The 57,671-nt window shown below is 44.1% G+C and carries 49 protein-coding genes and 1 tRNA gene (1 of these 50 running past the window's edge); 24 read left to right on the top strand and 26 right to left on the bottom strand.

The annotated features are described in order from the left end of the window. The 3 genes in view from ICN30_RS08370 to cobA are tightly spaced (at most 19 nt apart) and all read left to right on the top strand, a layout consistent with a single transcriptional unit that may run on beyond the window. On the top strand, positions 1-670 hold the 3' end of the coding sequence (locus ICN30_RS08370; protein WP_216274767.1) for a nitrite/sulfite reductase. 1,046 nt of this gene lie to the left of the window's left edge; only the last 670 of its 1,716 coding nucleotides appear in the window; the start codon falls outside the window, past its left edge; it ends in the stop codon at positions 668-670. A gap of 2 nt (positions 671-672) precedes the next feature. Further along, a complete protein-coding gene (locus ICN30_RS08365; protein ID WP_216274763.1) occupies positions 673-1,218 on the top strand; it encodes a DUF934 domain-containing protein in 546 nt (181 codons plus the stop codon). Between the two features lie 19 nt (positions 1,219-1,237). Next, on the top strand, positions 1,238-2,062 hold the full coding sequence (cobA, locus tag ICN30_RS08360; protein ID WP_216274761.1) for a uroporphyrinogen-III C-methyltransferase: 825 nt from the start codon (positions 1,238-1,240) through the stop codon (positions 2,060-2,062). Here cobA and ICN30_RS08355 read toward each other — a convergent pair. Beyond that, entirely contained in the window at positions 1,979-2,347 is a 369-nt protein-coding gene (locus ICN30_RS08355) for a sirohydrochlorin chelatase (protein WP_216274759.1), read from the bottom strand. The genes cobA and ICN30_RS08355 overlap by 84 nt on opposite strands. 139 nt (positions 2,348-2,486) lie before the next feature. On the opposite strand from ICN30_RS08355, the gene ICN30_RS08350 reads away from it, so the two are divergent. After that, positions 2,487-3,515 carry a calcium:proton antiporter gene (locus ICN30_RS08350; RefSeq protein WP_216274757.1) on the top strand — a complete coding sequence of 343 codons (1,029 nt, stop codon included), beginning with the start codon at positions 2,487-2,489 and terminating at the stop codon, positions 3,513-3,515. A 95-nt stretch (positions 3,516-3,610) separates the two neighbouring features. Here the strand turns inward: ICN30_RS08350 and ICN30_RS08345 are convergent, their stop codons facing one another. Then, positions 3,611-8,008 (bottom strand): S-layer family protein, encoded by a 4,398-nt coding sequence (locus ICN30_RS08345; RefSeq protein ID WP_216274755.1) that lies wholly within the window; start codon positions 8,006-8,008, stop codon positions 3,611-3,613. Between the two features lie 204 nt (positions 8,009-8,212). Here ICN30_RS08345 and ICN30_RS08340 point away from each other — a divergent pair, with 204 nt between their 5' ends. Further along, on the top strand, positions 8,213-9,799 hold the full coding sequence (locus ICN30_RS08340) for a DUF4214 domain-containing protein (RefSeq protein WP_216274753.1): 1,587 nt from the start codon (positions 8,213-8,215) through the stop codon (positions 9,797-9,799). A 96-nt stretch (positions 9,800-9,895) separates the two neighbouring features. Here ICN30_RS08340 and ICN30_RS08335 read toward each other — a convergent pair. From ICN30_RS08335 to ICN30_RS08300, 8 genes are all read right to left on the bottom strand, one after another. Next, a tRNA-Thr gene (locus ICN30_RS08335) sits at positions 9,896-9,971 on the bottom strand. A gap of 11 nt (positions 9,972-9,982) precedes the next feature. Further along, complete coding sequence (locus ICN30_RS08330) at positions 9,983-10,222, bottom strand: hypothetical protein (RefSeq protein ID WP_216274751.1); 240 nt, start codon at positions 10,220-10,222, stop codon at positions 9,983-9,985. Between the two features lie 79 nt (positions 10,223-10,301). After that, the gene (locus tag ICN30_RS08325; protein ID WP_216274748.1) at positions 10,302-11,642 is read right to left on the bottom strand and encodes a DUF4214 domain-containing protein; all 1,341 of its coding nucleotides are present in this window, start codon (positions 11,640-11,642) and stop codon (positions 10,302-10,304) included. Positions 11,643-11,679: 37 nt separating this feature from the next. Next, complete coding sequence (locus ICN30_RS08320; RefSeq protein ID WP_216274746.1) at positions 11,680-13,632, bottom strand: DUF4214 domain-containing protein; 1,953 nt, start codon at positions 13,630-13,632, stop codon at positions 11,680-11,682. Positions 13,633-13,634: 2 nt separating this feature from the next. Then, positions 13,635-15,449: a DUF4214 domain-containing protein gene (locus ICN30_RS08315; protein WP_216274744.1), complete on the bottom strand. Its 1,815-nt coding sequence runs from the start codon at positions 15,447-15,449 to the stop codon at positions 13,635-13,637. Between the two features lie 38 nt (positions 15,450-15,487). Continuing rightward, on the bottom strand, positions 15,488-16,567 hold the full coding sequence (locus ICN30_RS08310; RefSeq protein ID WP_216274742.1) for a DUF4214 domain-containing protein: 1,080 nt from the start codon (positions 16,565-16,567) through the stop codon (positions 15,488-15,490). A 148-nt stretch (positions 16,568-16,715) separates the two neighbouring features. Then, a complete protein-coding gene (locus ICN30_RS08305; RefSeq protein WP_216274740.1) occupies positions 16,716-18,077 on the bottom strand; it encodes a S8 family serine peptidase in 1,362 nt (453 codons plus the stop codon). 132 nt (positions 18,078-18,209) lie between these two features. Then, positions 18,210-18,443: a DUF6447 family protein gene (locus ICN30_RS08300; RefSeq protein WP_216274737.1), complete on the bottom strand. Its 234-nt coding sequence runs from the start codon at positions 18,441-18,443 to the stop codon at positions 18,210-18,212. Between the two features lie 262 nt (positions 18,444-18,705). Between ICN30_RS08300 and ICN30_RS08295 the strand changes: the two genes are divergently transcribed. After that, entirely contained in the window at positions 18,706-18,918 is a 213-nt protein-coding gene (locus ICN30_RS08295; protein ID WP_216274735.1) for a DUF6447 family protein, read from the top strand. Between the two features lie 103 nt (positions 18,919-19,021). Here ICN30_RS08295 and ICN30_RS08290 read toward each other — a convergent pair whose 3' ends face one another. The 4 genes from ICN30_RS08290 to ICN30_RS08275 form a co-directional block, all read right to left on the bottom strand. Continuing rightward, the gene (locus ICN30_RS08290; RefSeq protein ID WP_216274733.1) at positions 19,022-20,407 is read right to left on the bottom strand and encodes a hypothetical protein; all 1,386 of its coding nucleotides are present in this window, start codon (positions 20,405-20,407) and stop codon (positions 19,022-19,024) included. A 419-nt stretch (positions 20,408-20,826) separates the two neighbouring features. Next, the gene (locus tag ICN30_RS08285) at positions 20,827-21,321 is read right to left on the bottom strand and encodes a hypothetical protein (RefSeq protein ID WP_216274731.1); all 495 of its coding nucleotides are present in this window, start codon (positions 21,319-21,321) and stop codon (positions 20,827-20,829) included. Positions 21,322-21,424: 103 nt separating this feature from the next. Beyond that, complete coding sequence (locus ICN30_RS08280) at positions 21,425-21,805, bottom strand: hypothetical protein (protein WP_216274729.1); 381 nt, start codon at positions 21,803-21,805, stop codon at positions 21,425-21,427. 7 nt (positions 21,806-21,812) lie between these two features. After that, positions 21,813-23,015, bottom strand: a complete 1,203-nt coding sequence (locus tag ICN30_RS08275) for a site-specific integrase (RefSeq protein WP_216274726.1) — start codon at positions 23,013-23,015, stop codon at positions 21,813-21,815. Between the two features lie 316 nt (positions 23,016-23,331). Between ICN30_RS08275 and ICN30_RS08270 the strand changes: the two genes are divergently transcribed. After that, positions 23,332-26,487: a hypothetical protein gene (locus tag ICN30_RS08270; protein WP_216274724.1), complete on the top strand. Its 3,156-nt coding sequence runs from the start codon at positions 23,332-23,334 to the stop codon at positions 26,485-26,487. A 137-nt stretch (positions 26,488-26,624) separates the two neighbouring features. Further along, entirely contained in the window at positions 26,625-26,831 is a 207-nt protein-coding gene (locus tag ICN30_RS08265) for a DUF6447 family protein (protein WP_216274723.1), read from the top strand. A 265-nt stretch (positions 26,832-27,096) separates the two neighbouring features. Here the strand turns inward: ICN30_RS08265 and ICN30_RS08260 are convergent, their stop codons facing one another. The 4 genes from ICN30_RS08260 to ICN30_RS08245 all read right to left on the bottom strand — a co-directional run bounded on the left by ICN30_RS08260 (position 27,097) and on the right by ICN30_RS08245 (position 31,483). Further along, a complete protein-coding gene (locus tag ICN30_RS08260) occupies positions 27,097-28,599 on the bottom strand; it encodes a hypothetical protein (RefSeq protein WP_216274722.1) in 1,503 nt (500 codons plus the stop codon). Positions 28,600-28,636: 37 nt separating this feature from the next. Beyond that, entirely contained in the window at positions 28,637-28,963 is a 327-nt protein-coding gene (locus tag ICN30_RS08255; RefSeq protein WP_216274721.1) for an HGGxSTG domain-containing protein, read from the bottom strand. Between the two features lie 447 nt (positions 28,964-29,410). Continuing rightward, entirely contained in the window at positions 29,411-30,214 is an 804-nt protein-coding gene (locus ICN30_RS08250) for a DUF3102 domain-containing protein (protein WP_216274720.1), read from the bottom strand. A gap of 51 nt (positions 30,215-30,265) precedes the next feature. Next, on the bottom strand, positions 30,266-31,483 hold the full coding sequence (locus tag ICN30_RS08245) for a site-specific integrase (protein WP_216274719.1): 1,218 nt from the start codon (positions 31,481-31,483) through the stop codon (positions 30,266-30,268). Positions 31,484-31,614: 131 nt separating this feature from the next. Between ICN30_RS08245 and ICN30_RS08240 the strand changes: the two genes are divergently transcribed. The 6 genes from ICN30_RS08240 (at position 31,615) to ICN30_RS08215 (ending at position 38,788) form a co-directional block, all read left to right on the top strand. Beyond that, on the top strand, positions 31,615-32,049 hold the full coding sequence (locus ICN30_RS08240) for a helix-turn-helix transcriptional regulator (RefSeq protein WP_216274718.1): 435 nt from the start codon (positions 31,615-31,617) through the stop codon (positions 32,047-32,049). 60 nt (positions 32,050-32,109) lie between these two features. Beyond that, positions 32,110-32,376 (top strand): type II toxin-antitoxin system RelB/DinJ family antitoxin, encoded by a 267-nt coding sequence (locus ICN30_RS08235; protein WP_216274717.1) that lies wholly within the window; start codon positions 32,110-32,112, stop codon positions 32,374-32,376. Further along, on the top strand, positions 32,363-32,644 hold the full coding sequence (locus ICN30_RS08230) for a type II toxin-antitoxin system YafQ family toxin (RefSeq protein WP_216274716.1): 282 nt from the start codon (positions 32,363-32,365) through the stop codon (positions 32,642-32,644). The genes ICN30_RS08235 and ICN30_RS08230 overlap by 14 nt, the downstream gene beginning before the upstream one ends. A 227-nt stretch (positions 32,645-32,871) precedes the next feature. Continuing rightward, positions 32,872-36,327, top strand: coding sequence for a hypothetical protein (locus ICN30_RS08225; RefSeq protein WP_216274714.1), 3,456 nt, complete (start codon positions 32,872-32,874; stop codon positions 36,325-36,327). A 109-nt stretch (positions 36,328-36,436) separates the two neighbouring features. After that, a complete protein-coding gene (locus tag ICN30_RS08220; RefSeq protein ID WP_216274712.1) occupies positions 36,437-38,176 on the top strand; it encodes a tetratricopeptide repeat protein in 1,740 nt (579 codons plus the stop codon). 129 nt (positions 38,177-38,305) lie between these two features. After that, complete coding sequence (locus ICN30_RS08215; RefSeq protein ID WP_216274710.1) at positions 38,306-38,788, top strand: hypothetical protein; 483 nt, start codon at positions 38,306-38,308, stop codon at positions 38,786-38,788. A gap of 198 nt (positions 38,789-38,986) precedes the next feature. Here the strand turns inward: ICN30_RS08215 and ICN30_RS08210 are convergent, their stop codons facing one another. The 4 genes from ICN30_RS08210 to ICN30_RS08195 all read right to left on the bottom strand — a co-directional run bounded on the left by ICN30_RS08210 (position 38,987) and on the right by ICN30_RS08195 (position 44,593). Continuing rightward, a complete protein-coding gene (locus ICN30_RS08210) occupies positions 38,987-39,628 on the bottom strand; it encodes a hypothetical protein (RefSeq protein ID WP_216274709.1) in 642 nt (213 codons plus the stop codon). A 226-nt stretch (positions 39,629-39,854) separates the two neighbouring features. Further along, positions 39,855-42,932 (bottom strand): DUF3987 domain-containing protein, encoded by a 3,078-nt coding sequence (locus ICN30_RS08205; RefSeq protein ID WP_216274708.1) that lies wholly within the window; start codon positions 42,930-42,932, stop codon positions 39,855-39,857. Continuing rightward, a complete protein-coding gene (locus tag ICN30_RS08200) occupies positions 42,929-43,165 on the bottom strand; it encodes a hypothetical protein (protein WP_216274695.1) in 237 nt (78 codons plus the stop codon). Before ICN30_RS08200 ends, ICN30_RS08205 begins: the two co-directional genes overlap by 4 nt. Positions 43,166-43,381: 216 nt before the next feature. Further along, on the bottom strand, positions 43,382-44,593 hold the full coding sequence (locus ICN30_RS08195) for a site-specific integrase (protein ID WP_216274707.1): 1,212 nt from the start codon (positions 44,591-44,593) through the stop codon (positions 43,382-43,384). A gap of 94 nt (positions 44,594-44,687) precedes the next feature. Here ICN30_RS08195 and ICN30_RS08190 point away from each other — a divergent pair, with 94 nt between their 5' ends. The 5 genes from ICN30_RS08190 (at position 44,688) to ICN30_RS08170 (ending at position 47,972) form a co-directional block, all read left to right on the top strand. After that, positions 44,688-44,993 (top strand): helix-turn-helix domain-containing protein, encoded by a 306-nt coding sequence (locus ICN30_RS08190; RefSeq protein WP_216274706.1) that lies wholly within the window; start codon positions 44,688-44,690, stop codon positions 44,991-44,993. Positions 44,994-45,043: 50 nt separating this feature from the next. After that, positions 45,044-45,325, top strand: coding sequence for a BrnT family toxin (locus tag ICN30_RS08185; protein WP_216274705.1), 282 nt, complete (start codon positions 45,044-45,046; stop codon positions 45,323-45,325). Next, positions 45,300-45,635 (top strand): DNA-binding transcriptional regulator, encoded by a 336-nt coding sequence (locus ICN30_RS08180; protein ID WP_216274704.1) that lies wholly within the window; start codon positions 45,300-45,302, stop codon positions 45,633-45,635. The genes ICN30_RS08185 and ICN30_RS08180 overlap by 26 nt, the downstream gene beginning before the upstream one ends. A 333-nt stretch (positions 45,636-45,968) precedes the next feature. After that, complete coding sequence (locus ICN30_RS08175) at positions 45,969-47,687, top strand: hypothetical protein (RefSeq protein WP_216274703.1); 1,719 nt, start codon at positions 45,969-45,971, stop codon at positions 47,685-47,687. A 114-nt stretch (positions 47,688-47,801) separates the two neighbouring features. Further along, complete coding sequence (locus ICN30_RS08170) at positions 47,802-47,972, top strand: hypothetical protein (RefSeq protein ID WP_216274701.1); 171 nt, start codon at positions 47,802-47,804, stop codon at positions 47,970-47,972. A gap of 209 nt (positions 47,973-48,181) precedes the next feature. On the opposite strand, the gene ICN30_RS08165 is transcribed toward ICN30_RS08170, so the two are convergent. The 4 genes from ICN30_RS08165 to ICN30_RS08150 all read right to left on the bottom strand — a co-directional run bounded on the left by ICN30_RS08165 (position 48,182) and on the right by ICN30_RS08150 (position 53,371). Beyond that, positions 48,182-48,772 carry a hypothetical protein gene (locus ICN30_RS08165; protein WP_216274699.1) on the bottom strand — a complete coding sequence of 197 codons (591 nt, stop codon included), beginning with the start codon at positions 48,770-48,772 and terminating at the stop codon, positions 48,182-48,184. A gap of 295 nt (positions 48,773-49,067) precedes the next feature. Beyond that, on the bottom strand, positions 49,068-51,710 hold the full coding sequence (locus ICN30_RS08160) for a primase-helicase family protein (protein ID WP_216274697.1): 2,643 nt from the start codon (positions 51,708-51,710) through the stop codon (positions 49,068-49,070). Then, complete coding sequence (locus ICN30_RS08155; RefSeq protein ID WP_216274695.1) at positions 51,707-51,943, bottom strand: hypothetical protein; 237 nt, start codon at positions 51,941-51,943, stop codon at positions 51,707-51,709. The genes ICN30_RS08160 and ICN30_RS08155 overlap by 4 nt, the downstream gene beginning before the upstream one ends. A 216-nt stretch (positions 51,944-52,159) precedes the next feature. Then, entirely contained in the window at positions 52,160-53,371 is a 1,212-nt protein-coding gene (locus ICN30_RS08150; protein WP_370626619.1) for a tyrosine-type recombinase/integrase, read from the bottom strand. Positions 53,372-53,478: 107 nt separating this feature from the next. Between ICN30_RS08150 and ICN30_RS08145 the strand changes: the two genes are divergently transcribed. From ICN30_RS08145 to ICN30_RS11765, 5 genes are all read left to right on the top strand, one after another. After that, positions 53,479-53,742, top strand: coding sequence for a helix-turn-helix domain-containing protein (locus tag ICN30_RS08145; protein ID WP_216274693.1), 264 nt, complete (start codon positions 53,479-53,481; stop codon positions 53,740-53,742). A 70-nt stretch (positions 53,743-53,812) separates the two neighbouring features. Further along, a complete protein-coding gene (locus ICN30_RS08140; protein WP_255533178.1) occupies positions 53,813-54,094 on the top strand; it encodes a type II toxin-antitoxin system RelB/DinJ family antitoxin in 282 nt (93 codons plus the stop codon). Beyond that, positions 54,075-54,404 carry a type II toxin-antitoxin system YafQ family toxin gene (locus tag ICN30_RS08135; protein ID WP_216274691.1) on the top strand — a complete coding sequence of 110 codons (330 nt, stop codon included), beginning with the start codon at positions 54,075-54,077 and terminating at the stop codon, positions 54,402-54,404. The genes ICN30_RS08140 and ICN30_RS08135 overlap by 20 nt, the downstream gene beginning before the upstream one ends. Before the next feature lie 225 nt (positions 54,405-54,629). Then, positions 54,630-57,494, top strand: coding sequence for a hypothetical protein (locus ICN30_RS08130; protein ID WP_216274689.1), 2,865 nt, complete (start codon positions 54,630-54,632; stop codon positions 57,492-57,494). Positions 57,495-57,607: 113 nt separating this feature from the next. Further along, positions 57,608-57,671 (top strand): transposase (locus tag ICN30_RS11765; protein WP_223146557.1); only part of this gene is annotated, 64 nt, incomplete at its 3' end.

The following is a 57,671-nucleotide window of genomic DNA, read 5'->3' as shown; positions in this document are numbered from 1 at the left end:
GCCACATGGTACGGTTGCCCCCGGTGATGCCACTAGCACGCAGATGAATGTCATCGCCGATTTAGCTGATCAATACAGCTTTGGTGAATTGCGCGTTACTCATGAGCAAAACCTAGTGTTAGCTGATGTAGAACAATCAAAGTTACTAGAGCTATGGCAATTAGCCAAGAAGCAGCATGTCGCACTTCCCAACATTGGATTACTAACTGACATCATTGCTTGTCCTGGTGGTGATTTCTGCTCGCTGGCAAACGCCAAGTCACTCCCCATTGCTAAGGCAATTCAAGAACGTTTTGATAATTTGGACTACTTATTTGATTTGGGTGACATCAGCCTGAATATCTCCGGGTGCATCAATTCTTGCGGTCATCATCACGTAGGCAATATTGGCGTGCTGGGAGTCGATAAGGATGGTGAGGAGTGGTATCAAATTACCTTGGGCGGTGAGCAAGGCAACGATGCTTCGATTGGTAAAGTTATTGGTCCCTCTTTCTATGCCAATGAAATCCCCGACGTCATGACTAGCCTCATCAATACTTATGTTGAAAACCGCACAGCTGATGAACCATTCATCGAAACCTATCGTCGCTTAGGTGTGGCGCCTTTTAAAGAGGCGGCATATAAGAATAAAGAGGGCAACAGTAAGCACTCCAAGGAGGCGAAGGTCTAATCATGAATAAACACATCATTCGTTTTCCAAAAGATGGTCAGCCAACGCTACTCGATAATGAGTGGCAGGTATGGGATGGCGAGCGTGATGAAGGCGGTATCCCGGACTTAGAGCACGGCTTTCATAAGGTGCTGGTACCGTTTCATTGGTGGATCACGCACCATAAAAATGCTGATGTGATCACTCGCGTAAATAAAGGTGAAATCGGCGTTTGGTTTGCTGCCGATGATGACATCCTCAAGCACGCTGACATTATTGAAGAAGGTAAACACCTCTGGCCAGTAGTTGGTGCGCATTTCCCGATATTTAGAGATGGCAGAAGTTTTAGTACCGCAGCCCTCCTGAGGGATCGGTTTCAATGGCAAGGTGAAGTTCGGGCGATAGGTGATGTCTTAATTGATCAACTGCTTCAAGGTGCGCGTGTCGGTTTTGATGCCTTTGAATTGCGTCCTGATCAGGATCAAGAGCTTGCCTTAAAACAGTTCAACTTGTTTAGCGTGACAACTCAGAATAGTTGGCGCGGTAAGCGCTCACTGCTCAGCGCATAAGCTGATCGCCGATTCAATCATGATCCAATCTCACTCCCCCGGAAAAGTATATTTAGTTGGCGCAGGACCTGGCGCAGCCGATCTGATTACCGTTCGTGGTGCCAAGTTATTGGCACAGGCCGATATTGTGTTTCATGATGCGCTAGTCGAACCAGCAATGCTGGAACTCTGCCCACAAGCCATTCTCGTGCCAGTCGGAAAACGTTGCGGCAAGCTATCCTCCGCGCAACAATTCATTAATAAACGACTCATTGATGCCACTCAAAAGTATCAGGTGATTGTCCGCCTAAAAGGTGGGGATCCAATGATGTTTGGTCGCGCTGATGAAGAAATACAAGCGCTTAAAAATCTGGGAATTGCGGTGGAAGTGGTTCCCGGCATCACAGCCGCACTCGCAGGTGCAGCGATGATTCAGCAATCTCTTACCCTTCGTGGCATTTCACGAAGTGTGGCATTTATTACGCTAGCGCAGGGCACAGAAAATACCGCCCAACTTAAAGATAGTCACCCTCAACCATTACCTAATCCCAATGCAGATACCCTGGTGTATTACATGGGTCGCAAGGATGCTAAGCGTATTGCCACACAATTAATTGATGCGAAGCTCAATCACAACGCAAATACCCCAGTCCACATACTTGAGTCAGTAAGCACACCAAGAGAGCGTCACTGGTCTAGCACCTTAGGTGAGCTCGCCCTAGGAAAAGCAGAGGAGTGGTTAGATAGCAGCTCGCCCGCCCTCATTATGGTGGGCGAAGCTTTAAGGGAGAAGTGCTCGAGCACTAAAGTCGACAATCGCTTGCAAGACCGCGAGATCCTCGCCAACAGCCGGCGTAGCGCTTAAGCGAAGATTAGGAAACTGCTTCTGACAGGACTCGAGCAACACTGGGAAGTCATTGCGTAAGTGGCCACCCTGCCCAAAAAAGACGGGGACCACAACTATTTCAGTAGCGCCAGTAGCGCTTAATGATGCGACTGCCTGCTCTAAACTTGGTTGCATCATTTCCAAAAATGCCAGTTCCACCGCAGTATCGGGGTGCTGAGTGATCCATAATGATGCAAGGCGATCAAATGGCTCGCGCCAACGCGCATCGCGAGCACCATGGCCAAATAAAATAATCGCCTTCATATTCATCTTTTAAGAGCTTTGGCAAACATGCCTCAGTAAGTTAATTAAATCACTTTAAAATGGGCTTGTTTGCCCAAGCTAGCGTGAAGACCTCTATCTTAACTAGCAAATGCATTTTCATCATAAAGATTACAGCCATATGCATTCATTAGCGAGCCTCCTGAGCCAAACGTGGTTTATCACATTAATGGGTATCACGCTCATAGGTGCAGTCCTATCCGCTGTTCATCACGCTGAAGTGATTGCACACAAGACGGGGGAGCCCTACGGAACACTGGTGCTCGCTATTAGCGTCACGATTATTGAGGTCTCCCTCATCATCTCAATGATGCTAACAGGTCATGAAGGGGCAGAATTTATAGCACGTGATGCTGTTTTTGCTACCGTCATGATTGTGATCAACGGTGTCGTTGGTTTGTGTATTTTTATGGGCGGACTCAAACATCATGAAATGCCCTTTCGCAATGAAGGAACGATTTCTTCCCTTGCGGTCTTGGCTGCTTTAGCCACCTTCATTCTGGTGATGCCAACTGTAACAGTCAGCACTCCCGGCCCCGACTTCACAAAAAGCCAGTTGGCGTTTGCGGGGATAGCCTCATTTTCCCTCTATATTGCCTTTCTATTTTTTCAGGCCATCAGTCATCGTGACTACTACCTACCATCAACGCCAGATAAGAAAACTGATGTTAGTGTGCATGCCGCAAAACCGAGTAATCTTAAAACAACAGTGAGTAGCCTTTTGCTAATAGCCTCGCTCATCATTGTGGTTGGCCTGGCTGAAGCGCTGAGCCCAGCCATTGAATCCGCTGTTACGGCCATGGGCGCTCCAAAGACCATCGTCGGTATTGCGATTGCTTTTTTAGTTCTACTACCTGAAGGGTATGCCGCAGTCAGAGCTGCGCGAGCAAATCGCCTGCAAAGTAGCCTGAATTTAGCCCTTGGGTCTGCATTGGCCAGTATCGGCTTAACCATCCCCACGGTAGCTGCTATTGCCATCTACTTCAACTTACCAATTACCCTAGGCATTAGCTCGCTTAATATGACGCTGCTCTACCTATCTATTTTTATTGGCTCATTAACCCTCGTTATCGGCCGTACCACCCTACTTCAAGGAGTGGTTCATTTGATTATTTTCTTTGAGTACCTGTTTTTAAGCTTAGTTCCCTAAGAAACGGATCTAGAGTTTCTACTCAATTTAAGGATAGAGAAGAGGAAATAAAAAAGGCGAGAAAAAATTCTCGCCTTTTTTAACTATTGCTTTAATTAAAGTACAAACTGGATATTACTTGCAGTTAAGTCGGCAACCTGGACCGAGCCAATCCGCACTAAATCTGACAAGGCCAATGTATCACCCTGGTTAGTTGCACTAAATGCTGAATCACTGTGAATATTCATATCCGCAATACGTGTGTATCCACCAGTATCTTGGTAAGCAATCAGGTAGTGATTGAATTGATTAGTCTGTGCACTTGCAAATCGAATAGCGGTTGCAGAACTTGCCAGTTGAGCTGAAAGATCAGCAGCGCTTGAGAATGTCTGTGATGAATCCATCACAATCACATTTGCATTGCCCACAGTGATAGTGCCGCCAAGACTTACAGTATTACTGAGGATCGCATTTCCAAGACGAGGACCACCATCGCTTGATGTCATATCTCTCAGCAAATTACTATAAGCAGATAATGAAAAATCAATCGAGTCGCCTGGATCATTTGTGGCGCCAACATCAAAATTATGAATGGTTGTCACATCTTGACTTGTACCAGTTCCAAATCCTAGATTGGTGAAGACATTGGAGACAGCTCCACCCCGTTGACCCGTAGCTTGTCCCCACCAACCAAGCTGAGGAACATCATCAATACTGACGACTGATCCAAAGATAGCGGTTTGGGAACTTCCAGGCAAGGGTTGAACTCGATCACTAGTGCTATTTCCAGCAAACAGCTCAATACGGGTAGAGGCAATACGATCGGTAGATAAAACCATCATGTCACCGCCGCCGCCGGTAAAGATAGTGTCGCCTTCAATCTTAGAAGAAGTTCCAACAAATATGTCATTTCCAATTGATCCGCCAAGCACATTACCCACTGCCTTCGAACCAACCACCATAGAACCAATGCTATTAATGACTGAAGTAGAGTAACTGTAGTTTGGCGCACCGACCGGCATAATCAGACCGCCGAAGTCATTGACTATCGACTGATCCACCATCTCGCTATAACTATTCGTACCAGAGACGTTATCGAGTCCGTAGATTCCCATGACATAGTTTTGGAACACTGTATTACCGGTAACAATATCGGCACCATCAATGTTGGTGAGAGCCCACTGGGCGTCACTAAAGGAGCCATCTGCGCCGACGGTGATGGTTGCTAATGCAGAACCAAAGGTACCAATCGTCATTAAGTTGAAACCACCAGGTACCGCAGTGATGCCATCAAAGTGACTAATCAAACCGGGTTGATTGTCATAGTCATAGTACTTAATACGATCAACAATGCCAGTCACAGAATCATAGTTTGCAACAAAAGCTTGATTGAGACCAATACCATGTTTTGAGCCACCGGCGATCGTGTACTGCGTGCCACCTTGTTCATTCTGCCAAATGCCATAGATAGTAGTCAGTTGGTTTGTGCCACCAAAGGCAGCATCCATGATGGTGTACTCGCCTGTGCGAATGTTATAGATAAAGCCATTGCCTGAAAAAGGAACATCTAGATCGTAATTGCCGACCGCAAAATCACCCATGGTGCTGTGCAGGATTGTATCCACCACCTTTTGCCCACCAACTAAGCTCGAAGGGACATCAATTTGCGTCCATGTTCCATTCGTTCCATCAATGGTTCCTTCGTATAGCATGCCATGATTTCGTACACCAGTATCCTCAGAAATCACATAGCTACCAACAGCACGAACCTCACCGATAGGGATAGTTCTATCAAATACAGAAGTATTGGGGCCGTAAAAAGTAGAGCTCACAACAGTTTGGTTAGCAAAGCTTGGATTTAAAGCATAGACCCTACCTATAGCCGTGTCATCAATCGGTCCGCGATAAAGGATGGCCTGAGTATTACCGCCAGAATTCACAATAACTTGATCGCCAGTCAGGACAACGTTACCGTCATAATCTCCGCGCACTCCAGTAATAAATGTTTCGGTAAAAATAGAATTTTGTGTTCTGCCGTCAATGCTAATACCAGAATAAATATCAGTGCCAGCACGGGAAGCATAAGAGGTGCTTAAGTTAATAACCCCCGCAACAGCATCTTGCATCGCGCTGCCTGAAGGATCGGTAATGCCAGCGCTTGATAAATTCTCAGTGAAATAAGAAGCGGCATTGAGCTTATTCCAAAGAACAGAATGATCGTTTTGCGCTGCAGATGATGCAATCGTGTAAACAATATCTCCAAATTGGATATTTCCAGCGAATAACTGATTGACCCAATATTGTTGACCAGCAGCATCGGGGTTACGGTTAAACAAATTAATGTATGTCTGCTCAATAAATGCGTTTGCTAAATCAACTTGTTGCTGATTGGCTGGGTTGAGCGTCTGTGTTGCCAATGCTGAATAAGGTGCATTTTCTGAAGAAGTTGCAAATGCATCGGAGATGCTCTCCATGATTGACGTGAGAGACTCGCCTTCAAGCAAACCCGCTAGCGCTTCACCCATCCAGTAGTCTATACCTTCTGGATCAGCAGCGCGGCCATAATATCCAACATACAAGGATTCAATTTGCGCATAGGGTGACTGGGGCTGTAATCCCAATTGAATGTCGCCAGCATTGCCGCCAACATTACCGACTACATTATTGCCGAACGCACCATTCAGAGCCAATGCTTGTCCAGAATTTGGCACAATCGGAAGACCGAAGCGATCCATTCCAAAAATATTATTCATCACGGTAGCATCACTTGTACCGTAGAGCAATATCAAGCCATCGCCATTATTTCCACCAATGTAATTTGCAATTGGCTGCAAAGGGTTCGGGGATGAAATGCCACCAATGACATTTCCACTTCCACTAGAGGCATATAAAATTCCGCCAGCCCCATTACCAACAGCAGCGGCTTTTAAAACATCCAAGCCAACAGCACTATTAAAGATATTGATGTCATAGACATTGCCATACAGCGCAATTCCATAACCTAAATTGCCAGAAAATGCGTTTTGCGGAATAACGGATTGCGTATAGCCACCCACGGTAATGTTGTGCGCTGTATTACTAATAGACAGGCCATCCTGAAAATTAGGTAATGCAGCATTGCCAACTGTATTCATCCCGACAATATTGGGGTCGATAGTAATACCAGAGGCATCACCCGCGAGTCGAATGCCGTTACCCAAGTTGCCTGAAAATACATTGGTGCGAACTAACTGATTGCCGCCGGTTGAGTCGATCAGCAAACCATTATCGCCATTGGGAGCTGCACCTTGAAAGGCAAATAAACCACCAAAGGTATTAAAGGTTGTGAAACCACTAGCCACATCTGTCACATGGATACCATTCTGACCATTGCCGCCAGAGACATTTCCGAGTGGGATCACACCACCAACAGTCGCGCCTTGAGAATTTCCATCGACCAAAATACCATTGCGGCCATTACCGACCAAAGAGGCGTTATTGGCGCCGATACCAAAGAAGTTTGCTTGGACTATGACATTATCTGAATCAGTAATATGCAAGCCATTCCATGCATTACCACTGACTACGTTGTAATACACAAAAGGTTGATCGACAAATTCACATCCAATCAGTGAATTATTATCAGCGCCTAAAATGTGAACGCCATCGCGGCCATTACCTAATGCACTATCACCGTTAGCAGCAGTGCCGATAAAGTTTCCATTTAAAACGTTGTTCTGGGATTGAGTATCGATCAGTACGCCATCACCACTGTTGCCTGAGATAAGGTTGCCTAGTGGCGGTACAACAAAAACACCAGGAACAGTGCCTTTATCACCGGTAGGATTATTTACCTGCCCGGTTGCCGCGTCCACATACACTGTTCCGCCAATAGTGTTATTGGAAGCACCATCGGTAATATGGATACCTGCTAAGAAATTACCATGCGCTGTATTACCATCTGCACTAGTACCAATCCGATTGGCTACGAGGATATTTCCAGATGATCCATGAATGCTAATTCCATTGCCATTGTTAAAGGAGATGACGTTACCGATCACACCTGAAACATGAGAATCATTCAAGCCAATATGATTGCCCACTGATAATGCTGTGATGAAAATTCCATCCCCGTCATTACCTAAATCACCACCATTTGCAGTTAAACCAATATAGTTTTTATCTAATGTAATGTTGCTTCCATGAAGCGAGATACCATGACTGGAAGAATTACCCAGTGCGAGGCCGATTAATTTGGAGCCGTTAGACCCTAATGCAAAATCTAGTCCAGTAAAGTTATTAAAATTTAACGTTACTGCTGGGGCGCCTCCGCTCACATAACCCGGTGCTGAAGTCGCATCAATCAGCATGCTATTAGTAATGCGTGGCAAAGCAGATTCGAGGTTAATGGTTCCTGCAACAGAAAATTTGATTACTACCGGACTGTCAGCTCGATCTGCATTTGCCGCAAGTAAAGCAGCTCGTAAAGAGCCCACTCCAGAATCATTGAGATTAGTAACAAATATGGTGTGCATCGAATGCTCCTGGCAGTATTGGGTAATAAAAGTTGGGGTGTCGGGAAAACTAGCTAAGAATATCACTTGGTAGCTTTAGGAAATCATCACATGTACCAACTTAGGGCTGAATTCAGCGCCAATCTCATTAGGGAATACCCGAGCAGTGTGGCCGACCAATTAAAGAGCAATAATAGAGCCTCAATAAATACTCAAGGAATCATCATGGCTGGCGCCTCACAAGCAAATCAAGACACAGTAGCAGAACTTTATGTTGGTTTTTTTGGGCGTGCGCCTGATGCCAGTGGCTTCCAGTACTGGATTGGCCAACTTGAAAGCGGTGTCAGCCCCTATCAAATCGCCGCCCAGTTTGCGACCACCCCTGAATTTGTAGCGGAATATGGCAATCTCACCACGACTGAGCAAGTATCCAAGCTATACATCAATGTACTGAACCGCTTGCCTGATGCATCTGGCCTATCTTATTGGGTTGGACAAATCAACTCCGGAGCACAAACCTTTTCAGATGTTGTCTTTAATGTGACAAATGCAGCATTTACACAAGTTGGTACGGATGATGGACTGTTAGTTCAAAATAAAGTACAGGTTGGTGAATTCTTTGCCGTGGATCTTCATAGCGATGACACCAGCATAGCCAGAACTGCCTTTAACAACGTAACATCTAAAGCAACATCAGCGATTGCAGCTGAAGCTACTCTAGCAGCGGCTGTGAACTCTGGCGCTATTTTGACCTTAACAGGCGATCATCGGTCCCATGGAACCTCGGTAGTAACCAATGTAGATGGAAATGGTGTTCAATTAGTGATGCAGGGTACCGGTGCAACAGATTATGGCAATGTTCAGGAATTTGTCGCTAATACCCGCCTTTCCCTTCATTCTTCTAAGGTTACTTTTGCCAATACCAGCACTTCTGCAGTAGCAGACGTACTGCAGTCATTCACATCAGCGCACATGGAATCAGTCAATATTATTTCAGGGGGCGTAGCAGCTGATGGCATTGGTAACACCATCCTTGACTACATTGATGAGTTAGATCGCACAGTACAAATCAATATTAGTGGCGCAAAACAATTTACGCTTGAAAACTTTGATGCCAATACTTCAGCTACCTCCCCTATTCGGATTACCCTTCCGTCTAGTCTTGCCACTATTGATGGTTCACTGGCAACTGGAAAATTAATCCTCACAGCCGGTGAAGATGACTCGGTAGCTGGCAGCAATGTGATTGTGACCTACACAGGCTTAACGATCATGGCGGGACGTGGCGGTAGCATCATTACCAATAACGCTAGAGAAGGCGTGGTTACAGGTGGCATAGGTAACGACATCATCATCCTGAATGCAAATGACTCTTCTGCAACTACAGGAATTGGTATTGATAGCGTTCAATTTAATGCACTCAATCAATCAGCCGATCTTTCAGGTTTAGGCGTTGATACTGTTGTCATTGGCACTGGGGCAACCTTGTCTGCACTTTTGACTGAGCTCACCACCTTAAGCAATGCAAGCGGTGGAGACATTCTGGACCTGCGTGCAATCAATACCTCAACGACAGTCACCGATGTAAGTCGTAGCGTTATTTTGGCACCTAATATTGCAGCGGCACTGGTTGCAGCAGCCAATGCAATTGGCGCTAACAAAACGGGTTATTTCACTTTTGATAGAGATACCTATGTCATTGCCAATGATGCGCAAACAGTCTTGGATACAGGCGATGCAGTAGTCAAACTGACCGGGGTTTATGCAGACTTTGCAATTGGGCCACAAAATGGCGAGATCACGATTATTTAATAATCAAACGTCGTAAAAACAAAAAGCCACCAAGTTCAACTTGGTGGCTTTTTTGCATCAGAAAGAGCTGTAAAAAAATAGCTCTGACGAATTTGATGGTGCCCCTTGTCCGACTCGAACAGACCACCTACTGATTACAAATCAGTTGCTCTACCAGATGAGCTAAAGGGGCTTAACTTGAAATTATAAGGTACTAGACTGGTAGCCTCTAGACATCATGCAGTCTCTAGCTGGACCTTCTTTGTAAATATCACCGTAGACCTTATTACCCCAAATATTAAAACCTAAGGTGTACAGATTTTCGCAACTAAGCTTATCTGCATAAAACTTTTGCATATCAGATGCTGGCTGATAAGAATAAGTACTACCGCAAGCAGTCAGAAATCCAGCACTTAAAAGAAGAATAGGGAGTAATTTGTTCATTGCAATACCTTCGGGTAATAGGGACCTATACAGAATATCCCTATTTTACCTCGGTTCGGTACAAGCCTAAAATAAGCCCCTACCCCACCCACTCCTCATAAGCAATGCCATTGGCAATCAGGTCTGCTACGAGGGATGCTCCCTCAGCTAGGGTGGCAAATTGCACTAGGACAGCAGCTTTACTGATATTGCCTGCATCTAACTGTTGGTTCCAGTAGGCTACGCCTTCTGCTTCTCCTGCTCTACCTAATACATTGAGATAGAGCTTATCTACGTAACTGGCGTTTGTTGGGTTAGCACCATATTTAGCGGTAAATTCACCGCTATTGACAAAGCCTTGAGCGATATCAGTCACGATATTAGCTCCACCATCTTTTTGGGCTAACCAGTAACCCATACCACCTTCATCTGGGGCTCTATTAAAGGCTGCTTTATAGAGCATATAGACTGAACCAGCATTTTGAGAAGGGCCGATGTCGAGGGCTACGTTGATGTCGGAGAAGGCGAGGCGTTCGATGTTAGTAAGCGTATCTCCAGAGGAGCTTCTCGTCACGCTCATGACATTGGTTTGATGATTTCCTGTTGTGAATATATCGGCTTGTGCAAGCGGAACGGTGTAAACAACAGTATCAATTCCAGATAAGCCATCGATGACGCGATTGGTTTGGGTACCAATTAAGCGATCATTGTCATTAGTACCAGTAATTAAGAATGAGCCACCAATCAAGTGATCATTTGAAAGAATTGCATCCTGCAAAACGGCGTATTTGAAATCAACATCAGCCCAATAATTGACCTCTGAGTTACCAGAACTTTTTACGCCAATAATGGCTGGCAAATTATTATTGTCTATGTACAAGGGACCGCCGGAGCTGCCCGCCCCCAAGGATCCGCTACCAAAATGACTATATGAAGAAATCCAACGTCCATTTGTGGAATGGGTAAAGACATCAGCACTCATCATCCCCGTACCCTCAACTGGATAGCCGAGCTCAGTTGCCCACTGCAGTTGATTTTGTCCGCTTGTTAAACCAAACCAACCCGTTGTAAATCCAACTGGCTGCGTGAGTCCTAAAAGGGCAATATCAGAGGGCACCTCAAGCCAAGAAGTCGTACCGTTATTGCTGTCGCTAAAAACTTCGGATGGGAAAGCTAAGGTTGAGCCAGTGTAAAAACTGCCATACGGAGAGGACTCTAAAACGGAGCGCGTGCCATTAAAGTCAGCCCCCGGGAAAACTTGGACAGAGGTCGCATAGCCGCCATGATCCGGTTGGTAGATAACATGGGTTGCGGTAAGAACATCATTCTTACCCACCAAAGCTCCTGAACCAATGCTAATCCGCCCATCGGAAAATGTCGATCGAACATAGACAACCGCTGAGTAAGGATAGGCTTGGGTATTAGTTATCTCAATTGACATATCTAGGTCTAATTATAGGTTCCAAAAGCCCCTCTAGCTAGCCCACCCACTCTGTATACGGTATCCCATTGGCAATCAGGTCTGCTACGAGGGATGCTCCCTCAGCTAGGGTGGCAAATTGCACTAGGACAGCAGCTTTACTGATATTGCCTGCATCTAACTGTTGGTTCCAGTAGGCTACGCCTTCTGCTTCTCCTGCTCTACCTAATACATTGAGATAGAGCTTATCTACGTAACTGGCGTTTGTTGGGTTAGCACCATATTTAGCGGTAAATTCACCGCTATTGACAAAGCCTTGGGCGATATTGGTCACGATATTAGCTCCACCATCTTTTTGGGCTAACCAGTAACCCATACCACCTTCATCTGGGGCTCTATTAAAGGCTGCTTTATAGAGCATATAGACTGAACCAGCATTTTGAGAAGGGCCGATGTCGAGGGCTACGTTGATGTCGGAGAAGGCGAGGCGTTCGATGTTGGTGAGGGTATCGGTACCATCACGATTGGGCATAACATCGGAGACTTCAGTATTTGAAACATTGATTCTGAAAATGTATTCAGTAGCTAAGCCTAAATAAACAGCTAAATCAATGCCGCTTCCACCATCAATGACATCATCTCCCTCTTCACCTGAAATCGAGTCGTTTCCGCCTAACCCAAAAATGACGTCACTATAAATTGTTCCAGCAAGTGATTCAGAGTTCTCTCTTTCAGGAAAAGACAATGCCACGGTGCTCACACTGGCATCACCACCTCGTACTTGTCTTTCAACCACCATATAAAATTGATTGTTGGGCCCCTTAACTAGACTTGCAATGCCTTCTTGGTTGGTAATATAGGATGACAGTTGCTGCCTAGCGGTATCTACATAACTTCCATCTTGTTGTGCAATGAGAATGGACGTTGACCGATATACATTACTCCAACTAGCCTCACTCAGAAAAATATCTGGAAGCCCATCAAAATTAATGTCTTCAATAATAGGCGTGTATGCGACATTACTATTAAGTTCATATCCAATTAATCTGCTTGTAGTAACGTCATCAAATTGACCATTGCCTATATTCTGCAAAAATTGAACTTGAGATTTTGTTGGCCATTGACTTCCATCCCAACCTGCACGACTAAAAACAATTGCATCCATTAAACCGTCGTTTGAGAAGTCTATTGCTCTCACTCGAACATCGTGACTATTGTCATAATTTGGATTTATCACCCCATATTGTGGCAATTCCAGTCTTGGTATTGGCAGTGTTGAAATGTATTTAAATCCTTGAACATTTCCCGTGGGATCTAACACAACCGAAACTAGTGAAGTATCGCTAGAATTTACAGCAGTTGCGCTATCGACAACTATTGCTCTCTGAGAACCGTTACCCAAAAAATCTGCAAACGTGATACCCGAAGCAAATGTCTCGTAACTATTAAAGTTATTACCATCGCCCACTAATTGTTTTGTTAACCCGCTATTTCCACCAAGATAAAAAGCTGAGGGGTGAATATAACCAGCTGGGACAACATCAACAAAACCATCACGATTAATATCTCCTGATGCAACACCATGCTCCCACTTAGTAATTCCTAAATCTTGCCTAATAAAGTAATTGCCTTGATTGAGTAGGGCATAGGAGTGGACCTCATACTCCATATCTGCATTCCCAGATAAGTATGCATCTACTCGACCATCCCCATTAAAGTCTCCAAATACAATATCTCCAACCCCCTCGACTAAATTAGCGCCATTAGGCAACCACTGGCTAGTCAGGTTTACAAAATTTCCATTGCTCCATCCAAAAATGGATACCTGAGTGTTTGTATAAGATGATGGTGTATTTGGCTGAGTCTCAAAGCCAGCAAAAATTAACTCGTCAAGTCCGTCACTATTTAAATCTTCTGAATAAAGGTACCGAACTGCATATGAAAAATCATTTCCAGCAGCGTAGGTAAAGGTACCAGAATAATTTAACGGACCAGAGACGATGCTTGTCATTCTTAGCCCACCCACTCCTGATAGGCAATACCATTGGCAATAGCAGGAGCAACCAATTGAGCCCCTTCAGCAAGCGTTGCAAATTGCTCCAACACATAAGCCTTGGTCACTATTCCAGCGTTGAGTAATTGATTCCAATAGGCAACCCCGTCCACTTCACCGGGTCGGCCCAAAACATTTAAATACAAATTATCGACATATGAAGCGTTTGTAGGATTGGCCCCATACTTAGCAACGAACTCATTACTGGTGGTAAAAAAAGCTGCAACATCTTGTGTAATGTCAGCGCCATTGTCTACCTGGCTAATCCAGTAACCTATTCCTTCAGCGTCTGGTGTTCTATTAAAAGTAGCTTGGTAGAGCATATAAACTGATCCAGCAGTTTGATTGGGATCAATATCGAATGCTAAGACGCTATCAGAAAAACTTAGGCGCTCCACATTGCGTAAGGAATCAGCACCATCTCGAGTTGTCTGATTATCGACAATAGAAATTTCGTCTGAAGATCTGCTGATTTGATAGTCACTGAGTGCACCAGTAAAGACTGCTCTATCAAGTCCTACGCCACCATCTAGTTCATCAAAGCCTGCACCACCAATTAAAATATCATCTAATACAGAGGCTGTCACTACATCGTCACCAGCGCCTGTTACCACAATACTTTTACCCTCTACTTCAGTGATCACAATGACATCATCATCAGCTGATCCGTAGAGCGTACTTAAGGCTAATTGGGCTTCACGCTTTGCAGCAAGATAGGCGGCGTAATCGAAATTTGTTAAATCACTCAAACCGGTTTCTACAAGAATTGCCTGATATTCCTCAGAGCCTGCATTTGGGACAGTGCTTGATGAATCAATCGGATTAATTGCTAAGCGATCAATCAGCAGATTAACACTCAGCTTTTCTCGTTGATGGGCCACCAAGTCAAAATCACTGAAATTAGATCTGCCTGTTTCAGCGATAAGTGTCATCACTTCGGCATAACTTAATGAAGTCAAAATAGTTTGACTGGTAATTGCCGCAACATGGGCTGCGTAATTAAATCCAGGGGACTCTGAGGCGCCACCAGTTTCTTCGGACAGTGCACGATACTCAGCCGAGCCAGGCTCTGGCATTTGCAAATTGACTGCCTGCCGTATTTGATTCGCAGCAACACTAGCAGCGGTGATACTGGCAAAATTATTGCCCAGGCCGACAGTACTGCCAGTAGAGCTCCGATAGGCAGCTAAATCAAAATTAGAAAAATTGGTATTGCCAGATTCCGCAATGATTCTGATGACGTCATCGTAACTTAAATCAAATCTCGACTGACTAACAGTGGCAGCAAGATGAGCGGCATAGTTAAAGCCAGGATTTGCTGAAGCACCACCAGTCTCTATTAATAGCTGTTGGTAAGCAGCTGAATTAATAGCGGGTAAAGAAAGCAAGGAACTAGTATTTGATGGAATATACACAGGGGGAGTAAATACGCCATTCACAGTATTACCAGCAATGTGAGCCAAATAATTAAATGCGGGCGCAAACATGGCATCCCCAACCTGACTATATAAATCAGCTAACTCCGCCTCACTAAGATTGGAAATAGTAGAACTACTACCTGGACTTACAGGAGTATTTGAGCTACCGCCACTTACCGGCTGGGTTTGAGGGTCATTTATTGGAGTGGGAGTATGAACAGGTCTGATGAATACTCCGTTAACCGTATTGGCTCTCACATGACCGTCATAGTCAAAACCAGGATTATTCATTGCATCACCCACTTGGGCATATAAATCGGCCCGCTGCTCTGGTGTAAGTTCAGCTACTGTTGTCATCACAAACTCTTTTCTTTAAATCATCATCAAAAAATAAATTACCCCACCCACTCCGTATACGGTATCCCATTCGCAATCAGGGGGGCAACAATCGAAGCTCCCTCAGCTAGGGTGGCAAATTGCACTAGGACAGCAGCTTTACTGATATTTCCTGCATTGAGTTCTTGGTTCCAGTAGGCTACGCCTCCTGCTTCTCCTGCTCTACCTAATACATTGAGATAGAGCTTATCTACGTAACTAGCGTTTGTTGGGTTAGCACCATATTTAGCAGTAAATTCACCGCTATTGACAAAGCCTTGGGCGATATCAGTCACGATATTAGCTCCACCATCTTTTTGGGCTAACCAGTAACCCATACCACCTTCATCTGGGGCTCTATTAAAGGCTGCTTTATAGAGCATATAGACTGAACCAGCATTTTGAGAAGGGCCGATGTCGAGGGCTACGTTGATGTCGGAGAAGGCGAGGCGTTCGATGTTATTTAATTGAATGGTATTTAAGACATCGTCTTGATCGCTAACAGTAAAGCCAATCAAATCTACTGCTTGGGATAATTGATTCCATACGCCTCCTGCACTCATTGTAGTGCTTGCATAAGCCTTATCTAAAACAACTTTGTCAATTCCATCGCCACCATAAACTATGTCGTTATATTGTTGAAGCAGGTGTCGATGAATATAGGTATCGTTTCCGCCCCACAAAAATGTAGATTGATTATCGCCATTGCTATTAGATGTATAGACGTCATTGCCTGACAGAACGCTTGAGTAATCTGCGTTTGAGCTAGCTTCTGTATAGCGATTAAATTGAGTCGAATTTACCAATGGGTCAAAGTGGACAGTAAATGCAGTGTTAGCACCAATGCTTAATGAATAGCCAGAAAATTGGGCTGTTGGACTGTAAGGGTCTAGGTCATCAAAGGTCACTGGCATGGAAGTCAATAAACTCGTATCAAAAACTCCTCTGATATCCAAACCAATTCTTTGACCTTCATAATTTGTATACGCTGAGATCAGCGTTGAATTAAAACGATCTATTAAAAAATTTAGATTTACCTCATCTGGGCCAGAGTAATAAGTACTTGGATTTGTAAAGCCCTCAATTAATTGCAATCCCATTTACACCCCTCATCGCTGGAAAATATACAGCCCCCTCATTGCATGCAGAAGCGTGTATTTCAAGATAAATAAAAAAATAATTACAAATACTATATACTTTTTTGCAAAGCTTCGCTGACCCGTATTTGATACTCAAAGCATCAGAAAATTAAGCGAGAGATGGCTGAAAGCCAATCAGATCAATGGAAGTGTTTACCAGCGCATTGACAATCTGCTCTGCGCCAAGTCCAGTATTTGCAGATAACAAATTCGCTACAGCTGCACTAATATAGGGCGTAGCAAATGAGGTACCCGACCAGCTCTGCACCACATTATCTAGACCGTAAGCAAGCACTTCAGATCCAGGCGCACTAATATAGTTATAAGGTTGCACTGTTCCTGCTGCATTTGAAGAAGACGCCCAAACAATATCTCCATTGGTGTTTTGCATCACAGAACCCACAGCAATTGCTGAGTTTATGCCTTGTACATAAGCGGCTGGATATTGAGGCGCAGTGGCCCCCATGTTCCCGGCAGCCATACACACAATGACATTGTTTTTGGCAGCGTAATTTAATGCAGCAAAAATTTCCGAGCTTCTAGGGCCCCCACCAAGAGATAGATTAATCACATCAGCACCGTTATCTACCGCATAGTAGATTGCTTCAATTAAATTATCTCGAGAGCCGTTACCAGTCGCATCCATTGCCTTGAGTACCATTAACTCGGCATCATAAGCAGCACCCATGAGTGCGTTTGACTGCCCTTCCACTGCTCGAGAAATAATTTGAGATGCTACCGCGGTACCATGACCATTGTCGTCCTGAACATCCTGGTTGTTAGCAACAAAGTTCCAACTCAATGAACTGATGTTATGTGTCAGTGCAGCGTTGTCAAGATCAAGGCCAGTGTCAATCACTGCCACTACTACTCCTTTGCCGGTATAGCCTGCAGCCCAAGCATCAGAAAACTGCGTTACCGGAATAGGCCATTGCTCAATGCTAGTCTGAAAACTAGCACCTTCCTGAATCGATATACCTAATACAGAAGATAAAGCTGAAGCTACATTAATGACGCCATAGCCGCTATTGATATTCCAAGTAGATTGCGCAATATCGAGAATCACGGGCGACATGAGCTCTTGAGCAGCCGCAACCTTACCCTGCACTAGCAAAGCATCTGCGGTTCCTTCTTGAGTAAAAGCCGAATGCACCAAGCTCCAGACTATCTCACCGATCGAGGTTCCCGATTGCAGTCTTCCTGTCCAATAAGCTAAGCCCCCTGCATCAGGTGAGCGCTCTAAGATATTTTCGTAAGCAAGACGAACTTGACCGGCCGCTGAAAGACTGCCGTAGTTTTGTACAAACTCTTGTGACCTAGCAAAGCCATTGGCTACATCCAAAGGAGATGCGCCTGCGCTGATTTGGGTGCTCCAATAATAGAGCCCCGCAGCATCTGGAGCGCGGCCAAAGAACCCGAGATATAACTCAGTTGCACTATCTAAAGCGAATTGGGAAATAGACCTTGTCACTTGGAAACTTATAAAAGTATGAAACGGTCTACAAGAATAAGGTGCTTAGCCCTCTAATTCAATAGCAATTGTGAGCAAAATCACAAAATCAAGTGAAAATAAACCTTTTAAAAATAAAGGCTTAGAGAAAGGCTAGTGACGTACTTGTAGTCCAGCTGGGGGCTGTAGGGAGGCATCTGCACCATGGCCAAGCAGCTCACGTAGGGCATTGGCATAGCTAGCACGAGCGGTTTGGGCGATGGCTAGATCTCGTTGTAATTCAGCAATCTTTTGATCGGTATGTTGTACCGATAAAAGCTGCGCTTTGGCCTCTTCGGTCAAATGATCCAACTCATACTCAACTTCATCAATGCGAACTATAGACATAGGCCTTATCTTGATAGAAATAGGCAATTCAAGCTTCTGAGCGCCCTGGACAGCATACTATGCTGCTCTAAGCCTGATTATACCCAGCCAAACAAAAATAAGCATTATTTTTTAGAACGATAAAAACATCTAAAATAGCCATATAGAGGGTACATGCCCTCAATATCGAAAGTGTAGCCATTACAATCAACTGACCAAAGGCAACAGATTGCAATTGCCCACATTTGGAACAATTAACCGCATTCAATAGAAAGATTTAGCAATGACCACTATTACGATCGATGGCAAAGAGTACGAATACGAAGGCCTTTCTGACAAGGCAAAAGCCCAATTGACCAGCATGCAATTTGTGGACAACGAATTAGCGCGCTTGCAAGCACAAGCCTCTGTTTTGCAAACGGCTCGTATGGCTTACTCTAAAGAATTACAAAACGAATTAAACCCATTGGGTAGCGGCGATACGATCAAGTTCTAATTGCCCGAAAGACTCTTAAGAGGGTCTTTCTAAAACAAAAAAACCGGTCAAACAAGACCGGTTTTTTATTGCCTCAAAGGCGCAATCAATTCAATTGAGTGAATTAACCTGCCAGCTGAATAATGCCCTGCGACAACTGAGCATCAGTCAGGCTGACCGTACCCGTTAACTTCACGAGTGTGTCACCAGTGAGGGAAGCGGCCGAACCAGATAGTCCAAATGATCCGGATGCTGTTTCTAGAATATAAGTTGCGCCATCATAGTAAAACCAGGCAACTGAATGGGCTTGGGATGCCTGTGTTTGAGCTGCGCTCAACCAAGTAGCCAGATTTGCATCATCGCCATTCGTCAGTTGAACTTGAGCGCTCAGAGCAGAACCGCCAGCCCAATTCAAAGTACTTCCCAAGTCACTTAGGAAAGAAATGGCATCACCGCTGTTTAAACCTGTAATGGTAATCAAGGGAATAGAGGCTAATTGCTCAATGCTGCTTGCACCGTTAGCAGCAATCGCAATGAAATCTCCAGTACCGGCATCATCTGTAGCAAAACTCACTTCACCGCTAGCACCTACGCCAGCCAAAACAACTGAGTTGGCACCAGATCCTAAATTGACATAGATTGCGCCATCACCGGCATTAAAGACAAAATTATCACCATTACCTAAATTGATAACGTCCGAGCTACCTTGCGAGCTACTTGCTCCACCTGTAATAAACAGGGTGACGTTACTAGAATTTAATCCGCCAGATACCGTAATGCCTGAAGTCACTTCAATACCAGTAGCAACAAATTCAACATTACCGCTTAAACTTAAAGAAGAGACATTGGTCGCTGGCGTAGTCACAGTCAAAGTGCCTAAGCCAGTATTAATAAAGGTCTCACTGACTGCTTCTGTGTATTTGAAATCCGCAATACGTACATTACCTTCAGCTTGAGCAATCACAGTTACAGCGGTTTTACCCTCTGATAACTTAGTGATCATCACTGGCTCGCCAGGAGGCAAGATAGATAGATCCGTTACAAGCAAATCCGCATTCACGGTAGCCAATGGTGCCTCGATCGGCTTTGCCAACTCTGGTGGCAATGCTACGTGAGCCTGGCCAACCGCTACTTCCGCTAGACTCAAAATTGGCAAGGGATTAGAAACCGTATTTGCCAAGAGACTGAGCATGTCCTGCCCGAGCTTTTCTTGAGAATTTGCTTGGGCAACTTCTGCCGCTTTATTACTAGCAGCATTCATGAGAGGCTGGTTGGCAGGCTGTCCAATCGTGCTAATAACACCCGCTAAGGCAGTTGAATCCACTAAATTGGCCAAAATGATGCCTGCAGGCAATGGTGTACTCAGGGTTGCAATCTGCGCTGGCACAACAGGGGCCTGTAGACGCGCGAGCAGAGCCTCAGAACTAGCTGAAGTGCTTAAAGAGGCTTTTGATGACTTCAGTAAGGAGTCATCTGAACCATCGGAAGGGTCAGATTTGAATATGTACATGAAACTTTATAAAGTCCTGCCATTTTATGGCTTTTTAGAGCTTTCGTCCATATAACTACCCTTAAATTTGGCTAACTTCGCCAAAATCGCTAAAACTCACTACCTATAGGGTTGGCTACCCTGAATTTCACTAGTGCTAGTGAAAATTAGCCCAAATCACAAGAAACAACCACCTCATTGTTCAAAAGCTAGCACTAAAGTAAGCGATTAGCTACTTTTTGCAAAGCACCCCCCATGACCTACTCTACAAATTCTAGAAATAAACATACTTTTCAACAAAACCCAGAACAGCCTATGCAAGAGCCCTATCTGACTTTGGTGGAGCAGCACCTGCTTTCAATTTAATTTTCTTATTTTTTATACCGATAAAAATAAGAACACTAAAAATATTCAAGAGCAAAATTAATAACGAGCTCAAACTATCTGAGTTTTTCTGAAAAAGAATTCCATATCCAAGCGATTGCTTTAATGAGATACAACACAATCAAAGCGCCAGTGACATCACCAACCAGACCGATAGTCAATATTGGCCAAAACTGTGCAAGAGGGTCAACGCTAGCAATATAAAGATAGCGGACTACTGCTCCTACTAGTGAGCTGATTGAGACTAAATACAACAAATACTTTAGGGTGAGATTATCTAAGTCGACTTCTATTTTTAAGAAGCTTTGCCAAATCTGCCAGGACGCCATTGCAGTCGCGCCGGAGATTAGACCAATAAATAGGCACTCTAAAAAAGTTTTTTCACCGCCTACGACGTGGCAAAAAATCCATCCCAGGGTGATACCGAGAGCACCAAGCCAGCCAAAGATAGCGACTGCGAGCAGGCGAATTCCTGAGGGTAAGTAAACGAACTGAGTGAGATCATCAAACGCTAAAAATGGTAATACTTGATTATTAAAATATCGGGCCATAAAGAAGCTAAATCCGACTAATAATAGAGACAATAGATTGAGGCTAATCTCCCTCATGTTTATCAATTACCCCCCCCCGAGGATTTGGAGGGTAAGCGATTGACTACACATCCTTAATCACCCTAAGCTTAGATTGGGATACAACATCGTCCATTAATTTCGAACAAGAGTCCATATAGCGGACTCCAGACTCAGTGAGGCTCAAATTTTTGACCCTCCGATCTACGCTGAGAGTTAGCTCCAACAAGCCAAACTTTACTAATTCCTGAATCCGCTTGTTAGCGGTTGGCTGAGAACCAAGCATTGGGCAGGCAGTCATCTCGCCGACATTCACAAGCTGTCCGCGAGAAGAGAATAATGTTACTTGACCCAAAATATAGTCGTACTGCATGCGATGCTGGTTATAGATATTCAGCGGAACAGGCAATTGATCAATTGTCTTGAGTAGCTGGGTAAAACGAGCGAAGGGGGTAAATTTTTCCATGCATTCCCTAATCTACTGCAGGAAGAATTTGTCGATAAAAGCTAGCTGCAGCACCAGCACTTGATCTTAGGCGCTCAGGCGCCAAATGAGAATAGCGTTCTGTTGTTTTAATGCTTTGATGACCCAATAGTTTTTGCACATCGTAAATCGGAATGCCATGGTTAACTAATGCGCTAGCAAATGAATGGCGCAAATCATGAATGCGCAAGCCCACTAGCCCCGCCTTTACTCTCGCAGTATGCCAAGCATTGAATATAGAAACGAATGGCTTATTCGTCTTGGGGTTTGGGAAAATCCATTCCACCTCCGTCTCTTGCGGCCTTTCCAAAATACCGGGCAAGCGCGACCTCAGATCTAGCAAAAGAAAATAGGCCTCATTGGTCAATGGAACTGTTAAGGGCCTACCTGATTTTGTCATTGGGATCCGCCAAATACGAGCATCAAAATCGACATCACACCAACGAGCATCTAGGAGCTCTCTTTTGCGCGCACCAGTGAGCAAAGCAAGGGGAACAAAGTAACGAAGCAAAGGATTTACACTTTGCTCAATGGCATTTAAAAGACTCTGAATTTCAGAAGCTTGTAAAAAACGCTCTGTTTTTTGATGGTTCTTTAGTAAAGATACCCCTTTAACTGGGTTGTGATTAACACCAGGCACATCCCATTTAATTGCCAAGTTAAAACAAAAACCCAGCAGAATCAAAAAGCGATTGCAGTATCCTGGCTTGTAGCCAGCCGCAACCTTTGATTGTAAAAATTCAACAACTTGGTATCGCGATATTTTATTTAATCGATAAGAACCAAAAATCGGCAACAAATGATTGTTCAACAAAGTCTCATCCGCACTAAGGCAGCGCTTATATGAACGAATATGTGGCAAATAGTTTTTTTCTATAAATTGTGAAAACGTTGGACATTGATTTGCTTTATTCATTCTCAGTACTTCAGCTGGATCCTGATTGGATGAGAGTAATTTCTTAATCGTCAAACCAAGGTGGCGGGCCTCATCCAAGCTAAGCTCTCTAGCATCCCCTAAAGTTATGCACTGTTGAATTTTTTGATAGCTATAACGCATTCTCCAGGACGAAGATCCAGGGCTACGCAACTCAATGCTCAATCCCGGACAAGCCTTATCCGTTAGGGTTATGCGCGATTTTCCATCGGGCACCTTTAAGGCAGCCAACATGGAGTTATCTAAGAAAATTCGCATAAATATTTGCTATAGAAAATTAGTAAAAAAAGTTTTTGCTGCCTAAAAATGCAAAAACCCGTCGGAACGGGTTTATTAATACTTATAAAATATTTAATAAATTAGCTACATAAAGAATTTATTAAATATGTTGTTTATTGTCTAGTAAATATATTGAAAACATATTTCAGACAGAACCATTGTAACGCATATAAACACTGGGTTTAATTAAGGTTATCTAAGTACACTCACCACTGGTATCGATACATTCGGTAACAGTGGATCAGCTTTACAAGTATTTAATGCTGCCGACCTTACTTTCACTTCACTCGATAAATTGACAGGCGGAACTAACACTGGCGACACATTAAACGTAGCGTCTACAGCTAACTATGCTGCAAACCCAGCTGGCGCAACAGTAACTAACGTTGAGAATGTTAATTTCTCACTAGGTGCTGGTGGTGTAATTACAACTGCTGCTGGATCTGGCTTTACAGGCGTTACAAATTTAAGTGTTACTAGTGCCGGTAACTTATCAGCGGTAACAGCCGCTGGAACTACTGGTATTACTGTAACTAGCGTATCTGGTGCTAATGCGATTGCAATTAACGGTGGCTCTTCAGTTGCTTTGACACAAACTGGTGCAACTACTGGCGCTAACATCACTATTGGTGGTACAACAGCTCCAACTGGTGCAGTTACAGTTGCTAACACAGCATCAACTGCTGGTGGCGGTGCAATTGGCAATACAGTCACAATTACTGGCGGTTCAGTTGTAAACGTGACATCTAACTTGACAAGTACTGCTGCAGCAGGAGCAGCTGGTGGTCAAGCAGTTACCGGCGCAATCGGTGTTACCGGTACAGCAAACACTACTTCAGTGTCCGTAACTCAATCAGCTGGCACTACTGCGGCTAACGCCATTGCGAACGTAGCTAATACTTCAAATGCAGTTGCAGCAGCTCGTGGCGTTACAAACTCCATCGTAACGATTGCTGATGCAAATGCAGGTAGCGCAACAGCTGCTGGAACTATCACTGCTGTTACTTTAGCTAACTACGGCGCTTCAACAATTTCATCAAATGCGTTGACAACATTGACACTATCTAGTTCAGCCGCAACGGGTGCTACTGCTGCAGGAACATTAGCGGTAACTTACGGATTGACTACAGGTAATCCAACATCATTAGCATTAAACCTTGGTGGTGGTTCATTAGGTGCACTGACTCTGAACGGTACTTCATTGGCAACAGTGAACGTTGCTTTGTCAGCAAATACAACTTTAGCTGGTATTACTGATACAGCATTGCGTACAGTAACTTTGTCCGGTACAGGTGTATTGAGCTTGACTGCCGTTAACACAGCAATCACAGCAATTACAAATACAAGCGCAGCAGCTGGTTTGAGTGCTAACGTATCTGGTTTGAATGGCTTGACAAATTTGAACTTTGCTACCACTTCAGCTAACAACACAATTACGCTAAATGCATTGACACAGACCTACACTGGCGGTACAGGTAACGATGTCATCACCATTACAGCCGATGCTACTAAAGCAATCACTGGTGGTACAGGTACAGACACTATCGTTTTAGGTGCTGGTACAGGTACATTTACTCTTGCAAATACAGGTACAAACGTAACTGGCTTTGAAACAGTTGGCTTTAACACCGCTTCAACTGGTGCTTATGCATTGAATACCATTGGTTTGGCAGCAAATGCTACTGCAGTTTCATTGTTAGGAACAGCAGCTGGTGCATTGACCGTTACAGGTCTTGCAGCTGGTACTACTACTGTGAACATCAATGCAGACCAAACTGGTTTGACAAATACATTCCAGTATGCGGGTACTAATGGTGCTGCTACTGCAGTTACATTGAATTTGAATGCTCCATCTACTGGAATTGGTTTTACAGCCGGTACAGTAGTTATCCGTGATGCAAACTCAGTCGGTGTTGGTACGATTAACTTGGTATCAAACGCTTCAGTATTCCAAGGTCGACATGTTGTCACAGCGCTAAATAACTTTGCTACCAGCCAGTTATCAAACTTGAACATCACAGGCACTGGATCAGTGACTATCACTGCAGCAACTACTGCAGCAACTGCCTTAACAATCAGTGATAACGGCACAGGAACAAGCACAACTTCTGATGGCATTACCACATTGACATCACAAGGTGCAATCTTAGGTTCATTAAACTACAGCGGTACTAAAGCCTTTGCAATCGGTACCTTAGCCGATGATGTGGCTAACTTGACTATTACAAATGCTAATACAGGTACTTCTGGTGTGTTAACCGTTGGTGCGCATACACAGAACAATATGGTATCCCTGAATTTGCTTGGTTCAGTAGCTTATACAGGTACAAGTAACGTTGCAACTGCTGCCACTGTTAATGGATCGACAAACAACTCTGCAGTGTCTATGACCTTCGATAGCACTGCTGGCGGTATCAAAACCGTAACTTTGGGTAATGGCGCCAATACAGTAGTAACTGGAACTGCTGCTGACGTAATCACTGTTGGTACAGGTGCTAACACAATTACTGCTGCAGCTGGTGCAGATGCTGTTACTCTTGGAGCAGGCCATACAGCATCAAATACCTTGATTATTAATGCAGTTGTAGCCACTTCTACAGATTCGAACCAAGTAGTTGTAGCTGGTGCTGGTAACGATACAGGTCAAGACGTTTACACCAATGTAAATATTTCGACTGATGTATTCCGCATCGTTGGAACTGCAGTTACTGGATTTGACGGTAGCACTGGTGCAGGTACTAACGTTGGTATCGGTACAGGCGGTGCAGGCACCACAGGTACTCTGGCTTCCTTTACAACCAATACTGGTGTAATTTATTTAGGTGGCACAACAGGTACATTCGGAACGGGTGATATTGCATTAACATTCACCAATCCAACAACGGCGCTGACTACTGCTAACTTCAATAGCATGCTTCAGTACAACTTGACTGGTACAGCAGCGGCGAACGTTATCATTGGCGGATCACTTGCGGACACACTCACGGGTGCGGCTGGATCTGATACCCTGACAGGTGGTGCTGGGGCTGATACATTTGTAATGGCAACAAATGCAAGTATTGCAGCTAGTGCTAAATCAACAGCGGACGGTGCTGCCCTTGCTGCAGCAGCAACCGTTACATTTGCAACGGGTGCAGCTAACTCTGTTGATAAGATAACAGACTTTGTTGGCGGTGCTGGTGGTGACGTTCTGGATCTTGCTGCTGCAACAGCAGCAGTTACAGCTATCGGCATTGACTCAAACGCACTAGTAGCTGGTACAAACTATTTCCTATCTGGTGCATACAATACTGGAACAGGAGTTTTCACAATAGCAGCCGACGGAGATGGTGCAGATACCCTTATAACTCAGGGCTTTGATGTAGCTGGTACAAGTATCCTCACCAACACATCAACTGTAATTCTGATTGGTACGAATTCTGCAACTTTAACTGCAGAAAACTTTGCCTAATCTCCCTAAAAAGAGAAACCCACAGATCACCGTGGGTTGCAGTAAACCTAGTAATTAATAAGTATCAAGCTAAACACCGCCCTATAAAGGCGGTGTTTTTTTATCCAAACCAATAAAATACTAAGTGAGAAAGCTTTATGACTACAGTAATAATCGATAATATTGAATATGCTTTAGACAGCCTTTCTGAAGAAGCTAAGGCACAGTTTGTGAGCTTACAGTTTGTAGATCAAAAGTTGGCTCAGCTCAATGCGGAAGTTGCAGTCTTCCAAACAGCCCGTATTGGGTATGCCAATGCATTAAATGAACTGCTGCCTAAAGCAGGTGGCAAAGAAAAGCATTAATCTCCCCAAAAGAGAAACCCACAGATCACCGTGGGTTGCAGCACCTAGTAATTAATAAGCTTTATGAGAACCCCACTTCGGTGGGGTTTTTCTTTTGTGGAGCAGCATTAACACTGTTAAAGCAGTGCTTAAAAATTAGGCAGACTTTGTTTCGCCTCCCTCACAATAAATTAACCTAACTACTTGTTTTAGAATAACTTTCTCATATTTTTACCAACATTTTCTGCACATAATGGAGGGGGATGGAGAGGATGTGGGAGGGGGTTCAGGCGCAACTGCTTATTTTCGAGGATTTCCAGGTACTTAAGAAGATCTCATGAATGGAAGATGAGCGCTTATTGTTCATATAAGTTTCATCCAATTGCCCGCTGGGATAAAACACTTGCTCAAACTGCGACTGTGATGGCTCAGGCTGCTTGAGCGCAGGAACACCAGCAAACAGCTCTTGGTAGGCTTGAGACATAGCGTTATTGAGGGCATCGACATACTGAGTTTGCACAACAAAGCTGTCATGAATCGGCAGGCAAACAATCTTCTGCTTTAGTAATTTGAGCATGACACTCTCAGCTAATTGGGAGTCAAGGAACTGATAATGTAGTCCTTTGCCTACAGTCTGAGCGATTAAGGGATGCTTATTAATCACCAATTGATAGAGTTGGGCTGTATTCATGCCCAAAGTCTGAATCTGCTCGCCAGTAAGTGTAAAGTTACCATTCTCATCATTGAGTAGGGCATTGACATAGGTCTTAATCACCTTTCTTTTGGCTTTATACGGCTCTTGGGTTTTATCGTAGATCGGATGATCTGAATAACGCAAACCTAGATCATAAAGATCGCCCGCTGGAATCGGTAAGCCAGCTTGCCAATACATGAGCCGAGGATGCAATTCGGAGTAATCGACTTCAGTAGTGGCTTCGCCATTAATCGTGATAAAAGGACGGGTATCACTTGGGATGTATTGCCACCAGGCACCATAAAAGCGACCGCCCTTTTCAAAGCTAGCCCTAGAAAAGATCCTTCGCATTTGGGTATGGAGAAAATTGAGACTTCTGGGCTGCTTTATTAGGCTTTCATAATCCCAGTCAACCCGATAGTCTTGATTGCTCATTTTCTTGATAACCTGATCTAGGTCCCAGTTATCCATAGCTAGGCAGATGGCTTGACAAGCAATGAATGTGTTCATGAGCTGCAGGTTTTTTCGACTTTTTCTGGTGAAATTGTTATCGGCAAAGTGAAGAATGTCTTTCGCTTTAGTTATTGGATCAAAGCCTTTCAGAACAATGACATCTTTCTTGCTTGGCTCCATCGGACGCCATACATACCGCTGGCGATCAAATGCCTCTTCTAGTCCACCAATAGCCACAATCTTAGTGGGAACGCCCTCTCCAGCCCAATTTTTAAAGCCCTTCTCACTTTTTATCCAACCTAAGCGTTTAAGAGCCTTCAATACCCTATGAACTGTTGTGTGGGAGTAGTTAGGAATCTGGTGGGGCTTATTACCATAGGCATGCGAACTGGTTGGCAGGCTCAGAGTCATCTTAGAATTGCGACAGCAATACACTTGATACAGTCCTTCTATGATGGCTCGAGTAGTTATGGAGATACCCTCAACCATCTTTTGCTGTGGTTTGTATTTCAGATTGAGATGGCTGTAGATATCCTGAATCACTGTAGAAACCTGTTCATAAAATAGATTGTCTTTGGGCAAATTCAAATGCTTAAAGCTGAGCTTGCAACTTTTGATTCTGGTTTTCTTTGAGGTAGCCATAAGCTTGGTTCATGAGGTTCTGTGAAAAATAGCTCAATTAATGTTTCTTTGAGTGGCTCCAGCGTATTGGGCTAGAGCAAGTACTTAAACCCAAAATGGCGGCATACATGCGGATTTGCGCCATCACCACTTTGCTGCGCCCTCTTTTTTCTCTCGTCTCATGACCATGAATCGTCTTGGCTTGTGCGCATCCTGCTAAACCTTCTGCAGTCTTTGGCCCAGTAGAGAAACCCCCATGGGTCTTGCACTTAGATTTGCCATGAACAGCTGGAGCGCCACATTGCAAGCGAGTGCGCTTACTCATAGCGTTACAACGCCTGCAGGTAATTTTCCCGCCTGCCGTATTTAAGAGTTCTTCTTGCATGCCAGCTCCTTATGTAACTGGAAAATGATTTTCGTTTGGTTGCGGATAATCTGGGTAAAGTGTTGGTTCTCAAAGGCTTGAAGATATTGCCTGATCTGCGCCCGAGAAAGCGAAGCAAGAGGCAGTGGTTGCACTATATTTTTCATAAATTGCTATGCCCTATTTTTAATAGAAAAAGTGACGGGGGGTGTTTCCAAAAGCGACACCATGTCGTATTTGCTAATAAATGCATGCCCCCCTAATTAAAAGTGTTATTGGTAGGTTGGGGTTTTTATTACTTGACACGCAAGTTACTGATGCTAATAAGATTTCTGCTTTAACAGCTGTTAAAGCAGGATTTAGAGTGGATCGGATGTCGGAATTAGCATGTACACCCAGCGATTGTTGCTTGGTCGAATATTGTGGGCTGGGGGAGAGTAGGGTCAAAAGACCTGGATTCATGATGGCCTACCCCACTTGGTGTTGACTGGTAGTCTGATGTTCACGCCAGTCCAATACGATAGCGCCATGCGCATTGATATGACCATCTTTAGCGAGGTCTTGAAGAAACGCCTCATCATCAGGATGCCTGCAGTCCCAATACCAGTCTTTTTCATCAGGCTCACCAAAAGGTCTATGAAGACTTTCGCATTCATCCTCAAACAATAGGCTTCCTTCAATATCATTTAGGCCGTAGGATTGAAGCACAGAACCAACCCCATACTTCATGGATACTGGTTTTCTAGTGCCAATGTAATATTGACAGGTAAAGTCTTCATCATGTATTTCAGACAGTATGGTGTAGTGAAGAAAGTAGTTTTTAGAAGACAGTCGCTCTCCGTTGTAGTGTTTGCACACGTGATATCCGCCCGCTGGCTCGATGCTCGGTGATACCCAATAGTTTGCCCCAGCAGCATCCTTGAAGAAATACATATGACCCTCTTTTGGCATCCATCGGCCTTTCGTTCTTTGGTTTTGAGATGTTTTTTGCTGGTCATCCAAAAGCGACACGGTGTCGTTTTTGACGGTGAGTGATCTAATTGAGATAGGCTTGCCTTGAGCAGCAGCCATATAGCGTTGTGCCTGGCGCTGGCTTACAGATACATTAGTTTTTAGCCACTGAGTAAACTCGCCATGAGGAAGTTGGTCTTTCACCTTAAGTAAAAGAACTCCAGCCTGCCGTGCTAACTCCACTGCTTCGCTTGCGGTAGTCCTAGCAAGCTGGTCAAGTCTGTTTATTTCATTGATGGTATCTAAAGTAATAGCATGCATAGTGAACTCCTGTGGTTTGTGATGCAGTGAGAAAGATTGGTATTAGGTAAGTCATACGTTGCGATAACCTAGTTGATCGGGTTTTACAGGTTCAACTGCATACACCATTGAGCCTGCCATTTCAGAGGCTGCATTCACAGCATCTAACAAAGTATCTTGAGACAGATGGGCGTAACGCTGAGTAGTTTTGATCTGCGTATGTCCAAGGATTCGCTGCACTTCATATAAACTTCTGCCGCTATTAACTAAATTACTTGCCATTGAATGTCTAAGCGAATGAATGCACACATCTCTTAAGCCCACACTGGTGCGAGCGCTATTCCACGAGCCATAGATCGATACATAAGGCTTGTCTGTCTTAGGATTGGCAAATACCCAAGGCACCGTTTCTTTGTGGGGGATGTTGGCTAATAGAGTAAGAACTCCATTCGATAGTGGGACATAACGAGGACGACCTGCTTTAGTTACTGGAATTCGCCACTGACGCTTATCAATATCAAAATCTTCCCAACGAGCATCCAATACTTCTCGTTTTCTTGCTCCTGTAAGGATCAGCATCGGAATGATGTATTGCAATAGCGGGTTATCACTTTTCGTAACAGCCTCAAATAGTCGCTGAGTTTCTTCTTGCGTTAAGAATCGATCTCGCTTGCCTTCTTGATCATCAAATAGCGGTACATCTTTCGTGGGGTTTTTTTGAATGCCTGGAACTTCCCATCTGATAGCTAAATTAAATGCATAGCGCAATAGAACCAAGCTGCGGTTACACGTACCGGGCTTATATCCCTTGTTTCTTAATCCATGGTGAAAATCAATAATGTCTTTCTTGGTCACTTCATCAAGATACTTTTTGCCTAAAACCGGAAGTATTTGGTTTTTTAGATATGACAGATCTGAGTCCCATGATTTTTTGTAACTTTTGACGTGGGGCAGGTATTGCTGCTCAATAAATTGGGCGAAGGTAGGTGTTTTGGCAGACTCTTTGATTTGTTCGGCAGGGTCATGACCTAATGCAGCTTGAACTCGATATTTGTTAGCTAGCTCTCTGGCCTGAGCTAATGTCATTATTGGCGCATCGCCCAAGGTAAGGCATTGTCGATTCCTTCGTCCAGGCTTTTTATACCTATATCGCCATCTACCTCTTCCAAGACCCAAACGTTCCAATTGCAGCCCTTTGCACTGGGCATCGCAAATTGTCTGCCTAGTTACACCAGCAGCATTTAAAAACTTAGCTACTTGGTTTTGATTCCTAAGGTTTCCTATTTTCATTAGCAACCAATCTGTCTGTTATCGTATGTAATAAATATGATAGTACACATATTGGTTGTTGTTGTAAAGCATTAACGACAAAATTGTTTGCTGTTATGGACTAAGCCCTAATTCATTGAGACAATTAGCTAATGGAATCAAGCAATGAAGCCAAAACAACCCTTAAGTTGTTACTCGATCCCGATCAATGCCTTATGTATGGCTCCTATATAAGAGCCTCTAGAGCTGTTCTGGGCTTGAGTCAAGGGGACTTTTGTGAGTTTTTGGGGGTAACTCGATCAACCCTAGTGCGCCTAGAAAATGGGATTGCACCACTAAAAAAGAGTCTTTGCGAATCAGCAGTTGATGTTTTAAAGAGTGCAGGAATTCAATCTCTAACAATGGATGAAATTAGATACACCCCGGGAGTCCCAACTACTCTCGATATTTCTATAAATTACGGGGCATTATTGGGTAGGGTGCTGCGCTTGCCAAAAGGCACTAAAGCCCAGATTAAAGTGAATGCTTTGTTTGGCGATGGTTTTGTAGCACCATTAAAAGAAGCCCCTCTACGTAAAAGTAAGTAATCATTAACTTGAAATGTAGTCTCATTGTGACTACAATCTCTGAATAACTTGGAGAATAAGATGACCACAGCAAATACTTATGTCCGTGCAAGGATTGATACAGCCACCAAAGATCGAGCAACCGATGCACTGGAGGCAATGGGCTTATCCGTGTCAGATGCTATTCGCTTACTCATGTTTCGGGTGGCTGATGAGCAGTGCTTACCATTTGCAGTCAAAGTACCAAATGCGGTTACTAAGAAGGCAATTACAGAGTTAGAAACAGGAAAGGGGCATCACTATGCTACGGTCAATGACTTGATGGCAGAGTTGAATGCGAACGATTGAAATATCAACAGCATTTAAGCGAGATTTAAAGCGTGAATCTAAAGGGCTACACAAAACCAATTTGAGCGCAGACTTAAGGGTTCTATTGGATTCGCTTGTAAATGATTTACCACTTGAACCGCATTATCGTGATCACGACCTGACGGGAAATTGGTTAGGCTATCGAGAATGTCATATTAAGCCTGATTTACTATTGATCTACCGGCTGGCGGATAAAGACACCTTAAGGCTTGCTCGACTGGGATCGCATAGCCAACTGTTTGGCTAAATTAATTTTTCTTACATACGTACACAGGATGTACACGAGAATGTATGCACAAAGGCTGAGATCTCCGTCTATAAGTGCTACAAAAGTATCAAGTCGTTATGTCTAAAACACACAGGATGGCAACGGCTTAATCATCGAATACAAAATTAGAAAGTAACTAATTGATTTTTCTAATAATTTATTTGTAGTCGGATCGTCCACTCACTACTGGTATCGACACAATTACGATGGCTGGTTCAGGTACTGTGTCAGGAATTATTGATTTTGGTAACGGCACTTCTGCTGCCGCTAGCACAACAATGAATGCCAATGACAATATTACTGGTACCTCAGCAACTTCAGGCGATGTGTTAAAAGTGTCTTTACAAAATGCTGGTGGCGCTATCGGCGCGACTACTGCTGCAACGGCTCAAGTTAATACAATCACAGCTGCTACAGTGACTGCAAATGTTCAACAAGCAAACCAATATGTATTCGCTGATACAACAAACGCAACTACAGAAACCTTCACATACGGCACAGGTAGCGGCAGCTTCACATACAGCACCAATACACAAGCAACTTCAGCGGCAAACTTTATTTCAGCTTTGAATTCTGTCGCAGGCTCTACTATTGCCTTTATCGGACAAACATCAAGCACTAACACTGCGAGTACTGCTTCAACAACTTTGGTGCTTGGTACTGCCAATGCTAATATTAAGGCTGGAATGTCCATTACAGGTACTGGTGTGGCAGCTGGCACAACAGTGACAGCGGTTAATGGCGCAACACTGACACTTTCACAAGTTGCTACCGTTGGCGCAAATGCTGCACTCACATATGGCGGTGGTACTGCTGGTGTAACTGTACTAGCTCCAACTGCAGGCACTGCAACGCCCGCAATCGCTTTTGGTATTCCAGCAATCGTTACCACTTCACTGGTTGTTCCTAATGTAAAAGGCAATCAAGGTGATGTTGTTAACTTTACTTATAACGGCTTATCTGGCTCTTATGTAATTGGTGCCACTAACGATGCAACTGTTACAGCAATGGTTACAGCAATTAATGCCGTAACAGGTACTACTGCAACTGCGACATCTACTGGCACAACAGGCTCAAAAGTTGTAACGTTGACTGCAGCCGTTGCCGGAACACCTTTGGCAGCCATGACATTTACAGGTACTGCTGGTGACATTCCTACATCTACAGTGACTACCGCAAATGCATCATCTACTGGTGCAATTAGTTTCGGTAATAACAGTGGTTTAGATGCCTTATATGTAAATAACATTTCTGGTCAAGCGGCAACTATTGATCAAGCAAGTGTTACAGGTGCAACACAATTGTGGGCAGATCGCTCAACAGGCGCTGTTACCTTTACAAACGTTGGCAAAACAACAGCTATTGGAATTAATGGCAATGGTACATCCACTCAGTTAGGTGCAGTAACTGCGACATCAATCGCAGGAACTACATCCGTAACTCTGGCAGTCAATGGTGGCGCAAATGCTGGTGCCGTTACATTGAACGCTAATGCTGATGGTTTACTCAAGACAGTAAACGTAACTTCTACTGGTGGTGCGCAAACATCAACAGCAGGTCAAGTAAATAAAGTAGCTTCTTTAGCTGCTACTGCGACAGCAACTACTGTTGCTATCAATGCTGCTACTAGCCTTGATTTAGGTACAGGCATCACTGGTAGTGCTTTAACTACATTAACAGTTGCAGGCGCAGCTACTTTAGTAACTTTAGGTACAAACGCCCTTGCTTCCACAGTGACATCAGTTGACGCAAGTGGAATGACGGCTGGTGGTGTTGCTGCTGTTCTTAATACAGGCGCTCCTACAGGCTTTGCATTTACTGGTGGTGCTGGTAAAGACACAGTTACAGTTACTGGTGCATTCACTAATACAGTTGGCGCAATCAACGGTGGTGGCGGTACAACGGACACTATTAAGTTGACTACAGTTGCAATGACAGCAGCCACTGGTGCTAAGTTCAGCAATTTTGAAATTTTGAACAACAGCATCACTGGTGGCGTAACTCAAGATGCTTCAGTTGTTGCTGGTATCGTAAGCCTTGAAACACAAGCAGCTGGTGCTGGTTTCTCCAGCATGACTGCAGGTCAAGCGGCTAACGTTGCTATTAAGGCTACTCTTGCAAATACAGCTACTACTTATCAGTTGCTAGACGGTACAGGCACAGCCGATGTATTGGGATTAACATTTACCAATACAACAGCTACTACAGTTGAAAATGCAACAGCTCTTGCAATCGGTGGTTTTGAAACATTGAATTTAACTGTATCTACTGGTGGTACAGCTGTATTCAATACGGCCGGTACTTTGTTAACTGCCGGTACGGATTTTGGTAGCATTGCTATCGGTACAGCTACAACAGATCTCAAAACAGTAACCGTTTCTGGTGCTTACGCTGCTAAGGTTGATATCAGCTCTAACGCAACTAGAGTAACTACTTTAAATGCAAGCGCTAATACCGCCGGTGTTGAATTGTCTATCGCTGGTCAAACTGGTGCTTTAGTAGTAACTGGTACATCAGCAAATGACCAAATTAACGTTGGCACCAAAGGTACTGGCGGCACTCCATCCATTACTGCCGGTACTGGTAACGACGTTATCACTGGCACATATGCAAACATTGCAGCATTAAGCTCGTTGACTGGTGGTACAGGTACGGATACTGTAGCGTATACAGACACAACTGGCGCTGTAACAGTTGTTGATGCTAATTTTGCAAATGTAACTGGTATTGATAAGTTCACCTTTGCTAATACATCAGGCGCCCTCACATGGACTGTTGGTGGTTATGAGAATGCCTTGGTAACATCTACAGGCGGTGTTTTGGATGTAACAGCAGCTGCATTGACAACGGGCGCTTTAACATTCGATGCTACTGGCCTATCAGGCGGAAATTCATTGAAGTTGTCCACCTCAGTTTCTGGTGACGTTGCAATTAGCATCACTAGTTCTGCTGCAGGAGCTGACAACATTACGGTTAATGCAACAGGTATTACTACTACGACTAAGATGGTAGTGGTAGATGCCTCTGCAAATACATCCTCTGGTGTAACAATGAATCTTGCTGGTTCAACAGTTGCTGCTGGTACTGCCAACGTTGCTAAGGGCGGCACGGGTGCGGATACCATCACTCTGGGTACAGACACAGATACTTGGTTTATCACTGGTGGCGCTGGTCAAGACACAATTACTACTGGTTCTGGTACCGATACAGTTGTTTACACAACCAAAGCTACCTCAGTTGGCGCTGGTGGTATTAACGTTGACTCAATTGTTGGATTTACAACAACTGCTGACAAGATCGGTTTAACCGCATCTACTACAGCAGGTTACTTGTTAAATGGAGTAACGTTAACAGCGGGCGGCACATCTACTGCAGCAACGATGGCCTCTACTGTTGTGGATACAACATCAGTTGGCTCATTGGCTGATGTATATGCTGCAATTACTGCTAATGCCTACTTCGGTTCAGGTAACTTTGCAGGATCAGCAGCAGCAGCTGGCGCTAACCAAATCATCGCAAAAGAAATTAGCTTTGCAAATGGTGCTGCAGCTGGTTCATATGTAGTTGTTAACGATGCAATCGCCGGTTTCCAGGGTGCAAATGACCTGGTAATTAAGGTTGGTTCAGCAACTATTGCTGCAGGTGACTTTGTAGTGGTTTAATCTCCCTAAAAAGAGAAACCCACAGATCACCGTGGGTTGCAGTAAACCTAGTAATTAATAAGCTTTATGAGAACCCCACTTCGGTGGGGTTTTTCTATGGTGAAACAAAATGAAAATAGACACAGTATTTTTGAGTGCATTAAATGCTCATCAGCAAGGTGACATTAAGTCTGCTCAATTAGGATATAAGAAAATTCTAAGAGTTAAGCCATTACATTTTGATGCACTGCATCTATTGGGGGTCTGTTATTTCAATGACCAAAAGCTTCAAGAATCAAAGCAGCACATTAAGCGTGCATTAGTGGTTAATAATAAATTTGCTGAAGCCCACTTTAATCTTGGAAACACCTTGCTTGCATTGGGAGAGCTAATAGAGGCAAAACAGTCCTATCAGAAAGCGATTGATTTAAAAACAAACTACATTGATGCCTATAGTAATTTAGGTACTGTCTTGAGGTCTTTAAGCGAGCTTGAACAAGCACAGCAAGTCTATAAGAAAGCATTACAAATCGCACCAAGTGTTCAACTTTGGTATAACTACGGCAATATTCTGGCTGATCAAAAGCTATTTGATCAAGCAAAGGTAGCATTTAAAAACGCAATAGAGCTAGATTCCGAGGCATTTGCTGCATGGGATTCACTCGGTAGCATCTATGCAAATCAAGGACGATATGACGAGGCATTACCCAATTACCAGAAAGCAATAACATTACAGCCAGAGTTTGCTGAGGGACATTCCAATATCAGTGGTGTATTTATAGAACTCGGTAAATTAGATAAAGGATTGAATCACGCAAAAAAAGCTTTTGAGTTAAATCCTGATAATATATTTGCCTTATCAAACTTAGGTTCAGCCCAAATCAACAATGGATTATTTGATGATGCCTTCTTAACTCTACAGAAAGCATATGAGATTAACCCACGATTTTTAAAATGCAATTCAGCATTAGGTCGACTAAATTGTCTTCTTGGGCAATGGGATAAAGCTATTGAAAACTATGGGATCTCTTACAAAATAGATCCTGAAAATGAAGGGCTAGAAGATGGGGTCTACTTGGCAGTATTGGCTTACTTGCTAGGAGATGCTAGCAATTGCCAAAGGTATCTAGAGATAACCAAGTCTGCCAAAGACGGCGGGCTATTAATTCATAAGGGTGCTAAGGCGTATTGGTTATTTTTAAACAGATTGTTGCAGCATTTCCAAGATAAGAATTACATTGCGCGGCCTGCTCGAATCCATGTTATTGGTGAGAGTCATTCCTTGCCATACTCTGGCCTTGAAATAACGTTTGACGACCAAATTATGCAATGTCAATCACTATGGATTCCAGGCTGCAAGCAGTGGCACTTAGGCAATACACAACCAAATCAATATAAAGCAGCAGTCATAAATCATTTTCGGTCACTCCCCAAAAGCTCAACAGTCTTGATGGCCATTGGCGAAATTGATTGCCGTCCCGATGAAGGAATTGTGAAGTTTATGTACAACAATCCAGAAATGGCCATTGATGCAATTGTGAATGAAACTATAAATAACTACTTAAACTGGTTGGTTCAAGCCAATACTGAAATGCAGCATCAGATCATCGTATCTGGAGTGCCTGCTAGTAATATTGACTTCAATAAACTAGAGTTCATCAGTAAATTAGGCTTTGCTGAATTACTTTCGACATTCAATGAAGTGCTGAAAAGTGAAAGCCAAAAGCGTGGGTTTAAGTTCCTAGACATCTTCTCAATGACCAATTTTGGGGATGGTGTTTCAAATGGTAAATGGCATATCGATGAATTTCATTTGAGTCCAGCGGCAGGACAAGAGGCATTCAAAAATCATCTCACCTTTAACCCATAGATCAGCGTAGGTTGCAGTAATTAATAAGCTTTATGAGAAACCCCACTTCGGTGGGGTTTTTCTATTGGGGGTCGGTGTTGAATTAGGGGCTAAGATGGTTAAAAGTAATTTGAGGCAGAGTAAAAGGCTATGAGTAAAGAGAAGGCTATAACTCCTATTTTAGGAATTGAATCAGCGGCACAGTACTGGATGGAGATAGTTCAGCCTAACTTTTTGCGATTTAATAGCGAACCCACGGCTAGAGAGGCTTTTAATTTATGCTCATCTTTGTGGCATTTAATTGACTGGGTTGAGAAAGATTTACGAACGAATCCTAATCGCTTAAGCCTTGGCGATCTCAGGAATCAATTTGAGATTAAATGTAGCGCACTAAGTGCTTTGCATGACATTGCAACAAACTCTAAACATGGTGGTGTAAGCAGGCCTCGTAGCTCCATAGTCTCTACCAAAGCGATAATTCATAGCGTCAATTTCTATTTTGGATCCTCAGACCCAATCAGTGAACATTCTGCTAATTACATAATAGAGCTAAGTAATGGCGATCAAGTGATGCTTCATAAGCTCGTAGAAGGGGCTTACTTGTTTTGGAGTAACTATTTCAAACCAAAATAAATAATTCATTGCCAATCATGGCAACCCTCAAATTAGCTCTTTCACAGGGCGAGTGAGTCAATTTGACGGGATTACTTATTTGGCTATTTGGGCGCGAGTTAATCCAATAATTTTGGGCCCCTCAATAGAGCATTGATCTCCTTAATCATCTCCCTGATCTGAGCGCTATTGCCGGTCTTGACGGCATTGCGAGATGACCTAGCTTTTCCTTCTAGGGTTTTCGCGCCCGTCGATTTTTCCCACGGCCTCCACTGTTGAATCAATTCTCTTTGCTTTTGTTTTCGCACTTCTGTCCAGCCGTTTGCCATTTGATCTCTCCAAAAGTTCGTTTTGTGGCGTGATGTTTTTTTCGCCAGAATTAATCACCTGTTGATGCCCATTTGCAATGTTGGCTTGCTTTATAAAGCTGGTTTGATTTGGGCGCTTGAGTTGCACGAGGGAATCCAAAGTAGCCCTTGATTGGTTTTGCGCCTTAAAACACAGATTCATGATCATTTGCATAGTTGAGGCGTCCTTTTGCCGTGCAGCTCGTACAGAAAGGCTATTAAATGCCACGTTTAATGCAAAGGCTTGGGTAATGAGCATTTGCTCGGCTATCGCCAGTTCACCATTGGCAACATCCTTAAAATGCCTCTCAAGCAATTCCTTGGTGTATTCCAGCGATATCTGGTCTTCATCTAGAGCGCCATTGCGGCCCATTACCTTTGCGGTTGATGCGCCTAAGGTCGCTTGAGATAGGTAGTAGTCAGTCGATGTTTTGAGCTCATCTTGCCCATCTATGTGCTTCAGAAGCAGCAGATTGGGATTAGTTATTTTTGGCTTTCCTTTGGGGATAGTCATGGCCTTACCCAATGCTTCTTTAAATGTGGGGAGTTATATTTAAAGGTTTTAGTAATACATTGATAGAACCGATAGAACCGATAGAAAAAATTGAATAAAAACAAATGTCCTACCTCTCTTTTCTGAGTAGAGAGATAGCAAAGCATAGAAACCATTCGATTTCCTATCGGATCTATCGGTTTTATATTCCCAGCATCGGAACTGGATAAAAGTTGCTTTAAATAGTTCACTTGCATTTTTCCTGAGCAAAATTGATCAATCTAATAACCTTAAGCGTTTGTTTCTTACCATTGCTTTTTTGTCTTATGCTGTTAATGACTTCAATAACGGGTGGCACAGCAGTCGTTAGTCTTGCAATGGCTGCTTCCAACTTATATTTACCTTGTTTTTTGTCATAACCCAATTTTCGGGCCAGCTCTGTATAGCTAGCTTGCCCTTCAAAGGCGGCTAAAGCACCAAGTACTTTTTGGGCATCTCTAGACACGGCCTCATTACTCATGCGATCTTTTGCTGTGGCAACCACCTTATTGATGGTCTGTGCGGAGTAATCAATCCAGGCAATCGCAGCCTTTAGGGCAGGAAGCGAGACCGAAGTTTCCCCGTTCATAGTGGCGAGAATAACGGCCAGCTTTCTGGTATTGGTCTCTAACCGACCATGCAGTCGCTGCGCATCAATTGAAGCTGCTCGTAAAGTGGTAATTCGCTTATATTCACGGTCCCAATGCTCTACTGCATCCACATCCATCGAGATGGCTGTTGCTCTTGCTTCTTCACTCGGATTTAGGGTTTGGTAAACCCTCAGTAAATTACTCCAAAGTCCATTAATCATCTCCTCCGTACCTTGAGTCTTTGTAGGCATTGCTACTAGTTTATTGCGATGAACATGAAGAGGGATAAATCGATTAGAAAATCCATTGTCTGCATTTTTAGCAATATCTTGCTTATCAAATAGCAGACCATTAAATTCGTTGGGGGTAATCGAGCCTGATATCGAGACATATGGGTTCTGAACGCTAACTGGCTCATGTCTTGTATTGGTCTCTAGGGGTTTGCAGTCATATGCATTACGAATCACTGCTGAAAGTATTGAGCCCGCTTTCTTAGTTTGCGCCAAAATACCGCCGAACTCAGCTACGTCAATAAATAGACGCTTATCCAATACCCCTGGATCTTCTATCTCTTTGCCATTAGTTGTGTGCGTAGAGGGATCTCTGATTGCTTCAATTACACCCTCCCCGGTAGAAACGCTATAGATCACATTTAATGGCCTGCCACAATTGGCTAATGCTCGTGGGAACCCAGATTGATACTCAAGGTTTTCTATCTGGCCCCTCAATCTCTCCATTTCACGCCTTAAGTCAACCTCTTTTTTGCGAAACTTTTGCATAACGGACTCTGGCTCTATCAGGGTAAGCTCATACTCCTCAAGGGTGGCAATAAGCTGCTTTAGCCTAGCCTTATCGGCCAGAAGTATTATCTGACCATCTTCAATACTCTGTAAGCGTATGACATACCCTTTAGTGCCACAAGCGCTATCTAAATTTGCCTTAGCTTTCGCAAGGCCAGCCTCCTTCTTTTCGATTCGATCTTTAAGAATCTCAATTTCAATTTTTAGTTTGTTAATGTCATCATTATCAAGATGCTCTAGGATGCTGATCGTTTTCAAGCAAGCATTTAATGCATTATCTTTGGCGCTACATTCTGCATTAGCGCGCGAGATAGCAAAATTTATACCTTCTTGTTTTGCATAAAGATGCTCTGCTCGGCTACGAATGCCTGGCGCTAAGATGCGATTGGGAAGCTCTGATGACGTCCCTTTGCGCGCATGCCCAGACAGACCTACTGATAGGACGTTAATATTGCACCCAACTTTTTCATCGCCAATTTCAATGTAAAAGGGCTCCAAGAACATAGACCATTGCGCGATTAAGCCAGCTGCAATGCCAACCTTAGTTGCTTCAGAATTTCGCGTCCCTTTTTCAACAATATTAGCTAACAAACCATAAAACATCGACTCATCTTCCTTGATCGACTCCATGGCAGACAGGTAAATGTCACCCTCCTCATCTTCATGGGTTGGCTCGTGGGTAGATGTATTTTTTTCTGTAAAGTCATCAGCAAAATCATCAGCAGCAGTGGGTGCCTTACCTTCATGTAAGTAAAAAATCTGACCATGGTGGGCAAACGATCGAATGAGGGGTTTGTCTTGGCTTGAGAAAATCTTTGCTACCTGCGCGCCCCCATAAGACCATTCCAGCGGATCTCTACAGGTGACCTCGTGGTATTGCTCAGGATCGGCAAGAATCTCTTTAACAGTAACAATCTGACCATCGGATAAGCAGATCTCAGCATCCTCATACAAATTATTACGTAAGCTTGCGGCTACCACATCAACAGCTTCATCGTGACTGAAGCCTTTGGCCTTCATCTCTTTAATGCGCTTGTCAATGTAGGCCTTTGCTTGCTCGGAGCAGGCATCCCGATACGCATACTTAGCCTCAGTCACTAATTTATTAAACTGAAGTACCTCTTGAGCGCTTAAATCTTTGAGTGCTTCTTTGGTATCGAGCAACTCATCGCCCAGCTCAGCTTCATATATTTCAATCTGCTTATTCTGAGACATACCAGCATCTAAATGGGCTCGCATATACAAAGGTTGAGAAGACTCTCGCATAGCGAGATCCACAATGCTTCTATCAAATGCTGTGCCTGTTTCTCCAATAAAGATATAGCCATAACCAGCGAGCCATAGCCTTTGATGCAGTATCTCCAAAGCCCTTGGCACATCTGTAGCATCTTGAATCATGAACAGGGTATGAATGCCCGTGACACCCGTTAAAAGCTCGCCACTTGCATCCACAACATTTGCCCCTGTCGAGGTAGTTTGCAGCATCGAATAACTGGCTAATTGCGGTATCGCGGTATGTAATTGGTGCCTGATCGATTCAAAGCCACCTGTAGAGCGCTTATCTGCCTCATCTGTATCAATCACGAGTAAACCTGGAGCAGCTCCAAAGGGAAAGCTCTGCGCATCCCTAGAGGCTTCCCCTATCCCTTTTTTGGATTTAGGTCTAACCTTAAGGTGCTCGTGCGTGGAAGTGCCAGCGAGAATGACGTCATTGGCAGAGCAGGTTTGTATGACACTCTTTAGCTCGCTATAGGAGTTAACTGAGAGCAAACTGGCATTAGCTTCAGAGTAATAACCTACAGTCTCTTTCTTAAGCTTGTCATTAACCTTAGAAAAAATCTTTCCCGCTCTTTTGGGATTGAGGATGGTCATTTTGGTGAAGGTAGCAGCGCTCATACCGCCTCCTTCAATTTCTCAGTAATTTGAGCAACCGACCAAAGCAAGCGTTTACCAATTTTGGTTGGGCGAATACCGTAGGCGTGACCGGTCAGGCAGTAGCTCTTGCGAACCGTCTGAGGCTGAACATTGAAGACCTGAGCGAATTCAGGCGTAGTGATTAGATCCCGGTTACCAGCGACAACTGATAATCCTTTAGGGATGCGGTTTTGCGAATAGTCTTGGTTATCCATTTGGACTCCTCATGCTTACAACGACCCTTTATGGGTCACGGTGCATGCCTGAAGTAGTCCAAGCGCCCTGCGAAATGGGCTTTGTTTGTTTCTGGTCTTTCCCCTATGTCAATCAATAAAAATCATTGATATGCACATTATATCCACATAAACTTTTTTATGTAAGGGGTAATTATAAATTTTAGTTGTATTTATGCATGTCACCAAAGTGGATTGCTAGATATTTCTATAACCCAGTTGATCGGGTGTTACAGATTCAATTGCATACACCATACCTCCTGCCATCTGATGAGCTGCATCAGCAGCATCAAGCAAAGTATCTTGAGACAGGTGGGCATATCGCTGCGTCGTTTTAATCTGCGTGTGACCCAGGATCCGCTGCACTTCATACAAGGAGCGGCCTGCATTAACTAAGAACGATGCAAAGCTGTGGCGCAGATCATGAATGCGCACATCTGCAAGACCTGCTGCGATTCGAGCAGCGTTCCATGAATTAAAGATCGAGACATACGGCTTACCTGTCTTCGGATTAGGAAAGACCCACGGATTGCCATCTGTATGCGGAACATTGGCGAGCAAATGCAGCACACCGTTAGACAGTGGCACATAACGAGGACGCCCTGCTTTGGTAATCGGAATACGCCACTGACGGCGATCTAAATCCAAGTCCTCCCAACGGGCATCTAAGACTTCCCGTTTACGAGCACCGGTCAGAATGAGCATGGGGATAATGTATTGCAGTAAGGCGTTATCGCTATCCTTTAAGACACCATAGAGACGCTCAGTTTCTTCTTTTGTAAGGTAACGCTCTTTCTTGCCCTCTTGGTCATTGAGCAGGGCTACATCTTTGGTGGGATTAGTCTTAACGCCCGGAATATCCCAGCGAATGGCAAGATTAAAGGCGTAGCGCAGCAGAATCAAACTGCGGTTGCAGGTGCCTGGCTTATACCCTTTGGCATGCAAGCCATGGTGAAAATCGATGATGTCTTTGCGGGTGATTTCATCCAGGTACTTTTTGCCGAGCACGGGCAGAATCTGGTTGCGCAGATAACTATCGTCGGAGTTGGCAGCCTTCTTATAACTTCGCACAAACGGCATGTAGCGCTCCGCAATAAACTGCTCAAATGTCGGAACGGATTTTTTGATGGCTTTTTCAGCGGCCGGATCTTCGCCCATGGCGATTTTGGATCTAGCGATATTAGCCATTTGCCGTGCTTGGCTCAGTGTGATGTCTGAGGCTGCTGCCAGCTTCATTTGGTGTGAGCGACCCCGCTCATCGGTGTAGCGCAAATAGTAGGTTTTACCCCCAGATTGACGCACTTCCAGCATCAAACCTTTACAATTTATATCAAATACGTCCCATTTAGCTTTCTCTTTGGGGCATACTAACTCTTTAACGAGTTCGGCATTGAGTTGGAGTTTAGGCATATCATCCTTTAGATGTCAAATGTAGCGTTTGTATTACTTATTTAATCTTAATAATTACATTTTGAATCATAACTAAGTTGATGTCAATACTGGTATGCACATTAAACAAGCCCTAAAAGTCGCGGTTCTGGTCAAGGCCTTGAGAAATGCCTTTAATCTGAGTCAAGACAGCTTGGCCGATAAGACGGGCTGCTCTCGCCCTACTATTAACCGCATGGAAACAGTGGGCGAAGCCTCCCCCCGAACTGATACCGTAGATGACGTTCTGCGTTACTTTTCAGAGCAGGGAGTCGAAGTGCAGGTATCGGATGAAGAAGTTGTGATCCGCTTTACAAAAAAAGCCCTTCTCAATGCCGAACATGGCATTGCACAGACACCACAGCCCAAAAAGCGATCCTAGTACCAAGTATGGTTATTGCATTTCATAGTCCATTGGACTATAGTTAGACTATGGAATTCGAATGGGACGAAGGCAAAAGCCAAGCGTGTTTTGAAGAGCGTGGTTTTGACTTTGCTTATGCTGCAACTGTCTTCTTTGACCCAGACCGACTGATTGAGTTAGATGAGCGCAGAAGTTACGGGGAAGAGCGCTACCAAGCTATCGGTCGTATCAACGGCAGACTCTATGTCGTGGTGTTCACACCAAGAGGAGAGGCGACCCGCATTATTTCAGCCCGTAAAGCCAACCAACGAGAGGCTAATTATTATGAAAACAGTACGAATCAAGATTGACCCAGCAACGCCAAGCAGCTTAAAGCAAGGCCGCATCAACCTGACAAAGGTAGATGCCACTACCGAAGAAGAGATCTCGGTGCAGATGCTTGCTGATGAACATGAAGCGATGCTCGATGCTGCTAAATTTGCACGCCGAGTCCGCAAGCGCCTAGGCCTGAGTCAAGCTCAACTATCAGAGCGCATTGATGTATCCGTTGAAACCATTCGCAACTGGGAGCAGGGCAGACGTTACCCAACTGGTGCTGCGAAGACACTCCTCAAGATTTTGGACCGAGCGCCTGAGGCATCGCTAGCAGCTCTGCACTAACTTCTGAAATACACCCGAGAGTCCCGGCCAAACAGCCGGGATTTTTGTTTATGGGTAACCAGTAGGTAGGGCTCAATGTAACCAATCTGTAAGTAATTGATTTTGCTACTAATTTAATAAAAGTGCTAAATAAGCCAAAAGATAGCCCCAATTCAGTCTGTAGGTTCTGGCAAGGTGCTAAGGGCAGGGTGACTTAATAAGAGAAAATATACCTTATGAATCATATAAATAACATTATGAATCATTAGTCCACTCACTACTGGTATCGATACATTTAACGGCGCACAAGGTGATGACGTATTCAATGCAACCTTAGGTGGAAGCAGTGGCACATTGCCTACATTGAACACTTTTGACACCATCAATGGTGGCAATGGTTCAAATACATTGCAAATTGAAGGTAGCGCCAATGTCTTGACTGGCACGATCACCAATATGCAAAACTTGGTCTATGGTGGATCTATCACTACATTAGGCGCAATTAATACTAATTTGGTTGGCGGTTTGACAAAGGCTGCATTGCAAAATACAACAATTGCTACCTCCGCAAACGGTACTACAGGCGGACAGGCGATTACTGGCCTTAACAATGGCGCTACTGTTCAGGTTACTGGAACAATTGCAGCAGCTGACTATGTAAGAATCGCTAATACATATGATGTAGGCGCAACTACTGCTAATTTAGCCTTTGCAAATGCAAGTTCATCCGGCACTGGAAACTTTATTGTTGTAGAAACAGCAGGCACAACTACTGATACATTAAATACATTGACTGTTTCAGGTAGCACAAAGTACACATCAGCAGCAAGTTTCACCAAAGCAATCCTAGCTGATGGAACTGCAAATGATATTACTACGCTAAATGTAAATGCAGCAGCTGGCGGTACTTTAGCTTTAGTTGTTGGCGACACATTCATTGGTTCAACATTAACTACGATCAATGCATCAGGCTCAACAGGCAACACGATCATCGATAACACTGGTACCGCTACTGATTTGACATACACCGGTGGTGCAGGTGATGACATTCTCTACATGGATTTCACATCCATTAACTCTAGCGATGTTATTACTGCGGGCACAGGAACTGATTCGTTGCGCCTGGACGTTGCAATTGGTGCAACATCATTAAACTACACAGTTGCACAAGTAGGAAGCACTACGGTTTACACTGCTACACCAACTGCACAAGGTTACGCACTAATTAACGCTACAGGCTTTGAGCAAGTTGGCTTTAATTTGACTGGTAACGGTACAGACAATGATGTAGTTGTATTGGACATGAGCAAGCTAACAGCATCTTCAGTTCGTGCAGAAGCTAGCCTCTCTGTGACTAAGGCTTTGGATGCAGACACATTTGTTGGTGCACAAGATGTAACATTTACTATTGCCCATGACCGCTCTGCTATTGGCCCTAACTACTCGTTCTCTGGTAGCGGTATTGCCAACGTATCAGTAGAATCAGGTAAAACTGTGACTATAGCTTCAGTTGAAAACGATGGCGCTGGTGCCGCAGCTTCTGGTAATAGCGATTTTGCAAAGCTTGTTTTAACTGGTTCTGGCAATGTAACATTTAATAACTTAACAGGTGCTGGCACTACTGTAGCCACAGCGGGTGGTGCAACCGTTGATGCTTCGGCTCTCTCAGGTAGCTTAGTATGGACAGGAAATACAGTTCAAACTGATTATGTTACTCTAGGCTCAGGTGCCGATACTTTATCGATTACTGGGTCTACTGCAGCACTTTATGATCGAGTTACAGGATTTGGTACGACTGATAAAGTTACATTAATTACTACGTACGCCGCAAGTGCATGGGCAGGATTAGTTACCGTTGACAGTGGAATTTCAACTGTTTCAGCTGCAATTACCGATGCGGCAACACAAATTGCTGCTACAAGCGATGAGGCTGGCTACTTCCTATTCAACGGAAACACCTATGTAGTTGACCTGAATAGTACAGATCCATCTTTGGCAATTCAACTTGTCGGATCGCTAACTTTAGGTTTTGTTGATCCTTCTAGTGGTAATAGCTATGTTCAGATCGCCTAATCTCCCTCAAAAGAGATCCCCACAACTCACCGTGGGTTGCAATAAGTAATACGACTAACCCCTATCCAAAAGATAGGGGTTTTTCTTTTATTCACTCTGTAATTGGATTGTCTAATGGCAAACATCAAGATTTACGGTAATGACGAATCAGAATGCAGTCTTTCTCAGGATGTACGTACTGAGGAAGTAAAAAAGCCTGAACAAGAGGCTGAATTCAAAGTCAATGCCGAACTGCTTGATAACCCAGAAGCACCTCAAGTGCGAGTGATTAATAACCTATCTTAAGAAACCCACAGATCACCGTGGGTTGCAGTATCTAGGAATTAATAAGCTTTATGAGAACCCCACTTCGGTGGGGTTTTTGTTTGTCTGAGCCTTCTGGTTGCGATTTAACTAATTGTTAATCAATCACCCTCTTTTGCTCTCGAAGCAGTTTATTCAATTCAGCGAGTAGATTTTTAGCAAAGCTAGATCCGTTCTTATAGGCATTTTGACTAGACCTTGCTTTTCCTTCCGGAGTTTTGGCGCCCGTCGACTTCTCCCATGGTTTCCATTTTTGAATTAATTCTTTTTGGCGCGCCTTGCGTTCCAATGTCCAGCCGTTTGCCATCGTGTACCTCCAAAAGTTCGTTAGGCCTATTTGAAAAGTTTTCTAAGTTGTTGATTTGCTGATGCACATTGGCGATATTGGCCTGCTTCACAAAAGTACTCGTGCTCGGCTGCTTTAATTGAATTAAGGTCTGTAGGTTCGCCTTAGACTGCTTTTGCGCCTTTAGTGCAAACCGCATATGAGATTCAAACTGGGGTAAGCCTTGCTGGCGGATAGCAATTTCAGATAATCGGGCAAACATCATATTTAAGGCCGCCGCTTGCGAGTAAAGCATCTCTTCTAGCCTACTTAAGTCTCCCGATTTAATGGCCTTTAAGTCTCTGTGGAGGGCATTTCCAGCCATCTGATAATTGAATTGGTCGCCTATGGAGAATGCATCTATTACATACGCAGCTGTAGTCCTAGGATCTAAAAAATAGCTTCCAATATCCTCTGTCAGCTCACCATCTTTGGGGGCGACTTTAATCTTAGGCATAACTCACCTCTATATGAGGGCTAACCCTGCAGCACTCGTTACTATCTTTAGTGGGCATTTGAATCATTTCTTCTTCTCCAATGTTGTTTACGGAGGATGATTTCTCCTGGCATCATGCGCTGTAAATCTGTTACACAGTTACGCACGGTTACGCATTTTTCCTAAAACTACTTATAAATATCAATTTCAAAATTCTTTTTAGAACTTCTCGTAACACCTCGTAACAGATTCGGCCTTAAGCCATATCCTATATAGCTTGTAGCCTGTTACGAGGGTCGTTTAACTAGTTCATATTTCAGTCCTCTGCATCCAAACATAGGAGTAAATCGTGTACCCATGACCCAAGGCCGGTAACTTCCATTGTTTTCTTAATTGTTAAAAGGGTTAATCTAAGAACGCTAAATGCTTTTACAAGCGCACTTGTATTGGCTTCTCCCTGTTGATTAATGTACTTTTCATGATTACGCAACACGATCACTCTCTCGGGCTTTGTTTTTAGGGCGAGCGAATCAAGCGACGAAGTGATGCGGCAGGGCTTTTTAAGGCTTCTAAACCCGTGCCTTTCCATCGTTCTGCGTATCGCTGGGGTTGTGATATTAGGTGCATATTCGGCCGACTCCTCCTGAAGAGCTGATGCAAATTGCTTGGCTGTAATCACATCAGCCGGCCATCTACGCAATATCAGCTCCATCTGCTCATCTAGTGCAGACTTTGACTCATCTTGAACGGATTTTTTGCCAGTGCTTTGCCTAGCATGATCGCCAGCATTGAAGGCTGATATGTCCAATGCCCCCAGATATCTGGCCACAGCCTCTATAAACATTGGATCCTCTAGCGCGCTATAGAGCGTCTTAAAGTAATCAGCATCCCTAGGCTTATCCTCGGAGATCACTACCTCAAAGCGCCGGTCTGTGTGATCAATGGGTATTGCTGCCCTGTGGTTAGAGAAATACAGCATCCGACAGGAGTTGTATTCAACACTCTCGCGCCCATACTTAGGGCGAATTAATCGCTGTGCTTCGGTGGTGAACTTCTTAAGCTGCTCAAAGAAGCGATATTGATTGCCTGAATTACCTTCTCGGATCTCATCCACAATGCCTAAAATCTTGCCTGACACCACACCATTAAAATTTCCCTCAAGTAGGTGGTTTAAATCAAGGTGCGCGGCAACTCGCCCGAACCATACCCTCACCAATACTGCAGCCATCCAATTACGACCCAATCCAGTATTGGTGGCGACATGAAGCCAAGAGGTATGAGGCAATTCCCCGGGCTTTTGTTCGATGTGGGCTAGCCACCTCAAAAACCTAGGAGCATCTTCTTTGAACAAAAATTTCACATGATCAAGGAATAAACCTAATCCATGCCTATTGCAATCAAAGTCTTGGGTAGATCTCTCAAAAGACTTCCATGTATTAATGCAATCACGCCCATGGGGGTCTAGTTCAAACAGCTTCCCACCGGCTTTAAATGTGGTTGCTGTAGCCGTCTTGCGAGTGACCCCATTTATCCAGAACTCAGAAACTTGTCCAACCTTCGGTTTATGGTCTTTAATAAAGTCATGCTTACTGGCTGCGATATACCTATCCCAATCTATTTTGGACATTGGAAAGCGCGGATCATTAATGTCTGCAACCCTAGAACCATCAGTAAGAAAGACAAAGCGCTCCAATGCTTGGTCTAGTGTAAATATCTCTGGCAATAGCTCTCGTTCACCTTGGCCAATACGGACGCTCTCTTGACGTTGCTGCTCACGCCGCTCTTGCGCTGTTGGTGGCTTGCCTCGGTGTAAGAAGTAGGTTTGACCATGATGGGCAAATGATTGAATCAGCGGTTTGTCTTGGCTGGAGAAAATCTTTGCCACCTGTGCTCCCCCATACTCCCACTCCAAGGGGTCTCTACAAGTGGCATGATGATATTGCTGAGGATCAGACAGGATATGTCCAACTGTAACGATCTCGCCATCAGATAGGCAGATCTGCACATCCTCATACAAGTCATTACGCAAACTTGAAGCAACAAGATTGACAGCCTCTTCATGGTTAAGACCTTGCGCCTCTTTCTTTTTAACTTGCTCCTCGCTATAAGTCCTAGCCTTCTCTGAACAAGCATCCCGCTCATCTTCTTTGGCCCTAGCCACCAATGTATTGAAATGCTCTAACTCCTCTTGGCTTAAATCTTTAATCACTTCTTTGGTGTCAAGTAACCCATCACCAAGCTCACCCTCATAAATTGCAAACTGCTTATTCTGAGACATATCAGGATCCAGGTGCGCCCTCATATATAAAGGCTGCGATGACTCGCACATGGCCAGATCAACAATGCTTCTGTCAAACGCTTTGCCCGTTACTCCAATGAAGATGTAACCGTGGCCAGCAAGCCAAAGCCGTTGATGAAGGGCTTTTAGGGCTCTGGGTACGTCTGTAGCATCTTTGATCATGAATAGCGTATGGATGCCCGTGACGCCCGTTAATTTCTCACCATTCGCGTCTATGACATTTGCCCCGGTCGATGTGGTGTGCAGCATCGAATAACTGGCTAATTCGGGTACAGCATCATGCAACTGGTTCGCTACTGATTCAAATCCGTCACTAGCTCGCTTATCTGCCTCATCGGTGTCAATAACAAGTAAACCTGGAGCAGCTCCAAAGGGAAAGCTCTGCGCATCCCTAGAAGCCTGTCCACTACTCGCTTTGGCTTTTGGTCTTACTTTGGTATGTTCTTGCTTAGAGGTGCCAGCAAGAATCAGTTCATTAGCAGAGCATGATTCCAATTCATTTTTTAGCTCATCGTAGGTGTTAACAGCCTGCAAATAAGCATCCGCTTCAGAGTAGTAACCTACAGTCTCTTTTTTGAGTTGGCTATTAACTCTAGAAAAAGTCTTGCCCGCCTTTTCAGGGTTAAGGATTGTGATTTTGGTAAAGGTAGCAGCGCTCATACTGCCTCCTTCAATTTCTCAGTAATTTGAGCGACCGACCAAAGCAAGCGTTTACCAATTTTGGTTGGGCGAATACCGTAGGCGTGACCGGTCAGGCAGTAGCTCTTGCGAACCGTCTGAGGCTGAACATTGAAGACCTGAGCGAATTCAGGCGTAGTGATTAGATCCCGGTTACCAGCGACAACTGATAATCCTTTAGGGATGCGGTTTTGCGAATAGTCTTGGTTATCCATTTGGACTCCTCATGCTTACAACGACCCTTTATGGGTCACGGTGCATGCCTGAAGTAGTCCAAGCGCCCTGCGAAATGGGCTTTGTTTGTTTCTGGTCTTTCCCCTATGTCAATCAATAAAAATCATTGATATGCACATTATATCCACATAAACTTTTTTATGTAAGGGGTAATTATAAATTTTAGTTGTATTTATGCATGTCACCAAAGTGGATTGCTAGATATTTCTATAACCCAGTTGATCGGGTGTTACAGGTTCAATTGCATACACCATACCTCCTGCCATCTGATGAGCTGCATCAGCAGCATCAAGCAAAGTATCTTGAGACAGGTGGGCATATCGCTGCGTCGTTTTAATCTGCGTGTGACCCAGGATTCGCTGCACTTCATACAAGGAGCGGCCTGCATTAACTAAGAACGATGCAAAGCTGTGGCGCAGATCATGAATGCGTACATCTGCAAGACCTGCTGCAATGCGAGCAGCGTTCCAAGACCCAAAGATAGAGACGTATGGCTTACCTGTCTTCGGATTGGGAAAGACCCATGGATTGTCATCTGTATGCGGGACATTGGCGAGCAAATGAAGCACACCGTTAGACAGTGGCACATAACGAGGACGCCCTGCTTTGGTAATGGGAATACGCCACTGACGGCGATCTAAATCTAAGTCCTCCCAACGGGCATCTAACACTTCCCGTTTGCGAGCACCGGTCAGAATGAGCATGGGGATAATGTATTGCAGTAAGGCGTTATCACTATCCTTTAAGACACCATAGAGACGCTCAGTTTCTTCTTTTGTAAGGTAGCGCTCTTTCTTGCCCTCTTGGTCATTAAGTAGGGCTACATCTTTGGTGGGATTAGTCTTAACGCCTCGAACCTCCCACTTGATCGCTAAGTTAAATGCATAGCGCAATAAGATGAGACTTCGGTTGCAGGTCCCTGGCTTGTACCCCTTGGCATGCAAGCCATGGTGAAAATCGATGATGTCTTTGCGGGTGATTTCATCAAGGTACTTTTTACCGAGAACAGGCAGGATCTGGTTGCGTAAATAGCTATCGTCTGAATTAGCGGCTTTCTTATAACTTCGCACAAACGGCATATAGCGCTCGGCAATGAACTGCTCAAATGTCGGGACTGATTTTTTGATGGCTTTTTCAGCAGCCGGATCTTCGCCCATGGCGATTTTGGAGCGGTATTGATTCGCTAGGTCTTGAGCTTGTTTAACCGTGATGTCACATGCATCACCCAAGCGGGTAAGCCGCCTTTTCCCATGGGTATTTCTCCAAAGTAGAAAATAGGTCTTCCTGCCGTTTGGCCTGATTTCGCAGAGCAGATTTTTAGTTGCCGAATCAATCAGCACATACTTATCTTTGCCCACAGGACAAACAATAGACTTTATAATCTTCTCTGAAAACAACAGTTTAGGCATTATTAAAGTGTTTATATGAGTTTAATTAATATCATTAGTGTTTATTTTAACACTTTTAAGTGTAGTGTCAACTACTTTTTCCAAATTTCTTACCTAAAGGTATCGGGATGAGCATAGAAAAAGCCTCTTTTGCAGCCCTTTGCCGTGGCTGTAGGGCAATTTTGGGATGGTCTCAGTCTGAGTTAGCGGAAAAAACCCAGATGGCTGTTACTAGCATTGCACGCATTGAGCAGGGCGCAATCAATCCTAGGCATGACACCGTCATGAGCTTATTTCGTGTCTTTCAGGAATCGGGGATTACGGTCTCGCAAGATAATTATCGCGGCGGATTTTCTATTACGGTAGAGGCCCATCTCTTTGAAAAACAATAGGTTAGGGTATTTGCCCTATGCTAAAGAAGGGCGTATACTCCTACAATGTAGCTACAAAAAGGAGTAAATCATGCCTGTTACAGCACTAAAAAACAATATGGAAGCTGAGATTAGAACTCGGGTGACCTCAGACTTAAAGACTGAGGCAGTACAGATATTAAATAGCTGTGGACTTAATGTGTCTGATGCTGTGCGTCTCTTTTTAACGCAGGTAGTAACGCATCGTGGATTGCCATTTGAAATCAAGATTCCCAATGCCACCACTGTTGCGGCCATGAAAGAGTCACGGAAATTAGTCAGCGCTAAAGCCCAGTCATTTGATAGCCTTATCAATGAACTTGAAAAAAAGTAAAGCGAGCAAGAAAGCACAGCCTTTAAGAGATTGTTTAAAGACTAAGCAATTTGTAAAAGACTGGACTAGCTTAGCTGCATCTGGAAGGTATAACCTCAATAACCTAAAAGAGGCCATGCTTTTACTGATCGCCAACGATCAGTTACTTGGTGCTGAGTGGTTGGATCATGCATTAAAGGGTGAATGGGAAGATCACAGGGAATGTCATGTCGGTGGTGACTTCCTTTTGATATACAGAATAGAGCAGAGCGGTAAGCACGAAACGGTTGTATTTGTTCGAGCTGGATCACACGCAGATTTATTTGAATAATATTGCTGGTAATTTACTGGCAGCATAAATTCATAAATGTCTTAGAGCATATTCTGCTGAGGCAATATTTCAACTAGTTGATCCATCTTTGATAAAAAATGGAATTTAATTGCTGGTAGTTTTCTGGCAACTCTAAAATTATCAGTACAAAACAACAATAATGTTTTAACAATCAATCACTTATAGTTATCATCCTTTCGTCCACTCACTACTAGTAGCGCAATATTGACTGCTTCAGCTTCCGAGGGCGTAACTCCTGCTGATAAGTTCTTGACTACCAGCAGCAATACAATCGATGCAAATAATCGTTTGAGCGACAACGTTTTCATTTCGGATCCAAGCACAACTGACAATGATGTCTTAATTGCAACCCTTCTTGCCCCAACTGATGCTCCGGCACCAGTAATTCAAAATGTTGAGACATTTAATGTTCAGTCTGCAGTGGCTGGCGGTAAGCTCTCAATGGCTGCCATCACGGGTGCAAATACAGTAAATGTACTTGGATCAAACAGCGTAGCATTGTCGGGCTTGGTTCAAAATGGCTCAGTTGACTTTGTGCTACAAACAAACAAGGCATTAACTCTAGAGGGCAAGTCAGCTAGCTCCACCGCAGATGTGTTTAATCTTGGTATTCAAGGTGCAGCTACAAGTGGCGCGTCTATTACCCTATCGGACAGCACTGCAGGAACTGCCGTTGCAATCGCAGAAGTTAACCTTGAGAGTTTAGGCACTACAACAAATATACTCAATCTTGTTTCGGTATCAGCGGATGACTACTCAGGTATTACCGCCCTGAACATTGCTGGTACAGCGGGCTTGAATTTAACCACCAACTACGCTGTTAAATCCACAATCGATGCATCCGAACTTGAGGGCGATCTTTCTCTCAATTTGGTTGGCTTGACCGATGCAAGTATCGACTTTGCCGATTACATTACTGGCTCTGTCCAGAATCTAACACTTTCCGGTTATGCATTAGATAGCTCAGGAGTTGTCGCAGATACAACTGGTTTAGATGGCCTGGAGTCAGTATCACTTGCGGCAAATACGGCTACAACTGCAACTGATCTCACCTTAAATGTAAATGCAGGTGTAGGCGTTAACCTGATTGCAAGTGACACTGCAGACGATGATGCGCGCATTGTGGTGACAGGTGCTTCTACCGGAACGGCTGATACTCTTGATCTCGGCATTGGCGGCGCAGCTGCCGTCGATTTTGCAATTGTTACAGCCGCTGGAGTCGAGACTTTAAATATTGCCTCAACCACCACATCTGCAACTGCAGTCACTAACACTATCGATGATATTGGAGCTACTGCCGCATCAGCCTTCACAGCGATCAATGTTACGGCCGCCGCAAATGCTGATTTGGGTCTAACCAATACCTACGTTAAAGCTGGCACAGCAGCTGCATCCAATGTGGTAGCGCTGACAACTGCTGGTGATGGCGATATTGCATTCGGCAATATTGTTACAGCTACAGGTGGCGCTGCACTTTCTGGTATTAATGGAATTACTCTCTCAAGCGCAGGTGCAGGCGATCGTAGCTTTACGATTGCAGCAGCTGGAGACCTCAAAGCTACAGCCTCAGCATCACAGGCCGCTGGAACTGGAGTCGTGCTAACAGGTGCCGGTACCGGTGATATTGTAATTAGCGCAGCTGCTGCTACTCTGGATACGCTTAAAGTTAATGCAACTGCATTTAGTGGGGAAGCAATCATTGCAACCGACGCAACGACAGGTGCAATCAATGCCACCAACTGGACTGGCGTCGACACACTGTTATACACTGGCAACCGTGCTACAAACGGTGTTACTAATCTTGCTGCCGGTGTTAAAGTCGTGGCCACTGCAGAAACTACGTCTTTGGTTGAAATCACTAACAAATCCGGAGTGACGGAGCAGACAGTAGAGATGGCGCATGATGCTGGAACTTCTGCAATTACTGTTTTGACAGCAAACTCAGTACGTACCCTTGACATTCTTACCAATGATGGGGCGCGTACAGCAAATTCAACCTTCACTGTTGCTACGTTAAATGCTACATCTGCTACCGAGATCAACATTACGGCCGATGAGTTTGCGGGAGTATCTGTTACAAACGCGTATACGACACTAACACCCGCAGTTGGATTCCGTGATGTCGTCGTTAACATGAGAGGCGCTGGTGCAATTGATTTAGCCGGCGGATTAACAGCAACAGCACTTGATAGCTTAACAGTAAATGCATCCGGAGAGGGCGCACGTGCTATTGGCGTATTAACTGCTTCGGATCTCATCAGCGGATCAGAACTTCGCCTCACTGGCGATCAAGACTTGCTGATTGATGCATTGAAGATTGTAGCTGCTGATGGTGAGACCATTGTGAATGACTCTTCTGCTGATCTCACAATTACAGCGTTAACAGGTACAACTATTGCCACTACTAAAACACTCACATTAGACCTAACTTCAGTTGAAGGCGGGGAAACCTTTACGATTACAGATGCTAGCGCTCTTGACTTTAAAGTCAGTGCCAAACTAGCAATTTCTGGAAATAAAGATGTTGTGATTGGTTCTAATGAGGCAACTTCACTAGTTATGCAAAGAGCATCATCTGCTAGTGATGATTCAATTTTGGATTTAACAGAGTTGACTGGTGCAGTGACCGCGTTTATTCAAGACCTAGAAGGTGCTGATACTGACGTTGCCGACATTAAACTCGGTACCGGTGAAACCACCATTACTCTTTACGGAGGTGGCGTGGACGGCGCCCGAGTACTAGATGACGGAATCTTTGATTTCCTCTTCAATGCGGATGGTGTTGCTGACACATCAATCACAGGATTCCTGTCAATGACAAGTGGCACAGAAAACGATGACATTCTCAACTTTTCGGATTTCGATTTCGGTACCGCTGGTGAAATTGTAACTCTTAGCTCAATACGTGCGGTTGTTGAAAACACATTGGATCAACAGATTCTTGAAATCGTTGATGTTGGCAGCAACCTTGAGATCACGTCATTGACAGGAGCTTTTGACGGAACGATTACTTTAGTTGGTATCGATTCAATTACTAAGATTGAGATTGATAACTTTGTATTTGGTTAATAGTCACCAAAAGTAGCTTTACGTATTACAAACACCCCTCGTGAGAGGGGTGAATCGCTACCACTTCTATAGACACTTTCTAGCCTAATATTTAGTCTATTAGGAGGTGTGTCATGAGTACAAGAAGACGGTTTACTGAAGAGTTCAAGTTAGAGGCAGTCAAACAGGTAGTTGAAC

It is taken from the genome of Polynucleobacter sp. 31A-FELB (assembly GCF_018882405.1).
Lineage (GTDB): Bacteria > Pseudomonadota > Gammaproteobacteria > Burkholderiales > Burkholderiaceae > Polynucleobacter.
The sequence above is the reverse complement of the archived record's forward strand: the minus strand, read 5'-3'. Positions and strand labels throughout refer to the sequence as shown.

Excerpts from the sequence above, each read along its gene's own strand:
- ICN30_RS08365 (WP_216274763.1), top strand. The coding sequence starts at position 673 with ATGAATAAACACATCATTCGTTTTCCAAAAGATGGTCAGCCAACGCTA.
- cobA (WP_216274761.1), top strand. The coding sequence starts at position 1,238 with ATGATCCAATCTCACTCCCCCGGAAAAGTATATTTAGTTGGCGCAGGA.
- ICN30_RS08355 (WP_216274759.1), bottom strand. The coding sequence starts at position 2,347 with ATGAAGGCGATTATTTTATTTGGCCATGGTGCTCGCGATGCGCGTTGG.
- ICN30_RS08350 (WP_216274757.1), top strand. The coding sequence starts at position 2,487 with ATGCATTCATTAGCGAGCCTCCTGAGCCAAACGTGGTTTATCACATTA.
- ICN30_RS08345 (WP_216274755.1), bottom strand. The coding sequence starts at position 8,008 with ATGCACACCATATTTGTTACTAATCTCAATGATTCTGGAGTGGGCTCT.
- ICN30_RS08340 (WP_216274753.1), top strand. The coding sequence starts at position 8,213 with ATGGCTGGCGCCTCACAAGCAAATCAAGACACAGTAGCAGAACTTTAT.
- ICN30_RS08330 (WP_216274751.1), bottom strand. The coding sequence starts at position 10,222 with ATGAACAAATTACTCCCTATTCTTCTTTTAAGTGCTGGATTTCTGACT.
- ICN30_RS08325 (WP_216274748.1), bottom strand. The coding sequence starts at position 11,642 with ATGTCAATTGAGATAACTAATACCCAAGCCTATCCTTACTCAGCGGTT.
- ICN30_RS08320 (WP_216274746.1), bottom strand. The coding sequence starts at position 13,632 with ATGACAAGCATCGTCTCTGGTCCGTTAAATTATTCTGGTACCTTTACC.
- ICN30_RS08315 (WP_216274744.1), bottom strand. The coding sequence starts at position 15,449 with ATGACAACAGTAGCTGAACTTACACCAGAGCAGCGGGCCGATTTATAT.
- ICN30_RS08310 (WP_216274742.1), bottom strand. The coding sequence starts at position 16,567 with ATGGGATTGCAATTAATTGAGGGCTTTACAAATCCAAGTACTTATTAC.
- ICN30_RS08300 (WP_216274737.1), bottom strand. The coding sequence starts at position 18,443 with ATGTCTATAGTTCGCATTGATGAAGTTGAGTATGAGTTGGATCATTTG.
- ICN30_RS08295 (WP_216274735.1), top strand. The coding sequence starts at position 18,706 with ATGACCACTATTACGATCGATGGCAAAGAGTACGAATACGAAGGCCTT.
- ICN30_RS08290 (WP_216274733.1), bottom strand. The coding sequence starts at position 20,407 with ATGTACATATTCAAATCTGACCCTTCCGATGGTTCAGATGACTCCTTA.
- ICN30_RS08285 (WP_216274731.1), bottom strand. The coding sequence starts at position 21,321 with ATGGCCCGATATTTTAATAATCAAGTATTACCATTTTTAGCGTTTGAT.
- ICN30_RS08280 (WP_216274729.1), bottom strand. The coding sequence starts at position 21,805 with ATGGAAAAATTTACCCCCTTCGCTCGTTTTACCCAGCTACTCAAGACA.
- ICN30_RS08275 (WP_216274726.1), bottom strand. The coding sequence starts at position 23,015 with ATGCGAATTTTCTTAGATAACTCCATGTTGGCTGCCTTAAAGGTGCCC.
- ICN30_RS08265 (WP_216274723.1), top strand. The coding sequence starts at position 26,625 with ATGACTACAGTAATAATCGATAATATTGAATATGCTTTAGACAGCCTT.
- ICN30_RS08260 (WP_216274722.1), bottom strand. The coding sequence starts at position 28,599 with ATGGCTACCTCAAAGAAAACCAGAATCAAAAGTTGCAAGCTCAGCTTT.
- ICN30_RS08255 (WP_216274721.1), bottom strand. The coding sequence starts at position 28,963 with ATGCAAGAAGAACTCTTAAATACGGCAGGCGGGAAAATTACCTGCAGG.
- ICN30_RS08250 (WP_216274720.1), bottom strand. The coding sequence starts at position 30,214 with ATGCATGCTATTACTTTAGATACCATCAATGAAATAAACAGACTTGAC.
- ICN30_RS08245 (WP_216274719.1), bottom strand. The coding sequence starts at position 31,483 with ATGAAAATAGGAAACCTTAGGAATCAAAACCAAGTAGCTAAGTTTTTA.
- ICN30_RS08240 (WP_216274718.1), top strand. The coding sequence starts at position 31,615 with ATGGAATCAAGCAATGAAGCCAAAACAACCCTTAAGTTGTTACTCGAT.
- ICN30_RS08235 (WP_216274717.1), top strand. The coding sequence starts at position 32,110 with ATGACCACAGCAAATACTTATGTCCGTGCAAGGATTGATACAGCCACC.
- ICN30_RS08230 (WP_216274716.1), top strand. The coding sequence starts at position 32,363 with ATGCGAACGATTGAAATATCAACAGCATTTAAGCGAGATTTAAAGCGT.
- ICN30_RS08225 (WP_216274714.1), top strand. The coding sequence starts at position 32,872 with ATGGCTGGTTCAGGTACTGTGTCAGGAATTATTGATTTTGGTAACGGC.
- ICN30_RS08220 (WP_216274712.1), top strand. The coding sequence starts at position 36,437 with ATGAAAATAGACACAGTATTTTTGAGTGCATTAAATGCTCATCAGCAA.
- ICN30_RS08215 (WP_216274710.1), top strand. The coding sequence starts at position 38,306 with ATGAGTAAAGAGAAGGCTATAACTCCTATTTTAGGAATTGAATCAGCG.
- ICN30_RS08210 (WP_216274709.1), bottom strand. The coding sequence starts at position 39,628 with ATGACTATCCCCAAAGGAAAGCCAAAAATAACTAATCCCAATCTGCTG.
- ICN30_RS08205 (WP_216274708.1), bottom strand. The coding sequence starts at position 42,932 with ATGAGCGCTGCTACCTTCACCAAAATGACCATCCTCAATCCCAAAAGA.
- ICN30_RS08200 (WP_216274695.1), bottom strand. The coding sequence starts at position 43,165 with ATGGATAACCAAGACTATTCGCAAAACCGCATCCCTAAAGGATTATCA.
- ICN30_RS08195 (WP_216274707.1), bottom strand. The coding sequence starts at position 44,593 with ATGCCTAAACTCCAACTCAATGCCGAACTCGTTAAAGAGTTAGTATGC.
- ICN30_RS08190 (WP_216274706.1), top strand. The coding sequence starts at position 44,688 with ATGCACATTAAACAAGCCCTAAAAGTCGCGGTTCTGGTCAAGGCCTTG.
- ICN30_RS08185 (WP_216274705.1), top strand. The coding sequence starts at position 45,044 with ATGGAATTCGAATGGGACGAAGGCAAAAGCCAAGCGTGTTTTGAAGAG.
- ICN30_RS08180 (WP_216274704.1), top strand. The coding sequence starts at position 45,300 with ATGAAAACAGTACGAATCAAGATTGACCCAGCAACGCCAAGCAGCTTA.
- ICN30_RS08170 (WP_216274701.1), top strand. The coding sequence starts at position 47,802 with ATGGCAAACATCAAGATTTACGGTAATGACGAATCAGAATGCAGTCTT.
- ICN30_RS08165 (WP_216274699.1), bottom strand. The coding sequence starts at position 48,772 with ATGCCTAAGATTAAAGTCGCCCCCAAAGATGGTGAGCTGACAGAGGAT.
- ICN30_RS08160 (WP_216274697.1), bottom strand. The coding sequence starts at position 51,710 with ATGAGCGCTGCTACCTTTACCAAAATCACAATCCTTAACCCTGAAAAG.
- ICN30_RS08155 (WP_216274695.1), bottom strand. The coding sequence starts at position 51,943 with ATGGATAACCAAGACTATTCGCAAAACCGCATCCCTAAAGGATTATCA.
- ICN30_RS08150 (WP_370626619.1), bottom strand. The coding sequence starts at position 53,371 with ATGCCTAAACTGTTGTTTTCAGAGAAGATTATAAAGTCTATTGTTTGT.
- ICN30_RS08145 (WP_216274693.1), top strand. The coding sequence starts at position 53,479 with ATGAGCATAGAAAAAGCCTCTTTTGCAGCCCTTTGCCGTGGCTGTAGG.
- ICN30_RS08140 (WP_255533178.1), top strand. The coding sequence starts at position 53,813 with ATGCCTGTTACAGCACTAAAAAACAATATGGAAGCTGAGATTAGAACT.
- ICN30_RS08135 (WP_216274691.1), top strand. The coding sequence starts at position 54,075 with ATGAACTTGAAAAAAAGTAAAGCGAGCAAGAAAGCACAGCCTTTAAGA.